Source organism: Pseudoduganella flava (assembly GCF_007830495.1).
Classification (GTDB): domain Bacteria; phylum Pseudomonadota; class Gammaproteobacteria; order Burkholderiales; family Burkholderiaceae_D; genus Rugamonas; species Rugamonas flava.
The window spans coordinates 630127-686714 of sequence record NZ_VLKW01000003.1 but is presented as its reverse complement, the minus strand read 5'-3'; the positions used below and the strand labels follow the sequence as shown (position 1 = coordinate 686714).

At 65.6% G+C, this 56588-nt stretch carries 53 protein-coding genes (1 of these 53 running past the window's edge); 36 read left to right on the top strand and 17 right to left on the bottom strand.

Annotated features, from left to right (window positions below; translation table 11 throughout):
* Position 1 precedes the first annotated feature (1 nt).
* The 5 genes from IP92_RS11255 to IP92_RS11235 all read left to right on the top strand — a co-directional run bounded on the left by IP92_RS11255 (position 2) and on the right by IP92_RS11235 (position 3552).
* A complete protein-coding gene (locus IP92_RS11255; RefSeq protein ID WP_145874624.1) occupies positions 2–223 on the top strand; it encodes a hypothetical protein in 222 nt (73 codons plus the stop codon).
* A gap of 107 nt (positions 224–330) precedes the next feature.
* The gene (locus tag IP92_RS11250) at positions 331–966 is read left to right on the top strand and encodes a TetR/AcrR family transcriptional regulator (RefSeq protein WP_145874623.1); all 636 of its coding nucleotides are present in this window, start codon (positions 331–333) and stop codon (positions 964–966) included.
* A 145-nt stretch (positions 967–1111) separates the two neighbouring features.
* A complete protein-coding gene (locus tag IP92_RS11245) occupies positions 1112–1762 on the top strand; it encodes a protein-L-isoaspartate O-methyltransferase family protein (protein WP_145874622.1) in 651 nt (216 codons plus the stop codon).
* Positions 1763–1781: 19 nt separating this feature from the next.
* Positions 1782–2105: a rhodanese-like domain-containing protein gene (locus tag IP92_RS11240; protein ID WP_145874621.1), complete on the top strand. Its 324-nt coding sequence runs from the start codon at positions 1782–1784 to the stop codon at positions 2103–2105.
* A 145-nt stretch (positions 2106–2250) separates the two neighbouring features.
* Positions 2251–3552 (top strand): TolC family outer membrane protein, encoded by a 1302-nt coding sequence (locus IP92_RS11235; protein ID WP_145874620.1) that lies wholly within the window; start codon positions 2251–2253, stop codon positions 3550–3552.
* 106 nt (positions 3553–3658) lie between these two features.
* On the opposite strand, the gene gloA is transcribed toward IP92_RS11235, so the two are convergent.
* The 3 genes from gloA to IP92_RS11220 all read right to left on the bottom strand — a co-directional run bounded on the left by gloA (position 3659) and on the right by IP92_RS11220 (position 5757).
* Positions 3659–4069, bottom strand: a complete 411-nt coding sequence (gene gloA, locus IP92_RS11230; protein WP_145874619.1) for a lactoylglutathione lyase — start codon at positions 4067–4069, stop codon at positions 3659–3661.
* Positions 4070–4148: 79 nt separating this feature from the next.
* The gene (locus tag IP92_RS11225) at positions 4149–5450 is read right to left on the bottom strand and encodes a PQQ-dependent sugar dehydrogenase (protein ID WP_145874618.1); all 1302 of its coding nucleotides are present in this window, start codon (positions 5448–5450) and stop codon (positions 4149–4151) included.
* A 40-nt stretch (positions 5451–5490) separates the two neighbouring features.
* Positions 5491–5757, bottom strand: a complete 267-nt coding sequence (locus IP92_RS11220) for a hypothetical protein (RefSeq protein ID WP_145874617.1) — start codon at positions 5755–5757, stop codon at positions 5491–5493.
* Between the two features lie 152 nt (positions 5758–5909).
* Between IP92_RS11220 and IP92_RS11215 the strand changes: the two genes are divergently transcribed.
* The 10 genes from IP92_RS11215 to IP92_RS11170 all read left to right on the top strand — a co-directional run bounded on the left by IP92_RS11215 (position 5910) and on the right by IP92_RS11170 (position 18824).
* Positions 5910–6788, top strand: a complete 879-nt coding sequence (locus IP92_RS11215; RefSeq protein ID WP_229418721.1) for a DUF3667 domain-containing protein — start codon at positions 5910–5912, stop codon at positions 6786–6788.
* A gap of 237 nt (positions 6789–7025) precedes the next feature.
* A complete protein-coding gene (locus tag IP92_RS11210; RefSeq protein ID WP_145874616.1) occupies positions 7026–7925 on the top strand; it encodes an NAD kinase in 900 nt (299 codons plus the stop codon).
* Between the two features lie 11 nt (positions 7926–7936).
* Positions 7937–9583 carry a DNA repair protein RecN gene (gene recN, locus IP92_RS11205; RefSeq protein WP_145874615.1) on the top strand — a complete coding sequence of 549 codons (1647 nt, stop codon included), beginning with the start codon at positions 7937–7939 and terminating at the stop codon, positions 9581–9583.
* A gap of 123 nt (positions 9584–9706) precedes the next feature.
* Positions 9707–10816: a ferrochelatase gene (hemH, locus tag IP92_RS11200; RefSeq protein WP_145874614.1), complete on the top strand. Its 1110-nt coding sequence runs from the start codon at positions 9707–9709 to the stop codon at positions 10814–10816.
* Between the two features lie 253 nt (positions 10817–11069).
* Positions 11070–11630, top strand: a complete 561-nt coding sequence (grpE, locus tag IP92_RS11195) for a nucleotide exchange factor GrpE (RefSeq protein WP_145874613.1) — start codon at positions 11070–11072, stop codon at positions 11628–11630.
* Between the two features lie 82 nt (positions 11631–11712).
* A complete protein-coding gene (dnaK, locus tag IP92_RS11190; RefSeq protein WP_145874612.1) occupies positions 11713–13671 on the top strand; it encodes a molecular chaperone DnaK in 1959 nt (652 codons plus the stop codon).
* 244 nt (positions 13672–13915) lie between these two features.
* On the top strand, positions 13916–15031 hold the full coding sequence (gene dnaJ / locus IP92_RS11185; RefSeq protein ID WP_145874611.1) for a molecular chaperone DnaJ: 1116 nt from the start codon (positions 13916–13918) through the stop codon (positions 15029–15031).
* Between the two features lie 229 nt (positions 15032–15260).
* Positions 15261–15923: a carbonate dehydratase gene (gene can, locus IP92_RS11180; RefSeq protein ID WP_145874610.1), complete on the top strand. Its 663-nt coding sequence runs from the start codon at positions 15261–15263 to the stop codon at positions 15921–15923.
* A 109-nt stretch (positions 15924–16032) separates the two neighbouring features.
* Positions 16033–17262: a putative DNA modification/repair radical SAM protein gene (locus IP92_RS11175; protein WP_145874609.1), complete on the top strand. Its 1230-nt coding sequence runs from the start codon at positions 16033–16035 to the stop codon at positions 17260–17262.
* Entirely contained in the window at positions 17259–18824 is a 1566-nt protein-coding gene (locus tag IP92_RS11170; RefSeq protein WP_145874608.1) for a UdgX family uracil-DNA binding protein, read from the top strand. Before IP92_RS11175 ends, IP92_RS11170 begins: the two co-directional genes overlap by 4 nt.
* Here the strand turns inward: IP92_RS11170 and IP92_RS11165 are convergent.
* Entirely contained in the window at positions 18811–19422 is a 612-nt protein-coding gene (locus tag IP92_RS11165) for a DUF2238 domain-containing protein (RefSeq protein ID WP_145874607.1), read from the bottom strand. The two genes, IP92_RS11170 and IP92_RS11165, sit on opposite strands and share 14 nt — an antisense overlap.
* Before the next feature lie 156 nt (positions 19423–19578).
* Between IP92_RS11165 and IP92_RS11160 the strand changes: the two genes are divergently transcribed.
* The 15 genes from IP92_RS11160 to IP92_RS11090 all read left to right on the top strand — a co-directional run bounded on the left by IP92_RS11160 (position 19579) and on the right by IP92_RS11090 (position 37942).
* Positions 19579–20481 (top strand): TauD/TfdA dioxygenase family protein, encoded by a 903-nt coding sequence (locus tag IP92_RS11160; RefSeq protein ID WP_145874606.1) that lies wholly within the window; start codon positions 19579–19581, stop codon positions 20479–20481.
* A 10-nt stretch (positions 20482–20491) separates the two neighbouring features.
* A complete protein-coding gene (locus IP92_RS11155) occupies positions 20492–21487 on the top strand; it encodes an ABC transporter substrate-binding protein (RefSeq protein WP_145874605.1) in 996 nt (331 codons plus the stop codon).
* A gap of 1 nt (position 21488) precedes the next feature.
* On the top strand, positions 21489–22322 hold the full coding sequence (locus IP92_RS11150; RefSeq protein WP_145874604.1) for an ABC transporter ATP-binding protein: 834 nt from the start codon (positions 21489–21491) through the stop codon (positions 22320–22322).
* Positions 22319–23191: an ABC transporter permease gene (locus IP92_RS11145; RefSeq protein WP_145874603.1), complete on the top strand. Its 873-nt coding sequence runs from the start codon at positions 22319–22321 to the stop codon at positions 23189–23191. Before IP92_RS11150 ends, IP92_RS11145 begins: the two co-directional genes overlap by 4 nt.
* A 143-nt stretch (positions 23192–23334) precedes the next feature.
* On the top strand, positions 23335–23934 hold the full coding sequence (locus tag IP92_RS11140) for an ANTAR domain-containing response regulator (protein WP_145874602.1): 600 nt from the start codon (positions 23335–23337) through the stop codon (positions 23932–23934).
* 33 nt (positions 23935–23967) lie between these two features.
* The gene (locus IP92_RS11135; protein ID WP_145874601.1) at positions 23968–25101 is read left to right on the top strand and encodes a CmpA/NrtA family ABC transporter substrate-binding protein; all 1134 of its coding nucleotides are present in this window, start codon (positions 23968–23970) and stop codon (positions 25099–25101) included.
* A 291-nt stretch (positions 25102–25392) separates the two neighbouring features.
* The gene (locus IP92_RS11130; RefSeq protein WP_145874600.1) at positions 25393–26718 is read left to right on the top strand and encodes an MFS transporter; all 1326 of its coding nucleotides are present in this window, start codon (positions 25393–25395) and stop codon (positions 26716–26718) included.
* A 32-nt stretch (positions 26719–26750) separates the two neighbouring features.
* Positions 26751–29279, top strand: a complete 2529-nt coding sequence (gene nirB / locus IP92_RS11125; protein ID WP_145874599.1) for a nitrite reductase large subunit NirB — start codon at positions 26751–26753, stop codon at positions 29277–29279.
* A gap of 12 nt (positions 29280–29291) precedes the next feature.
* Entirely contained in the window at positions 29292–29642 is a 351-nt protein-coding gene (nirD, locus tag IP92_RS11120) for a nitrite reductase small subunit NirD (RefSeq protein WP_145874598.1), read from the top strand.
* A 10-nt stretch (positions 29643–29652) separates the two neighbouring features.
* On the top strand, positions 29653–30858 hold the full coding sequence (locus IP92_RS11115; RefSeq protein ID WP_145874597.1) for an NAD(P)/FAD-dependent oxidoreductase: 1206 nt from the start codon (positions 29653–29655) through the stop codon (positions 30856–30858).
* A gap of 12 nt (positions 30859–30870) precedes the next feature.
* The gene (locus IP92_RS11110) at positions 30871–33555 is read left to right on the top strand and encodes a nitrate reductase (protein ID WP_145874596.1); all 2685 of its coding nucleotides are present in this window, start codon (positions 30871–30873) and stop codon (positions 33553–33555) included.
* 96 nt (positions 33556–33651) lie between these two features.
* Positions 33652–34050, top strand: a complete 399-nt coding sequence (locus IP92_RS11105; protein ID WP_145874595.1) for a type II TA system antitoxin MqsA family protein — start codon at positions 33652–33654, stop codon at positions 34048–34050.
* A gap of 146 nt (positions 34051–34196) precedes the next feature.
* Positions 34197–34961: a gamma-glutamyl-gamma-aminobutyrate hydrolase family protein gene (locus tag IP92_RS11100; protein ID WP_145874594.1), complete on the top strand. Its 765-nt coding sequence runs from the start codon at positions 34197–34199 to the stop codon at positions 34959–34961.
* A gap of 107 nt (positions 34962–35068) precedes the next feature.
* Complete coding sequence (locus IP92_RS11095; RefSeq protein WP_145874593.1) at positions 35069–36439, top strand: glutamine synthetase family protein; 1371 nt, start codon at positions 35069–35071, stop codon at positions 36437–36439.
* Positions 36440–36532: 93 nt separating this feature from the next.
* Positions 36533–37942 carry an aspartate aminotransferase family protein gene (locus IP92_RS11090; RefSeq protein WP_145874592.1) on the top strand — a complete coding sequence of 470 codons (1410 nt, stop codon included), beginning with the start codon at positions 36533–36535 and terminating at the stop codon, positions 37940–37942.
* Between the two features lie 31 nt (positions 37943–37973).
* Here IP92_RS11090 and IP92_RS11085 read toward each other — a convergent pair whose 3' ends face one another.
* Both IP92_RS11085 and IP92_RS11080 read right to left on the bottom strand, forming a co-directional pair.
* Entirely contained in the window at positions 37974–39437 is a 1464-nt protein-coding gene (locus IP92_RS11085) for a high affinity choline transporter 1 (protein WP_145874591.1), read from the bottom strand.
* Between the two features lie 124 nt (positions 39438–39561).
* On the bottom strand, positions 39562–39990 hold the full coding sequence (locus IP92_RS11080) for an Rrf2 family transcriptional regulator (RefSeq protein WP_145874590.1): 429 nt from the start codon (positions 39988–39990) through the stop codon (positions 39562–39564).
* A gap of 107 nt (positions 39991–40097) precedes the next feature.
* On the opposite strand from IP92_RS11080, the gene IP92_RS11075 reads away from it, so the two are divergent.
* Positions 40098–41042, top strand: a complete 945-nt coding sequence (locus IP92_RS11075; RefSeq protein ID WP_145874589.1) for an alpha/beta fold hydrolase — start codon at positions 40098–40100, stop codon at positions 41040–41042.
* Between the two features lie 91 nt (positions 41043–41133).
* On the opposite strand, the gene IP92_RS11070 is transcribed toward IP92_RS11075, so the two are convergent.
* Both IP92_RS11070 and IP92_RS11065 read right to left on the bottom strand, forming a co-directional pair.
* Positions 41134–43308, bottom strand: a complete 2175-nt coding sequence (locus tag IP92_RS11070; protein WP_145874588.1) for a hypothetical protein — start codon at positions 43306–43308, stop codon at positions 41134–41136.
* Between the two features lie 9 nt (positions 43309–43317).
* On the bottom strand, positions 43318–43959 hold the full coding sequence (locus IP92_RS11065; RefSeq protein WP_145874587.1) for a hypothetical protein: 642 nt from the start codon (positions 43957–43959) through the stop codon (positions 43318–43320).
* Positions 43960–44152: 193 nt separating this feature from the next.
* On the opposite strand from IP92_RS11065, the gene IP92_RS11060 reads away from it, so the two are divergent.
* Complete coding sequence (locus tag IP92_RS11060) at positions 44153–45646, top strand: aldehyde dehydrogenase (protein WP_145874586.1); 1494 nt, start codon at positions 44153–44155, stop codon at positions 45644–45646.
* A gap of 13 nt (positions 45647–45659) precedes the next feature.
* Here the strand turns inward: IP92_RS11060 and IP92_RS11055 are convergent, their stop codons facing one another.
* Entirely contained in the window at positions 45660–46568 is a 909-nt protein-coding gene (locus tag IP92_RS11055; RefSeq protein ID WP_145874585.1) for an EDSAP-1 family PEP-CTERM protein, read from the bottom strand.
* A gap of 119 nt (positions 46569–46687) precedes the next feature.
* Positions 46688–47116, bottom strand: a complete 429-nt coding sequence (locus IP92_RS11050) for a MarR family winged helix-turn-helix transcriptional regulator (protein ID WP_145874584.1) — start codon at positions 47114–47116, stop codon at positions 46688–46690.
* A 100-nt stretch (positions 47117–47216) separates the two neighbouring features.
* On the opposite strand from IP92_RS11050, the gene IP92_RS11045 reads away from it, so the two are divergent.
* Positions 47217–48158, top strand: coding sequence for a quinone oxidoreductase family protein (locus tag IP92_RS11045; RefSeq protein ID WP_145874583.1), 942 nt, complete (start codon positions 47217–47219; stop codon positions 48156–48158).
* Positions 48159–48164: 6 nt separating this feature from the next.
* On the opposite strand, the gene panB is transcribed toward IP92_RS11045, so the two are convergent.
* Positions 48165–49040 (bottom strand): 3-methyl-2-oxobutanoate hydroxymethyltransferase, encoded by an 876-nt coding sequence (gene panB, locus IP92_RS11040; RefSeq protein WP_145874582.1) that lies wholly within the window; start codon positions 49038–49040, stop codon positions 48165–48167.
* Between the two features lie 290 nt (positions 49041–49330).
* Here panB and IP92_RS11035 point away from each other — a divergent pair, with 290 nt between their 5' ends.
* A complete protein-coding gene (locus IP92_RS11035; RefSeq protein WP_145874581.1) occupies positions 49331–50203 on the top strand; it encodes a hypothetical protein in 873 nt (290 codons plus the stop codon).
* 65 nt (positions 50204–50268) lie between these two features.
* On the opposite strand, the gene IP92_RS11030 is transcribed toward IP92_RS11035, so the two are convergent.
* From IP92_RS11030 to IP92_RS11005, 6 genes are all read right to left on the bottom strand, one after another.
* Complete coding sequence (locus IP92_RS11030) at positions 50269–50604, bottom strand: DMT family protein (RefSeq protein WP_145874580.1); 336 nt, start codon at positions 50602–50604, stop codon at positions 50269–50271.
* Positions 50605–50683: 79 nt separating this feature from the next.
* Positions 50684–51157 carry a 2-amino-4-hydroxy-6-hydroxymethyldihydropteridine diphosphokinase gene (gene folK, locus IP92_RS11025; protein ID WP_145874579.1) on the bottom strand — a complete coding sequence of 158 codons (474 nt, stop codon included), beginning with the start codon at positions 51155–51157 and terminating at the stop codon, positions 50684–50686.
* Positions 51158–51171: 14 nt separating this feature from the next.
* Complete coding sequence (gene pcnB / locus IP92_RS11020) at positions 51172–52677, bottom strand: polynucleotide adenylyltransferase PcnB (RefSeq protein ID WP_145874578.1); 1506 nt, start codon at positions 52675–52677, stop codon at positions 51172–51174.
* On the bottom strand, positions 52670–53338 hold the full coding sequence (locus IP92_RS11015; RefSeq protein WP_145874890.1) for a histidinol-phosphatase: 669 nt from the start codon (positions 53336–53338) through the stop codon (positions 52670–52672). The genes pcnB and IP92_RS11015 overlap by 8 nt, the downstream gene beginning before the upstream one ends.
* 8 nt (positions 53339–53346) lie before the next feature.
* The gene (hda, locus tag IP92_RS11010) at positions 53347–54012 is read right to left on the bottom strand and encodes a DnaA regulatory inactivator Hda (RefSeq protein ID WP_145874577.1); all 666 of its coding nucleotides are present in this window, start codon (positions 54010–54012) and stop codon (positions 53347–53349) included.
* A gap of 65 nt (positions 54013–54077) precedes the next feature.
* Positions 54078–55160, bottom strand: a complete 1083-nt coding sequence (locus tag IP92_RS11005; protein WP_145874576.1) for an AI-2E family transporter — start codon at positions 55158–55160, stop codon at positions 54078–54080.
* Positions 55161–55308: 148 nt separating this feature from the next.
* Between IP92_RS11005 and purM the strand changes: the two genes are divergently transcribed.
* Positions 55309–56352 (top strand): phosphoribosylformylglycinamidine cyclo-ligase, encoded by a 1044-nt coding sequence (purM, locus tag IP92_RS11000; protein WP_145874575.1) that lies wholly within the window; start codon positions 55309–55311, stop codon positions 56350–56352.
* A gap of 5 nt (positions 56353–56357) precedes the next feature.
* On the top strand, positions 56358–56588 hold the 5' portion of the coding sequence (gene mntA / locus IP92_RS10995; protein ID WP_145874574.1) for a type VII toxin-antitoxin system MntA family adenylyltransferase antitoxin. 186 nt of this gene lie beyond the right edge of the window; the window shows 231 of its 417 coding nt (coding positions 1–231); the start codon lies at positions 56358–56360; its stop codon lies beyond the right edge, outside the window.

The window sequence follows — 56588 nt, the reverse complement described above, 5'->3', positions numbered from 1 at the left end:
CATGGATCGCGAACGACCGAAGGACGGCGACGTGGTGCGGCCGATCGGCTGGCACCAGAAGATGATCGTGGTGGGCACGCGGGGCGACGACATCCGCTGCCGGTGGAATGACGACGACGGCGAACACGAGCAGGTGTTTCCGGCCGCACAACTGGAAACGGTGCGCCCGGGGTTCGATTTTCCTGCCCATCCGCAGCGCAGCAGGATCACGCATCGACCGTGAGACCGTGAAAGGGGCCCCCGAGCCCCGTTTCGGCTGAGGCTTGCTTGACGTTGCCATGTAGCAGGTCTATATTTACTGACTTATAAGTAAGTTAGCCGTTTCACGTTATGCACGCAGACACGAAGCCGCGCTGGGAGCGCCGCAAAGACGCCCGGCCGCAGGAACTGCTGGCCGCCGCGCTCGATTTGTTCGTGGACCGCGGCTATGCCGCCACGCGCCTGGAAGACGTGGCGCGCCGCGCCGGGGTGTCCAAGGGTACCCTGTACCTGTATTTTGAAAACAAGCAGGAGCTGTTCAAGGCCGTCGTGCGCGAGAACGTCGTGCAGGTGATCGGCCAGGCCGAGAGCGACATGGCGGCCGCCGAAGACGCCAGCTGTACCGAATTGCTGCGCACGATGCTGCGGCGCTGGTGGACCGAGCTGGCGTCCACGCGAGCTTCCGGCCTGGCCAAGCTGATCATCATGGAGGCCGGTAATTTTCCTGAAATCGCGCAGTTCTACAATGACGAGGTCATCTCGCGGGGCCAGGCGCTGATCGCCTCGATCCTGCGGCGCGGCATGGAACGGGGCGAATTCGTCACGGTGGACGCCCAGCTGATGACGCACGTGCTGATCGCGCCCGTCATCATGCTGATGTTATGGACGCATTCCCACGACCCGTGTGGCGCCGGCGTCGATCCGGAAGGCTACATCGAGACCTTCCTCGGTCTCGCGCAGCGCGGGCTTGCCCGCGGCACGCCATGAAACGGCGTATTTTCGGTGCTTCAACCCCGCCAAACTGCAGACTGTCGCAATTTCCCGCTACCCGCCGTCGTTATCGTTAATATCCCGTCCAGACCAGTTCAACGATAAAATGACGGATTCTTATTCCTTCACTAAAGTCTAAAAGATGAATATCGAACAAGCCCGATTCAACATGATCGAACAGCAGATTCGTCCCTGGGACGTGCTGGATACCGATGTACTCGATCTGTTGATGGTCGTGAAACGCGAAAATTTTGTTCCGGAAGCCTACAGGAACCTGGCTTTCGTCGACACGATGATCCCGCTGCCGGGCGGCGCGTCGATGCTGACGCCGAAGCTCGAGGCGCGCATCGTCCAGGAAGTCCACGTGAAGAAGCATGAGAACGTGCTGCTGGTCGGCGCCGGTTCCGGCTACCTGGCTGCGCTGCTGGGGCACCGCGCCCGTCACGTGACGGCCGTGGAAATCGATCCGGCGCTGAAGGAGCTGGCTCAGAAGAACCTGGCGGCGGACGGCGTGACCAACGTGACCGTCGAACTGGGCAACGGCGCCCAGGGCTGGACGAACGGCGCACCGTTCGACGTCATCGTGTTTGCCGGCGCGCTGCCGGTACTGCCGGAAACCGTGCTGGAGCAGGTAAAGCCGGGCGGCCGCATCCTGGCCATCGTCGGCGAATCGCCGGTGATGTCTGCGAACCTGATTACCCGTACCGACAGCGGCTACGAGACGAAGAAGGCGTTCGAGACGGACGTGAAGCCGCTGCATGCTGCCGTCACGCCATCCCACTTCACGTTCTGAGCAACCGGCACGCACGACGATGCAGCACATTACCGCTCCGGAGCTGGCCGCATGGCTGGCCGATGATACCCGCCCGCGCCCCGTCCTGCTGGACGTGCGCGAGAATTGGGAATACGACACCTGCCACCTGGAAGGTGCGACCTTGATCCCGATGCAGACCATTCCGGCCCGCATCGACGATCTGGACGAGGATGCGGAAATCGTGTGCATCTGCCACCACGGCGCGCGCAGCCTGTCCGTGGCGGCGTTCCTGGAGCGGCATGGCTTCCCGAAGGTGACGAACCTGACGGGTGGCATCCACGCGTGGGCGTTGCAGGTGGACCCGTCGATGCCGAAGTACTGAGGAGGTACAGGCGAAGTACGGAGGAATTCCGTACTCAGCCGGCGGGGAATAGTTTTCAGAAATAAGAAGCCGTTTTAAGCGGCTTTTCAGCGATATTCAGCACCAGAAAACCGAAAAACTCTTAACGACTCCAACGGAGATAGCAATGCAGAGACCCCTTATCGCCGCACTGCTCGCCAGCGCATTCACGCTCAACGCACAGGCGGCCGATCTTATCCAAGTCTACCAGCAAGCGCTGGCGAACGACGCCACGTACGCCAGTGCGCGCAATTCGCTGACGGCTGGACAGGAGCGGATCACCCAGGGGCGTTCTCTGCTGCTGCCGCAGGTCGCGCTGCAAGGCACGCATTCGCGCTTCTACGGCGACCAGGAGCGCGCCGGCCTCGGCAAGGTGAGTGCGGACTCGCACCAGAATCACTACGTGCTGGCGCTGTCCCAGCCGCTGTTCAACTTCGCGTCGTGGCAGCAGTACGAGCAGAGCAAGCTGTCGCAGGCGCAGGCCGAAGTGCAGTTCGCCCAGGCGCAGCAAGACCTGATCGTGCGCGTCGCCCAGGCCTATTTCGACGTGCTGACGGCGCAGGACAACCTGGCGTCGATCCAGGCGCAGAAGTCCGCCACGACCGAGCAGCTGGCGTCGGCGAAGCGCAACTTCGAAGTGGGCACGCAGACGATCACCGACACGCACGAGGCGCAAGCCGCGTACGACCTCGTCGTCGCCCAGGAATTCGCCGCGATCAACGCGCTGGAAGTGGCCCGTACGGCGCTGCAGCAGATCATCGGCACGGCACCGTCCACGTTGGCCACGCTGCGTGCCGGCGTGACGATCGCACCGCCGCAGCCCGCCACTATCGAGCCGTGGATTTCGGCGGCCGAGTCGGACAACTTCGCCGTGGCGCTGCAGCGCCTGAACGTGGAGATCGCAAAGCGCGAGATCGCCCGCAACCGTGCCGGCCACCTGCCGACCGTCGACCTGACGGCATCGTCGACGCGCGACAGCCCGCCGACCAACGGCATCCAGCGCGGCAACTCGATCGGCATCTCGTGGAACGTACCGATCTTCAACGGCTTCGCCGTCACCAGCAAGGTACGCGAGACGATCGCGCTGGAGGAAAAGTCGCGCAACGACCTCGAAGCGAACAAGCGCACCGCGGCGCAGAACGCCCGGCAGGCATTCCTGTCCGTGAACAGCGGCCTGGCGCAGGTGAAGGCGCTGGAAGCGGCGGAGGTGTCGAGCAAGTCCGCGCTGGAGTCGAACAAGCTGGGCTACCAGGTGGGCGTGCGGATCAACATCGACGTGCTGAACGCGCAGCGCCAGCTGTATTCGACGCAGCGCGACCTGGCGAAAGCCCGCTACGACACGATCATGAACGGCCTGCGCCTGAAGGCCGCCGCCGGCACGCTGAAGGAAGACGACCTCGCGCCGGTCAACGCGCTGCTGACGAACTGACCGCTGTTGTTTTTCTAGACCGGGGACTGTCCCCGGTGTTGTTTAGCGACCAGCTCAGCAATAAAAAAACGCCGGCGGAAGCCGGCGTTTTGCATGGGGCGCGGGATCAGCGCAGGCCGCCGCCTTCGCCCTGGAACGAGCGCTCGATCAGCTCGATCTTGTAGCCGTCCGGGTCGGTGACGAAGGCGATCACCGTCGTGCCGCCCTTGACGGGGCCCGGCTCGCGCGTCACGTTGCCGCCGTTCGCCTTGACGGCGTTGCAGGCCTCGACGATGTTTTCCGTCGAGATCGCGATGTGGCCGTAGGCGTTGCCGAGGTCGTACTTGTCGACGCCGTAGTTGTACGTCAGTTCCAGTTCCGCGTGATCCGGGTTGTTGCCGTAGCCGACGAACGCCAGCGTGTACTGGTATTCGGGGTTGTCGCTGGTGCGCAGCAGTTTCATGCCGAGCACCTTGGTGTAGAAGTCGATGGAACGCTGCAGGTCACCGACCCGCAGCATCGTGTGCAGGATGCGCATGCTGTTCTTTCGTCAAAGCGTAAAGCCGCGATTGTAGGGGTTTTTCGGCGGCCGCGCTCAGGGCCAGCCCGGTACCGGTTCAGTGCCCGCTCGGTGCCACCCGCCAGATCGTATTGCCGACATCGTCCGCGACCAGCAGCGCGCCATCCTTCGCGACGGCGACGCCGACCGGACGGCCCTTGGCCTTCTCGTCCTTCGACAGGAAGCCCGTCAGGATGTCCACCGGCGGGCCGGCGGGCTTGCCGTCCGCGAACGGCACGAACACCACCTTGTAGCCGGAGAACGGCTTGCGGTTCCACGAGCCGTGCTGGCCGATGAACGCGCCGCCTTGGTAGCTGGCGGGGAACAGCTTGCCGTCGTAGAACGCCAGGCCGAGCGAGGCCGTGTGGGCGCCCACCGCGTAGTCCGGCACGATCGCCTTGGCGACGAGGTCCGGACGCTGGTCCTTGACGCGCTGGTCCACATGCTGGCCATACCAGCTGTACGGCCAGCCGTAGAAGCCGCCGTCCTTTACCGACGTCAGGTAATCGGGCACGAGGTCATTGCCCAGTTCATCGCGTTCGTTGACGACGGTCCACAGCGTTTTCGTCTTCGGTTCCCACGCCATGCCGTTCGGATTGCGCAAGCCGGTCGCGAACAGGCGCGACTTGCCGGTGGCGCGTTCCAGTTGCCAGATGGCGGCGCGGCCTTCTTCCTTGTCGATGCCGTTCTCGGCCACGTTGGAGTTCGAGCCGACCGTCATGTACAGGTACTTGCCATCCGGGCTCGCGGTGATGTTCTTCGTCCAGTGATGGTTGATCGGGCCTGCCGGCAGGCTCATCACCTTGACGCCGGCGGCCGTGATCGCCGTCTTGCCTTCCTCGTAGGGGAAGCGCACCACGGCATCGGAGTTCGCCACATAAAAGTCCTTATCGACCAGCACCATGCCGAACGGCGAGCTCAGGTTTTTCAGGAACACGGTGCGCGTCTTCGCCATGCCGTTCGCATCCACGTCACGCAGCAGCGTGATGCGGTTGGCCGACTCCGTGACGGCGCCCGCCTTCTTCTGCATGTGCTTCATGATGGCGCCCTTGACGCCCTTGCTGTCTTCGGGCTTGGGCGGGGCGTTGGTCTCGGCCACCAGCACGTCGCCGTTCGGCAGCACGTACAGCCAGCGCGGATGGTCGAGATTGCGGGCATAGGCTGTCACCGTGAAGCCGGGCGCGGCGACGGGTTTTTCGTCGCCTTTCCACACGTCGGTGGCCGCCACGTTCACGGTCGGAATCAGCGATTTCTGCGGTTCGGGCAGCTGGGGATTCGGGCCCCAGCCGGCCGGGTATTGCTGGGCAAGCACGGCGCCGCCCGAGGCGAGCAGGGCGCCGATCGCGAAGAAGGATTTCATGGCGTGTTCTTGTTCTTCCGGTGGATGGTCGGTTGCGTGATCAGTCGCGCTTGATCACGGGCAGCGGGTCGGCTTCCGGCGTCCCGTTGCCCGGTGGCGCCTTCTGGATGCCGCGCGTTTCGCGCAGGTCGGTATCGACGAGGCCTTGCTCGATGTCGCGCGCGGCCTGCTCGATGCGGGTGCGTTCCTTGTGATGCTGGGTGCCCTCGGGCGACTCGTCGCGTTCATGCGGCAGGCGCTTGCCGGCCGTGTCGTCGATGTGGACGTCGGTATTGACCTGGCGGTCCTTCGAATTCGGTTCGCTCATCGCGTATTCCTCCAATTCTTATCTGAATCGCATCATATCGGCTTCGTCCGCCGCCGGTCGCCCGCTTGGAGTGTTGCATTTGGGCCATTCGATGGTGCGTTTTTTGCATGGACTGGTTAGCATGACGCACCGACCCCGATGAAAGGCCCCGCTTGAAACCCGCAATCCGCCACACCGCCGACGCGCACGACGATGCTCCCGCCCACTGCCGCAATTGCGGTACCGCCACGGCGGGCAACTACTGCTCCCATTGCGGTCAGGAGACGCGCCTGCACATGCCGAGCTTCATGGAATTCGCCCACGAGTTCGTCGGCCATTACGTGGCGCTGGAAGGAAGGCTGTGGGGCACGTTCGCGCGGCTGCTGTTCCGCCCGGGAGCGCTGACCAACGAATACCTGGCCGGGCGGCGCCGGCGCTACGTGGAGCCGCTGCGGTTGTACCTGACGCTGTCGATCCTGTTCTTCGCGCTGATCCGCTTTTCCGGCATGAGCATCGTCGACTTCGGCAAGCCCGCGGCGGAGCGGCCTGCCGCCACGGCACCGGCGGCGGAAGGCAGCGAACACCATACCGATCTGCCGACGCTTGTCGAGAGCGGGGCACCGGGGCTGCGGCACGTGGTCGACCGCTTCGACAAGCTGTCCGCCGAGCAGAAGGGCAAAGCGATCTCCGACAGCTTCTTTCATTACGCGCCGTATGCGATGTTCTGCCTGATGCCGCTGTTCGCGCTGTACCTGAAAGGCCTGTACCTGGGCACGGGACGGCGCTACGGCGAGCACCTGCTGTTCGCGCTGCATGCCAACGCATTCGCGTTCGTGCTGTTGGCCGCGTTCGTGCTGGTGCCGGACGGCTTCTTCAAGTTCGTGCTGTTCTGCTGGCTGCTGGGCTACCTGCCGTGGGCGATGCAGCGCGTGTACCGCAAGGGCAAGTGGGGCACGGCGTGGCGCTGGTTCCTGCTGATCGTGCTGCACATGCTGTCGCTGCTGGCGGCCGTCATCGTCGCGATGTTCCTCGGCGTCGCGCTGGCGCATTGACCTTCTTGCACAACCGTCCGCGGCACTTTATACTGGTTATATATACAGTAATCGTGAGCGTTCTTCGGGGAGGACAGGCTTGGGTTGGCAATGCCGGTATGGGCACGTACTAGGACATGGCACTACGGCATCGCACTACGGCATCGCACTACAATGGCGATATTGCACGGAGTGGGGTACCCTTCGCCGTGCCGCCGCGCCGGAACCGGCGGGCCACCTGTAACCGAAGAGCTCCCTATGACCGCCACTCCTGCCATGTACAACACGATCGCGCTGGTCGTCCGGCCCAATACGGCCGGCATCGAAGATTCCGTGCGCGATGTCCTCGCGTTCCTGCGAGAGGGCGGCTTCAGCGTCGTGTTCGAGACGGACACGGCGGCGCACCTGAACATGCCCGAGATCCCCGCGATGAGCGCGCAGGGAATCGGCGAGCACGTCGACTGCGCGATCGTGATGGGCGGCGACGGCACGATGCTGGGCATCGCCCGCCAGCTGGCACCGTACGACGTGCCGCTGATCGGCATTAACCAGGGCCGCCTGGGCTTCATGACGGACATCCCGCTCGAAGGCATGCTGCCGGTGCTGGGCCGCATTCTTGCCGGCACCCACAAGGCGGAGCGGCGCACCTTGCTCGAAGGCGTTGTCGTCCGCGACGGCAAGCCGATCCACGTGGGCCTCGCCGTGAACGACGTCGTCGTCGCGCGCGGTGCCGGGTCCGGCATGGTGGAACTGCGCGTGGAGGTGGGCGACCAGTTCATGTACAACCAGCGCTCGGACGGCCTGATCGTCTCCACGCCCACTGGGTCGACGGCGTATGCGCTGTCGGCGGGCGGGCCGTTGCTGCATCCGACCCTGGGCGGCATGGTGCTCGTGCCGATCGCCCCGCACGCGCTGTCGAACCGGCCGATCGTGCTGCCCGACTCCAGCGATATCACGATCGAGGTCAAGCGCGGGCGCGACATCACGCTGAACTTCGACATGCAAACGTTTGCCAGCCTGGTGCCGCAAGACCGCATCCACATCCGCCGCTCGCCGCACGCGATCACGTTCCTGCATCCGGAAGGGTGGAGCTACTACCACACGCTGCGCGAGAAACTGCACTGGAACGAGTATCCGTCCGGCGACGGGAAAATCTAACTACGAGAACTATGCTGCGTACACTGTCCATCCGCGACTTCGTCATCGTCGATTCGATCGAACTGGAATTCTCCGCCGGCTTCACCGTCTTCACCGGCGAAACGGGCGCAGGCAAATCGATCCTGATCGATGCGCTTACCCTGGCGCTGGGCGGCCGGGGCGATGCCAGCGTGGTGCGGGAAGGGGCAGCCAAGGCGGACATCACGGCCGATTTCGCCGTCAGTGCGCAGGCGCGCGCATGGCTCGACGAACATGAATTCACGTCCGACGATGGCGGTGCCCTGCTGCGCCGCGTGATCGACAACGCGGGCCGCTCGAAGGCGTACATCAACGGCATCGCGGCGACGGCCGCGCAGCTGCGCGAGCTGGGCGACCTGCTGGTGGACATCCACGGCCAGCACGCCCACCAGTCGCTGCTGAAGACGGAGGCGCAGCGCGAGCTGCTGGACAACCAGGCCGGCGCGCATACGAAGGAAGTGGCGGCGGCGTACAAGGCCTGGCGCGCGCTGGCGAAACAGCTCGAAGAGTTCGAGAAGAACCAGGCCAACGTGCTGCTCGAACGCGAGCGGCTGGAATGGCAGGTGGGCGAGCTGGACAAGCTGGCACCGAAACCGGGCGAGTGGACCGAGATCGGCAACGAGCACAGCCGCCTGTCGCACGCGGCCAGCCTGCTGGAAGGAGCGCAGGAAGCGCTGGCCGTCATCTCCGAAGCGGACGAACAGCCGATCGTGTCGCAGCTGGCGTCGCTGAACACGAAGCTGGCCAAGCTGGTGTCCGTCGATGCGGAGCTGCAGCCGGTGGTGGACCTGATCGAGTCGGCCCGCATCCAGCTGCAGGAATCGGCGTACGCGTTGAACACGTACCTGGATCGCGTCGAGCTGGATCCGGGACGCCTGCGCGAAGTCGATGCGCGGATGGAGGCGCTGCATTCGGCGGCGCGCAAGTTCCGCGTCGATGCGGACGACCTGCCGGCCGAACACGCCCGCCTCGCGGCGCAACTGAACCAGCTGGCCGATGCGACGGACATCGAAGGCTTGCGCAAGCAGGAAGCAAAGCTGAAGGACGACTACCTGGTGGTGGCGCAGAAGTTGTCCGCGACGCGGGCCGTTGCCGCGCGGGCGCTCAGCGACGCCGTCACGAAAGCGATGCAGGACCTGAACATGACGGGCGGCCGCTTCGAAGTGGCGCTGAATCCTTGCGAGCCTTCCGCGAAGGGCCTGGAGCAGGTGGAATTCCTCGTTGCCGGCCACGCCGGCGTCGCACCGCGGCCGCTGGCCAAGGTGGCATCGGGCGGCGAACTGGCGCGCATCTCGCTGGCGATCTCCGTGATCACGTCGAACGCGACGACGGTGCCGACCCTGATCTTCGACGAGGTCGACAGCGGCATCGGCGGCGGCGTCGCCGAAGTGGTGGGCCGCCTGCTGAAGCGCCTGGGCCAGGAGCGCCAGGTGCTGTGCGTGACGCACCTGCCGCAAGTGGCCAGCCAGGGCAACAGCCACTTCCAGGTGGCGAAGAGCACGCTCGCGAACGGCAAGACGGCGTCGCGCATCGAAGTGCTGGACCCGAAAGCCCGCGTCGAAGAAGTCGCCCGCATGCTGGGCGGCCTCGAAATCACCGCCACCACGCGCAAGCACGCTCGCGAGCTGCTGGCGTCCTGAATCCCGTACGGCTGCATGCGCTAACGGCCTCGGCCGTTGGAACTGTTGTCATGCGGGCATGCGAGAGCGCCGGGGCAGTGCGCCGCATATAATCGTAGCCTCTCAGATGATCAGAACAATTCCATGGCCTTCGCGAAAGAACCTCCTCACCGGCACGGCACCGCCAGCGGCAGCGCCGTCGTGCTGGTCAACCTCGGCACGCCCGACGAGCCTACCCGTGGCGCCGTGCGCCGCTATCTGAAGCAATTCCTGTCCGACCAGCGCGTGGTTGAAATTCCGCGGGCTGTCTGGTGGTTTATCCTGCACGGCGTCATCCTGCCGTTCCGCTCCGGCCAGTCGGCAAAAAAATATGCGTCGATCTGGACGGCCGACGGCTCGCCGCTGCGCATCCACACGCAGAACCAGGCGATGCTGCTGCACGAGGCGCTGCAGGCGCGCGGCCACCAGGATGTGACGGTGGCGATGGCGATGCGCTATGGCACGCCGTCGCTGCCGGACGTGCTGGACCGCCTGAAGGCCGACGGCTGCGAACGCATCGCCATCGTGCCCGCCTATCCGCAGTATTCCGGCACGACGACCGCGTCGATCTGGGACGCGGTGTTCAATCACTTCGGCAAGGTGCGCAACATCCCCGAGCTGCGCCTGGTGCGCAACTACCACGACCACGAGGCCTACATCGAGGCGCTGCGCCAGAACGTGCTGGCGCACTGGGAGCAGCATGGCCGCGGTGAGAAGCTCGTGATGAGCTTCCACGGCGTGCCGAAGCGTACCTTGCTGCTGGGCGACCCGTACCACTGCGAGTGCCACAAGACGGCCCGCCTGCTGGCCGCCAAGCTGAAGCTGCGCGACAGCGACTACCTCGTCACGTTCCAGTCCCGCTTCGGCCGCGCCGAATGGCTGCAGCCTTACACGGCGCCCACCGTGCAGCAGCTGGGCAGGGACGGCGTGCGCCGCATCGACGTGATCTGCCCCGGCTTCACGAGCGACTGCCTCGAGACGCTGGAGGAGATCGCGATGGAAGTGCGCCACGACTTCCTGACGGCCGGCGGCAAGGACTTCCACTACATCCCCTGCCTCAATGAAAGCCCGGCCTGGATCGCCGCGCTGGCCGAAATCGCCGAGCAGCACATGATCGGCTGGCCGACGATGGCCGGCTCCGCCGAGCGCACGCTGCGCCAGCAGGACGCCGCCATCGGCCGCGAGCGCGCGCTGGCGCTGGGCGCCGCCGACTGACACTCCTGCAACAATTGTCATAAAAACAGGCTGTTAGCACTTGCCGACGGTGAGTGCCAGCCTGTTAAAATAGCCAGTCTGCCGAGCTTGCGCCGGGCCCTCACGCCTGGCGCGGCACCGATTCGTCGGCAAATTGTTAGCTGCAGCACCGACTTATTCCGAGAAATATCCTTGAAAACGTTAGGGGTATCCCCAGATTCGACGGGTGCAGCAAGAGCAATGTCAAACAAACACGATTTGTAGGAGTCACACGATGCAAGACCAGGAAAACCAGGCCAGCCCGAATCCCGAGGAAGCGCAGCAGCCGGCGCAGGCAGCGTCCCAGCAGCAGGCTCCCGCGGATGGCGCGGCGACCCCGAGCCTGGAAGAGCAGCTGTCCGCGACCGAAGCCAAGCTGGCCGAGATGCATGAAGCCTTCCTGCGTGCCAAGGCCGAAGGCGACAACATCCGCCGCCGCGCCCAGGAAGACGTGGCCAAAGCCCACAAATTCGCCGTCGAGAGCTTCGCCGAAGCCCTGCTGCCCGTGCGGGACAGCCTGGAGATGGCACTGAAGGTCGAAGCGCCCACGCTGGAATCGCTGAAGGAAGGCGTCGAGATGACGCTGAAACAGCTGACCTCCGCGTTCGAGCGCAATCGCCTCCTCGAAGTGGTTCCGAACGTCGGCGACAAGCTGGACCCGAACCGGCACCAGGCCGTCGCGATGGTGCCCGCCGAGCAGGAAGCCAATACCGTTGTCGCCGTACTGCAGAAGGGGTACACGATTGCCGACCGTCTGCTGCGGCCCGCGATCGTCACGGCTGCCCAGCCGAAGTGATCTCCAAGCACTTGAAATGTAAGAAGCTTTTCCGCATATAAGAAACATTCAGAAACTAATCAGTTCAAAGGAAGAACAAACCATGGGCAAAATGATCGGTATCGACCTGGGCACGACCAACTCTTGCGTCGCCATCATGGAGAATGGCCAGCCGAAGGTCATCGAGAACGCAGAAGGCGCCCGTACCACGCCTTCCATCATCGCGTACCAGGACGACGGCGAGATCCTCGTCGGCGCGCCGGCCAAGCGCCAGGCCGTCACCAATCCGAAAAACACCCTGTTCGCCGTCAAGCGTCTGATCGGCCGCAAGTACGAGGAGAAGGAAGTCCAGAAGGACATCTCCCTGATGCCGTACCAGATCATGAAAGCCGATAACGGCGACGCGTGGATCGGTGTGCGCGACAAGAAGCTGGCGCCGCCGCAGATCTCCGCGGAAGTGCTGCGCAAGATGAAGAAGACCGCCGAGGATTACCTGGGCGAGGAAGTCACCGAAGCCGTCATCACGGTGCCGGCGTACTTCAACGACTCGCAGCGTCAGGCGACCAAGGATGCCGGCCGTATCGCCGGCCTGGACGTGAAGCGCATCATCAACGAACCGACGGCCGCTGCGCTGGCGTTCGGCCTGGACAAGACCGACAAGGGCGACCGCAAGATCGCCGTGTATGACCTGGGTGGCGGCACGTTCGACGTGTCGATCATCGAGATCGCCGACGTGGATGGCGAGAAGCAGTTCGAAGTGCTGTCGACGAACGGTGACACGTTCCTGGGCGGCGAGGACTTCGACCAGCGCGTGATCGACTACATCATCGAAGAGTTCAAGAAGATCAACGGCCTGGACCTGAAGAAGGACCCGATCGCGCTGCAGCGTATCAAGGCTTCGGCCGAGCGCGCGAAGATCGAGCTGTCGTCGTCGCAGCAGACCGAGATCAACGAGCCGTACATCGCGATGGCGAACGGCGCGCCGGTCCACCTGAACCTGAAGATCACCCGCGCCAAGCTGGAGTCGCTGGTCGAGGAACTGATCGCCAAGACGATCGAACCGTGCCGCACCGCGATCAAGGATGCCGGCGTGAAGGTTTCCGACATCGACGACATCATCCTGGTCGGCGGCATGACCCGTATGCCGAAGGTGCAGGAAAAAGTGAAGGAGTTCTTCGGCAAGGATCCGCGCAAGGACGTGAACCCTGACGAAGCCGTGGCCGTCGGTGCCGCGATCCAGGGCGCCGTGCTGTCGGGCGACCGCAAGGACCTGCTGCTGCTGGACGTGACCCCGCTGTCGCTGGGTATCGAAACGCTGGGCGGCGTGATGACGAAGATGATTCACAAGAACACGACGATCCCGACCAAGTTCTCGCAAGTGTTCTCGACGGCCGATGACAACCAGCCCGCGGTGACCATCAAGGTCTACCAGGGCGAGCGTGAAATCGCGGCCGGCAACAAGGCACTGGGTGAGTTCAACCTGGAAGGCATCCCGCCGGCGGCACGCGGCACGCCGCAGATCGAAGTGACCTTCGACATCGACGCCAACGGCATCCTGCACGTGGGCGCGAAGGACAAGGCCACCGGCAAGGAAAACAAGATCACCATCAAGGCGAACTCCGGCTTGTCCGAAGAGGAAATCCAGAAGATGGTGAAAGACGCCGAGCTGAACGCCGAAGAAGACAAGAAGGTGAAGGAACTGGCCGAGTCGCGCAACCAGGCCGACGCGCTGGTGCACTCGACGAAGAAATCGCTGACCGAATACGGCGACAAGCTGGAAGCGGGCGAGAAGGAAAAGATCGAGTCCGCGATCAGCGCACTGGAAGGCGAGATCAAGTCCGGCGACAAGGCATCGATCGACGCCAAGATCGCCACGCTGACGGAAGCCGCGCAGAAGCTGGGCGAGAAGATGTACGCCGACATGCAGGCGCAGCAAGCCGCAGCGGGTGGCGGTGCCGAAGCGGGCGCGCAGCAGCAGCAGCAGGCTGGCGGTTCCGACAACCGTGCGCAGCAGGACGACGTGGTGGACGCCGACTTCAAGGAAGTCAAGGACAACAAATAAGTCCTGCCAGCGCGAACCCAGTCTACTTCGGCCGTGGAACCTGAGGTTCCCGCAAGTCTGACCCCGCCGAGCGGAGCGGCCGTAGCACGGTGCCCGCTCGGCGTTTTTGCATAATCGGCAGGGTTTTTGAGGTTGTTTCACAACGCCACCGTCGCACTGGTCAGTGGACGGCGGCGGCAGGTGGCGGCAACGGCGTCGTCCTGCTACAGTCTCCCTTCTATTCAGTTCAGTTAGGTGCCTGCACATGGCAAAGCGTGATTATTACGAGACTCTCGGTCTGGCGAAAAACGCCTCGGAAGACGAGATCAAGAAGGCTTATCGCAAGCTCGCGATGAAGTATCACCCGGACCGCAACCCGGACAACAAAGAGGCGGAAGAGAAGTTCAAGGAAGTCAAGGAAGCCTACGAGATGCTGACCAATCCGGAAAAGCGCGAGGCTTACGACCGTTATGGTCACGCGGGCGTGGATCCGAACATGGGCGGCGGCGGCTTCGGCGCCGGCGGCTTCGGCGATGCGTTCGGCGACATCTTCGGCGACATCTTCGGTGGCGGCCGCCGCAGCGCGGGCCCGCAGGTGTACCGCGGCGCCGACCTGCGCTACAACCTCGAGATCACGCTGGAGCAGGCCGCGCATGGCTTCGACACGACGATCCGCGTGCCGGCCTGGGACAAGTGCGATACCTGCCACGGCTCCGGCGCGAAGCCCGGCACGTCGCCGGTCACCTGCTCGACGTGCGGCGGCCACGGCCAGGTACGCATGCAGCAGGGCTTCTTCAGCATCCAGCAAACGTGCCCGAAGTGCCACGGCACCGGCAAGATCATTCCGGAACCGTGCCCCGCGTGCTCGGGCGCCGGCCGCATCAAGCGCAACAAGACGCTGGAAGTGAAGATCCCGGCGGGTATCGACAACGGCATGCGCATCCGCTCGTCCGGCAACGGCGAGCCAGGCACCAACGGCGGGCCGCCGGGCGACCTGTACGTGGAAATCCACATCAAGCCGCACCAGGTGTTCCAGCGCGAAGGCGACGACCTGCATTGCGAGATGCCGATCTCGTTCGCGAAGGCGGCATTGGGCGGCGAGATCGAAGTGCCGACCTTGTCCGGCAAGGTGTCGTTCACGGTGCCTGAAGGCACCCAGTCCGGCAAGACGTTCCGCCTGAAGGGCAAGGGCGTCAAGGGCGTGCGTTCCGGCTACCCGGGCGACCTGTTCTGCCACGTCGTCGTCGAGACGCCGGTGAAGCTGACGGAGAAGCAGAAGGAGCTGCTGCGTGAGCTGGAGCGGTCGACGACCGAGGGTGGGGCGAAGCACTCGCCGCAGTCGAAGACGTGGATGGATAAGGTCAAGGACTTCTTTGAATAACTGCATGTGGGCCGGCGGCGTTTGCTAAAACCAACGGCAAGAGCCGGGGTCAGACCCGTCGGGTCTGACCCCAGGGTTACGCTTCTGGTTTGAACAGCTCCGCCCACCCGCAAACAAAAGCACGTTCGGTCAACAGCCTCGGAATCAGTTAAACTATCGGCCAGCAATTCACGGCCGCCGCTTTGCCACCCCGGCGAACGGCGGCTTTGTTACGTCTGAAAGGAATATCATGAGCGACACCAAGCCTTCCGACCTGCGGGATCTCCTGAACAACAACCGCCGCTGGGCCGACTCGATGGTCGAGCGCGACCCGGAATTCTTCAAGCGCCTGGCTGCCCAAGCCTCGCCCGAATACCTGTGGATCGGCTGCTCCGACAGCCGCGTGCCGGCGAACGAACTGCTTGGCCTGCTGCCGGGCGACGTGTTCGTGCACCGTAACATCGCCAACGTCGTCGTCCACTCCGACCTGAACTGCCTCTCCGTGCTGCAGTTCGCGATCGACGTGCTGAAGGTGAAGCACGTGATCATCGTCGGCCACTACGGCTGCAAGGGTGTGCACGCCGCGCTGACGGGCGCCCGCGTGGGCCTCGTCGACAACTGGCTGCGCCACGTGCACGACGTCAGCGCCAAGCACGAGCGCTACCTGGGCACCGTGCTGGACGAGCGCGTGCGCAGCGAGAAGCTGGTCGAACTGAACGTGGTCGAGCAAGTCATCAACGTGTGCTCGACAACGATCGTGCAGGACGCCTGGGACCGCGGCCAGCAAGTCTCGGTGCACGGCTGGGTGTACGGCCTGAAGGACGGCCACCTGCACGACCTGGAGATGACGGTCAGCCAGCTGTCCGACCTGCCACCGAAACTGCAGGCGCGCCTGAACCACTACAGCGCCTGACAGAAAGACGTACAGAGAACCGGGCTTGACCCGGTTTTTTGTTGGCGCGTGCACGCTGTCCTGAACAATAGTTCGCTTATACTGTATGCCCATACAGCAGGGCGGCGCCATGGAGTTGATCGACAAACTGGAAATCCTCGCCGACGCGGCGAAATATGACGCGTCGTGCGCCAGCAGCGGTGCGCCGAAGCGCTCGTCCGAGGGCAAGGACGGGCTCGGCGCGACGAACGGGATGGGTATCTGCCACAGCTACACGCCGGACGGCCGCTGCGTGTCGCTGCTGAAGATCCTGCTGACGAATTTCTGCATCTACGATTGCCAGTACTGCGTGAATCGCCGCACGTCGAACGTGCCGCGCGCCCGCTTCACCGTGCAGGAAGTGGTCAAGCTCACCGTCGATTTTTATCTGCGTAATTACATCGACGGCCTGTTCCTCAGCTCCGGCATCATCCAGTCCGCCGACTACACAATGGAGCAGTTGGTTGCCGTCGCCCGCGAGCTGCGCGAGGTGCATCAGTTCCGCGGCTACATCCACCTCAAGACGATTCCCGATGCCGATCCCGCGCTGATCGAAGCAGCGGGGCGGTATGCGGATCGGCTGTCCGTCAACATCGAACTGCCGACGCAGGACAGCGTGCAAAAGCTCGCGCCCGAAAAGAGCGTCCACACGATCAAGCTGGCGATGGGCAGCATCCGGTTGAAGCTCGACGAGAAGGAAGCCGAGCCGAAGGCGCCGAAGTTCGCGCCGGCCGGGCAGAGCACGCAGATGATCGTCGGCGCCGATGCCAGCGACGATGCGCGCATCCTCACCACGGCCGAGACGCTGTATGGCAGCTACAAGCTGAAACGTGTCTACTACTCGGCGTTCAGTCCGATCCCCGAAAGCCCGTCGAGCGTGCCGGCCGCGCCGCCGCCGCTGCTGCGCGAACACCGCCTGTACCAGGCCGACTTCCTGCTGCGCGGCTATGGTTTCCAGGTGAAGGAACTGCTGCCCGCCTCCGGCAACCTGCCGCTCGACATCGACCCGAAACTGGCCTGGGCGTTGACGCACCGCGAGCACTTCCCGATGGACCTCAATCGCGCCGAGCCGCAGATGATCGCCCGCATCCCCGGCATCGGTCTGAAGAACGCGCAGCGCATCGTCGAGCTGCGCCGCATGCGGCAGGTGCGCTGGGCCGACCTGGCGCGGCTGAAGTGCAGCATGAAGAAGGTGGCACCGTTCATCGTCACGGCCGACTACCGCCCGGCGCAGGATACCGCGCCGTCCGATGCGCTGCGCCGTGCGATGGCCGACGTGCCCGAGCAGATGGCGCTGTTCCCGGAACTGCAGGCGGCATGAGCGTACCGGCGCTCGACCCTGTTGCGCTGGCGCTGTCCGGGCAGCCGGTTCCGGCCGGCAGTTTTGACGCATGGCGCGCGGCCGCACGGGCTCTGATCGTGCGCCACGTGCCGCCCGAATCCGTACAATGGTCAGGGCAGGATGGCGGCGGTGACCTGCTGAGCGGAATGCCTCCCGTAGCAGTGGAAGTCGAAGTTGAAGTGGAAGTGAACGCGGAGGTGACGGTAAACGCTCAAACCCCCGAATGTCCCTCGGACCCGCCGCCCCTCATCGCCACAACGCCGCCGGTCGTCTCCCGGCGGTTGATGGAGATGCTGCGGAGCGCCTCCTGCTATCGCGCGCCCGACCGCTGGGCGTTCCTCTACCGCGTGCTGTGGCGCTGGCACCGCGGCGAACACGAGGTGATCTCGATGGCCGATGTCGACGGCGCCCGGCTGCACCACATGGTGAAGGCCGTGCGGCACGAAGAACACGATATGCATGCCTACCTGCGCTTTCGCGAGCGGCCGCTGGATGCCGGCGAGCCCCGCTTCGTCGCGTGGTTCGAACCGGCGCACGACGTGCTGCCTCAAGTGGCCGAGCACTTCGCGAAACGGATGGGCAAGACCAGCTGGATGATCGCCACACCCGAGGCCACCGTGCTGTGGGACGGCGCCACCTTGCACACGGGGGACGCGCTGGCAAAGACGGCGGCGGACTTCGCCGATGCCGGCGAGGCGCTGTGGCTCACCTACTACCGCAGCATCTTCAACCCCGCCCGCCTGAACGCCGACATCATGCACGGTCACATCCGCCAGCGCTTCTGGAAGAACCTGCCCGAGGCGGCCGTCGTGCCGCACATGGTCACGCAGGCCGCGGCCGGCGCGCGCAAGGTGGGGCAGCTCGACACCGTCGGCAAGCGCGGCGGCACGGCGATTCCGATCAGCGCCGAGAAGGCCGCGCCGGAACGCCAGCAACCGAGCTCGCTGGACGAATGCCGCCGCTGCGACCTGTGGCAGAACGCCACGCAGGCGGTGGCCGGGCAGGGCGCCCGGCGCGCCAGGATCATGCTCGTCGGCGAGCAGCCGGGCGACCAGGAGGACCTGGCCGGCAAGCCGTTCGTCGGCCCCGCCGGCGAGCTGCTGGACAAGGCGATGGACGAAGCGGGCATGGACCGCCGCAAGGTCTACGTGACGAACGCCGTCAAGCACTTCAAGTGGGAGCCGCGCGGCAAGCGCCGGCTGCACAAGACGCCCGCGCAGAAGGAAGTGATGGCCTGCCACTACTGGCTGGAGACGGAGCTGGAGACGATCGCGCCCGATGTCCTCGTCGCGCTGGGCAGCACCGCATTGAAGTCGATCCTGCAAAGCGGCAGCGTGACGATGAAGGACTACATGGACCAGCCGTTCCAGCACGACGGCCGCTGGGTCGTCGTCACGTACCACCCGTCGTATGCGCTGCGCGTGCCGGACCGCGAGTCCCGCCACGCGGCGTTTGCCGCGATCGTCGCGGCGCTGAAGACGGCGCAGCGGCTGGCCGAAGGCGGCAGCGCCGACCCGAGCACCGACCCTAGCGCCGGCTGAGTTGCAGCGCCGCCAGCGCGCGGTCGTGCCAGCGCGACAGCAGCAGCGCGCACGCGCCGCCGATCATCGCCATGAACATGTCCGATTGCGTGTCCCACTGGTCGCCCTGCGTACCGAGGAATTCGTCCGCCCCTTGGCCGAGCGCGACGGCCGCCGCCCATTCGACCAGCTCATACCACGCGCTGATCGCCATCACGATGCACAGGCAGAAGAAGGCCAGCATCCGCCTCCCCGTCACGTGGCCGCCGCGCAGCAGGATCTCGCGCGCCACCAGCGCCGGCACGAAGCCCTGCATGAAGTGGCCGATCCGGTCGTACGGATTGCGCTGCAGGTGCAGCCAGTGCTGCAGCTCGAAGCCGAACGGCACGCGCGCATACGTGTAGGCGCCGCCTACCATCAGCACGATCGCGTGCAGCACGATCAGCACGTACAGCATGTCCGTCAGCGGAAAGCGCCGGTACGACAGCGCCAGCACGGGCACTGCGATCAGCACGGGCAGCACTTCGAGCCACCACGTGACGCGGTCATATGGCGCGAAGCCGGACCACGCCAGCACGGCAACGAGGATGAGGCACAGCGAGAGGTGCAGCGGACGCATGGAATCCCTTGGTCAAAATGCGCATATTAATATCAAAAAGGATTCGTTTTCATCATGAGTGGCCAGGCATAGACTGGATTCACTCGTCAGGCACCGCGGCACGTGGAAAACGTGGGGCCCGGCGAGCTTCCGACCCCGTCAGCTGGAGCGCAACACATGTCTGCTGTTTTGAGTGCTGTCCATGATGCCAGATCAGTCCCCCTGAACGTTTCGCTGGACATCCGCCCGTTCGAAGGTCCCCTTGGCGCTGAAGTGATTGGCCTCGACCTGGCGCGGCCCCTCTCACGCAGAGCTCTGTTGCGGTTGCATGCCGCCCACCTTGAGCACCACGTACTGGTGTTCCGGGACCAGCGCATCACGCCGCAACAGCAGGTCGCCTTCTCCCGCCTGTTTGGTCCTTTGCAGATCCATGTGCTGAGGAATTTCCAGCTGGCGGGGGTTCCGGAAGTCCTTGTCGTCTCGAATATCATCGAGGACGGCAAACCGATCGGCCTGGGCGACGCAGGCCATTTCTGGCATTCCGACCTGTCGTACAAGGAAAAGCCCAGCCTCGGCTCGCTGTTGCACGCGCAGGAGCTGCCGGCAGAAGGCGGCGATACGCTGTTCGCCAACGTGCACCTGGCCTACGACACGCTGCCCGAAGCGCTGAAGAACGCGATCCGCCATGCGCGCGCGGAGCACAGCTACCTGAAGCAGTACGCCGAGCTGCAACGCCGCAGCCCATGGCGGCCGCACCTGACGCAGGCGCAGATCGACGAGGTCAAACCCGTCGTGCATCCCGTCGTGCGCACGCACCCGGAAACGGGGCGGCAGGCGCTGTTCGTCAGCGAGCATTTCACCACACGCATCATCGGCCTGCCGCGGGACGAAAGCGATGCGCTCCTGAAGGAACTGTTCGCTCACAGCGTGAAGCCGCAGCACATCTACCGCCACCGCTGGCAACCGCACGACATGGTGTTCTGGGATAACCGCTCGCTGATGCACCTGGCGGCAGGCTGCCCGCCGGACCAGCGCCGCAAGCTGTATCGCACCACCATCGAAGGCGACGTCCCATACTGACACGAAGAACATGAAACCACTGAAGCTCTCGACCGCCATCGCCGCCCTGGTGCTGGCCACCGCCGCCCATGCGGAAGGCCGCATCCGCATCGCCGAACAGTTCGGCGTCACGTACCTGCTGCTCAATATCGCGCAGGAACAGAAGCTCATTGAAAAATACGGTAAGCGCAACGGCGTGGACATCGCCGTCGAGTGGACCAAGCTGTCCGGCGGCGCGGCCATCAACGATGCGCTGCTGTCCGGCAGTATCGACATCGCCGGTGCGGGCGTCGGCCCGCTGATCACGCTGTGGGACCGCACGAAGGACCGGCACAACGTGAAGGGCGTCGCGGCGCTGGGCAGCTTCCCGTACTACCTCGTGTCGAACAACCCGAAGGTGAAGTCGATCGCCGACTTCACGGACAAGGACCGGATCGCGCTGCCGGCCGTTACGGTGTCGGTGCAATCGCGCATCCTGCAGATGGCCGCCGCGAAGCAGTGGGGCGACAAGGAGTTCGCCCGCCTCGACAAGCTGACGCAATCGCTGCCCCATCCCGATGCCGCGAGCGCGATCATCGCCGGCGGCACGGAGATCAGCGGCCACTTCGGCACGCCGCCGTTCCAGGAACAGGAACTGGCGCAGAACCGCAACGCGCGCATCGTGCTCAATTCGTACGATGTGCTGGGCGGGCCGTCGTCGTCGACGCTGCTGTACGCCACCGAGAAGTACCGCAAGGAGAACCCGAAGACGTACCGCTCGTTCGTGCAGGCGCTCGCCGAAGCGGCCGACTATGCGGCGAGGAACCCGGAAGGCGCGGCGGACATCTACCTGAAGGTCAACCAGAGCAAGGTCGATCGCAACCTGCTGTTGAAGGTCTTCAGGAGCCCGGAGGTGCAGTTCCGCATCGCGCCGCAAAACACGCTGCCGATCGCGCAATTCATGCACCGCGTGGGCGCCGTGAAGAACAAGCCGGCCAGCTGGCGCGATTACTTCTTCGACGACCCGCTGGTCGACCAGGGGAGCTGACATGGCGCCATTGCAGGTCGTGCGTCCCCACGCGCAAGCGGAGCCGCTGCTGCGCGCCCGCGGCGTTACCTTGGAATACCGCAGCGGCGACCACGCCGTGCGCGCCACGCAGGACGTGGACTTCGACGTGTTCGGCGGCGACCGCTTCGTACTGCTGGGGCCTTCGGGCTGCGGCAAGTCGTCGCTGCTGAAGGCCGTCGGCGGTTTCCTGCAGCCGGCGGCCGGCACGGTCAGTTTGAATGGCCACGTCGTCACGCGGCCGGGCCCGGACCGCATCGCCGTGTTCCAGGAATTCGACCAGCTGCCGCCGTGGAAGACGGTGCTGCAGAACGTGATGTTCCCGCTACTGGCGTCGAAGAGTGCCGGCCGCGCCGAGGCCCGTGAGCGCGCCCGGCACTGGATTGCCCGCGTGGGCCTGGAGCGCTTCGAGCATGCGTATCCGCACACGCTGTCCGGCGGCATGAAGCAGCGCGTGGCGATCGCGCGGGCGCTGGCGATGCAGCCCGCCGTGCTGCTGATGGACGAGCCGTTCGCCGCGCTCGATGCGCTGACGCGCCGCACGATGCAGGAAGAGCTGATCCGGCTGTGGGCGGAGGCGCCGTTCACGCTGCTGTTCGTCACGCACTCGATCGAGGAAGCGCTCGTCGTCGGCAACCGCATCCTGCTGCTGTCGCCCCATCCGGGCCGCGTGCGTGCGGAGCTCAATAGCCACCAGTTTGGGCTGCACAGCGCCGGGGGCGCCGAGTTCCAGCAAGCCGTGGAGCGCACCCACGATCTGCTGTTCGGCGTGCCACCGGAGTCGCATGTAGAGACGGCGGAAAGGATCGCATTATGAGCGCCCTCGAACCGCCGATCCGGCAGGAGTTCCTGTACGAGCTGGCGCCGGCCGAACCGGCGTCGCTGCAACGGCGCCTGCCAGTTGCACAGCGGCTGTGGCGGCAGGGCTGGCTGCGCAAGAGCGTGCTGCTGACCGTACTGGCGCTGGTGTGGGAGCTGGCGGCCCGCTGGCAGGACAACGACCTGCTGCTGCCCACGTTCCTGCAGACGGCGCGGGCGTTCGCCGCGGGGATCGCCAGCGGCGAGCTGCTGCGGAAGGTGGAAGTGTCGCTGGCCGTGCTCGTGCAGGGCTATGCGGCCGGCATCGCGCTGGCGTTCGTGCTGACGGCGCTGGCCGCGTCGACCCGGCTGGGCCGCGACCTGCTGGAGATGCTGGTCGCGATGTTCAACCCGCTGCCGGCAATCGCGCTGCTGCCGCTGGCGATGCTGTGGCTGGGCCTCGGCAATGCGAGCCTCGTGTTCGTCATCGTCCACGCCGTGCTGTGGCCGCTGGCGCTGGGCACCTATGCCGGCTTCCAGTCCGTCCCAACCACGTTGCGGATGGCGGGCCGCAACTACGGCCTGGCGGGCCTGCCGTTCGTCGTCCAGATCCTCGTGCCGGCCGCGCTGCCGGCGATCGTGTCCGGCCTGAAGATCGGCTGGGCATTCGCGTGGCGCACGCTGATCGCGGCGGAACTGGTGTTCTGCGCATCGTCCGGAAAGGGCGGCCTGGGCTGGTACATCTTCCAGAACCGCAACGAGCTGTACACCGACAAGGTCTTCGCCGGCCTGGCCGCCGTGATCCTGATCGGCCTGGCCATCGAACACCTGCTGTTCGCCACGCTGGAGCGCGCCACCGTGCAGCGCTGGGGTATGCGCGGCGCATAACGGCCGAGTTCGTGTCCCCTGGTGCCAGGCAGCCGGACCACAGGTCCGGCGGGACATAACGGCCGAGTTCGTGTCACCGGTGCCTGGCACCAGTGACACGAGCTCGGCAATAAGCTGGCGCGATTCTTGCTCTGCAATGAGGCATGAGCCGCAATCTCCGCATCGTCCTCGTTCACCCACCCCAGGAAAGGGAAGCGTCGCAGCGTGCCGCCGCGCTGCATGCCGGCCTGACCGAGGCGGGCTATGAGCTCGTCGCGTCGCTGCCTGCCGATTTCCACCTGCCGGAGCGGGTCGCCCGGCTGCAGCCCGATATGATCATCGTCGACGCCGAATCCGATGCGCGCGACGTGCTGGAGCACATCGTCGTGGCGACGCGCGACGAGCGCCGTCCCATCGTCATGTTTACCGAGGACGACAACCAGTCCTCGATGGAAGCCGCGCTGGAGGCGGGCGTCTCGGCGTACATCGTTGCCGGCCTGCAGCCGGAGCGCATCAAGCCCGTGCTGAACGTGGCGCTGGCGCGCTTTCGCAAGGAGCAGAAGCTGCTGGACGAGCTGGAAGACACCAAGCTGAAGCTCGCCGAGCGCAAGGTCGTCGACCGCGCCAAGGGCCTCCTGATGACTCGTCACGGCATGACGGAGGACCAGGCCTACCAGCGCCTGCGGACGATGGCGATGAACAAGAACCTGAAGCTGGCGGAAATCGCCCAGCGCATCCTGGACGTGGAGGACTTGCTGGGCTGATGCACAAAGCTGGTGCGCCCCGGCGGGACAGACATGCAGATCGAAAAAACCACCGTTAACATCGGATTCAACCCGCTGACCGACTGCGCGTCGGTCGTGATGGCGTCCGTGCTGGGCTTCGACGAGAAGCACGGCATCCGCATCGCGCTGTCCCGCGAAATCTCGTGGGCCGGCGTGCGCGACAAGTTGATGACCGGCGAACTCGATGCCGCCCAGGCCCTGTACGGCCTCGTGTACGGCACCCAGTTGGGCATCGGGGCGCAGCGGCGCGACATGGCCGTGCTGATGAACCTGAACCGCAACGGGCAAGCCATCACGCTGTCGCGCCGCCTGGCCGAGGAGGGCGCCACCGACGGCGCCAGCCTGGCCGCGCTGATGCGCCAGGACGGGCGCCAGTACGTCTTTGCCCAGACCTTCCCGACCGGCACCCACGCGATGTGGCTGTATTACTGGTTGGCCGCCTTCGACATCCACCCGATGAAGGAAGCGCGCGCCATCACGCTGCCGCCGTCGCAGATGGTCTACAACCTCTCCGAAGGTCATATGGACGGCTTTTGCGCGGGCGAGCCGTGGGGCCACCGCGCCGTGATGGACGGCGTCGGCATCACGGCGGCGACGAGCCAGCAGATCTGGCCCGACCATCCCGAGAAGGTGCTGGGGGCGTCGCTGGACTTCGTGCGCGCCCACCCGAACACGTGCCGCGCGCTGATCGCCGCCGTGCTGGAAGCGAGCCGCTGGATTGATGCCAGCGACGCGAACCGCCGCGCCACCGCCGAAATCATCGCCGGCGTCACCTACGTCAACACGGACAAGGCCGTGATCCTGCCGCGCATCCTCGGTCATTACGAGAATGGCATGGGCCGCGCGTGGCAGGACGAGCACCCGCTGCGCTTCCACCAGGACGGGCAGGCGAACTACCCATGGCTGTCCGACGGCATGTGGTTCATGACGCAGTTCCGCCGCTGGGGCCTGCTGCGCGCCGACCCGGATTACCTGGAAGTCGCGCAGGCCGTCACCCAGTTGCGGCTGTACCGCGAGGCGGCCGAACTGGCCGGCGTGGCCGTGCCGCACGAGACGCTGCGCAGCTCGACATTGATCGATGGCCGCGTGTGGAACGGCCGGGATCCGGCCCGTTACGCGGCCTCGTTTCCCCTCCACCAGCGCTGAACGCTGCATTGCACCAAAGCCGGGCGGCGCTGCACCGCAAACTTGCACGCCGCTCCCTTTCTCCCCCTGTTATTGAAAAGCTCTCCCTCTGAATGCGGCCCCGCCGGGGCTGGCACGGCTCTTGCAAAGTAGAGGGCAAGAGGTCAATGGCGATCTCCTGACATTGCACAGCCGGCCCAACGACGGGGCGGCATCAGGACAACGGCGTCCGAGCGGTACCTGCGCACCAACACGTGTGGCGCGGGACCGCCCGGACGCCTTTTTTTTTGTTTCTCAAGACAGGGATAAAAAATGACGACCAACGCTGTGAGCACGTCAGCCCGCAAGGCCGACAGCATCAAGCTGTTCTCGCTCGCCACGCCACAGATGCGCGCCTTCCACCTCGCCTGGCTGGCGTTCTTCGCCTGCTTCTTCGCCTGGTTCGCGTGCGCCCCGCTGATGCCAGTCATCAAAGGCGAATTCGGCCTGACCCCGGCGCAGATCGCCAACATCAACATCGCCGCCGTCGCCATCACGATCCTCGTGCGGATGGTGATCGGCCCGATGTGCGACCGCTTCGGCCCCCGCAAGGCACACACCGCGCTGCTGATCTTCGGTGCGATTCCCGTGTTCGGCGTCGCCGCCGCGCAGTCGTACGAAGGCTTCCTGTTCTTCCGCACGCTGATCGGTGCGATCGGCGCCAGCTTCGTCGTCACGCAGTACCACACGTCCGTGATGTTCGGCCCGCGCGTCGTCGGCACCGCCAACGCGGCAACGGCCGGCTGGGGAAATGCGGGCGGCGGCGTCACGCAAGCCACGATGCCGTTGATCCTGGCCGCGATCCTGATGCTGGGCGTGTCCGAAACGATGGGCTGGCGCCTCGCGCTGATCGTGCCGGGCGTGCTGATGATCGTCGTCGGCGTCCTGTACTGGAACTTCACGCAGGACTGCCCGCAGGGTAACTACGCCGAGCTGCGCGCCGCGGGCATCGAGATCGAAGGCGGCAAGAAAGGTGGCTGGGACAGCTTCAAGCTGGCCGCCGCGAACTACCGCGTCTGGCTGCTGTTCGTCACCTACGCCGCGTGCTTCGGCGTCGAGCTGTTCATCCACAACGTGGCCGCCACCTACTACGTCGACAAGTTCGGCCTGTCGCTGAAACAGGCCGGCCTGGCTGCCGGCAGCTTTGGCCTGCTGGCGCTGTTCGCCCGCGCACTGGGTGGCTTCGTGTCCGACAAGATGGCCCTGCGCAGCAGCCTGAATGGCCGAGTCACCTTGCTGTTCGTGCTGATGCTGGGCGAAGGCGCTGGCCTGATCTGGTTCGCCCACTCGGAAAGCGTGGCGATGGCGATCGTTGCGATGCTGTCGTTCGGCCTGTGCGTGCACATGGCGTGCGGCGCCACCTACGCGCTGACGCCATTCGTCGACAAGCGCGCGCTGGGCGGCGTCACGGGAATCATCGGCGCGGGCGGCAACGTCGGCGCCGTCGCTGCCGGCTTCCTGATGAAGGGCGTCGGCGATACGCAGCACACGCTGTCGATCCTCGGCTTCTTCGTCGTGCTGTCGGCCGTGTGCGCGATCGCCGCGCGGTTCTCCGCCGCGACGAATGCGGAACACGCGCTGGCACCGGCCACCGCTTGATTACTGATTGCTACTGATTGCTGGAGTTGGATATGAAAATCGTCGTCATCGGCCATGGCATGGTCGGCCACAAGTTCCTCGAAAGCCTGGCGGACAACCCCGTCGCCGGCATGCAGGTCACGGTGCTGTGCGAGGAGCCGCGTCCCGCTTACGACCGCGTGCACCTGTCCGAATTCTTCAGCGGCAAAAGCGCTGACGACCTGTCGCTCGTGAAGCCCGGCTTCTTCGAGCGCGACGACATGGTGCTGCGCCTGAACGCGCGCGCCGAGGCGATCGACTTGAAAGCCAAAACCGTCACGGCCAGCACGGGCGATGTGCTCCCGTACGACAAGCTGGTGTTCGCCACCGGTTCCTACCCCTTCGTGCCGCCGGTCGAAGGCCGCGACCGCAAGGACTGCTTTGTCTACCGCACGATCGAAGACCTGGAAGCGATGACGGAAGCAGGCAAGCGCCTGAACACCGGCGTCGTGATCGGCGGCGGCCTGCTGGGCCTCGAATGCGCCAAGGCACTGCGCGACATGGGCCTGATCACCCACGTCGTCGAATTCGCGCCGCGCCTGATGGCGGTGCAGGTCGACGACGGCGGCGGCCGCATCCTGCGCAACAAGATCGCCGAACTGGGCGTGACGGTCCACACGGGCAAGAACACGACGGCCATCGTCGACGGCGAGGAAGGCCAGCACCGCATGCAGTTCGCCGACGGTTCGCACCTGGACGTGGACATGATCGTATTCTCCGCCGGCATCCGCCCGCGCGACCAGCTGGCGAAGGAAGCCGGCCTGGCGATCGGCCCGCGCGGCGGCATCGTCATCGACAACTCCTGCATGACGTCCGACCCGGACGTGTACGCGATCGGCGAATGCGCGCTGCACAACGGCATGGTGTACGGCCTGGTGGCGCCGGGCTACGACATGGCGCGCGTCGTCGCGAAGCAGCTGGCCGGCCAGGCCGCCGAATTCACGGGCGCGGACATGAGCACGAAGCTCAAGCTGATGGGCGTGGACGTGGCATCGATCGGCGACCCGCACGGCAAGGAAGAGGGCAGCCGCAGCTACCAGTTCACCGACGAGCGCCGGCAGATCTACAAGAAGATCGTCGTCTCCAACTGCGGCAAGTACCTGCTGGGCGGCGTGATGGTCGGCGACGCGGGCGAATACGGCACGCTGCTGCAGATGATGCTGAACCGGATCGAGCTGCCGGAATCGCCTGAATTCCTGATCCTGCCGCAGTCGGATGGCAAGGCCAAGCCGGGCCTCGGCGTCGATGCGCTGCCGGACTCCGCGCAGATCTGCTCCTGCAACAACGTCACGAAGGGTGCGATCTGCGGCGCGGTGGCCGACGGCGCCACGTCGATTGGCGCGCTGAAGAGCTGCACGAACGCCGGCACGTCGTGCGGCGGCTGCGTGCCGCTCGTCACGCAGGTGATGAAGGCAGAGATGAAGAAGCAGGGCATGGACGTCAACAACCATGTCTGCGAACACTTCCCGCACTCGCGCCAGGAACTGTTCCACCTGATCCGCGTGGGCGGCATCAAGACGTTCGACGACCTGCTGCACAAGCACGGCAAGGGCCTCGGTTGCGACGTGTGCAAACCGCTGGCGGCGTCGATCTTCGCCACCTGCTGGAACGACTTCGTGCTGAAGAAGGAGCATGCCGGCCTGCAGGATACGAACGACTACTACCTCGGCAACATCCAGAAGGACGGCACGTATTCCGTCGTGCCGCGCATGCCGGGCGGCGAAGTGACGCCGGACGGCCTGATCGCCGTTGGCCAGGTCGCCAAGAAGTACGGGCTGTACACGAAGATCACGGGCGGCCAGCGCGTCGACCTGTTCGGCGCCCGCGTCGACCAGCTGCCGTCGATCTGGGAAGAGCTGATCGCGGCCGGCTTCGAGACCGGTCACGCGTACGGCAAGTCGCTGCGCACCGTGAAGTCGTGCGTGGGCTCGACGTGGTGCCGCTACGGCGTGGACGACAGCGTGGGCCTGGCGATCGAGCTGGAGAACCGCTACAAGGGCTTGCGCACGCCGCACAAGATCAAGTTCGGCGTGTCCGGCTGCACCCGCGAGTGCGCCGAAGCGCAGGGCAAGGACGTGGGCATCATCGCCACCGAGAAGGGCTGGAACCTGTACGTGTGCGGCAACGGCGGCATGAAGCCCCGTCACGCCGAGCTGTTCGCGTCCGACCTCGACAAGGCAACCCTGATCAAGTACGTCGACCGCTTCCTGATGTTCTACAGCCGCACGGCGGACCGCCTGCAGCGCACCAGCACGTGGCGCGAAAACCTCGAGGGCGGCCTGGACTACCTGAAGGAAGTGATCATCGACGACAAGCTGGGCGTCAGTGCCGAGCTGGAAGCCGACATGCAGCGCGTGGTCGACACCTACGCTTGCGAGTGGAAGGAAGCCGTCACCAACCCGGAAACGCGCCAGCGCTTCCGTCATTTCGTCAACAGCGACGCGAAGGACGACAACGTCGTCTTCATCGAGGAGCGCGGCCAGATCCGGCCCGCCACCGCGGAAGAAAAGAAGCAGCGCGTCATCCCCATCAAGGCAGCATAAGGAGATATCACCATGAAACGTGAGAACCAAGCCGCGAACTGGACCGCCGTGTGCGGCGTCGACGACATCGTGCCGAACACCGGCGTGTGCGCGCTCTTGAACGGCGAACAGGTGGCCGTGTTCCGCCTGAACGACGGCCTTGATACCCGCGTGTTCGCGATCGGGAACTACGATCCGAACGCGCATGCTTCCGTGCTGTCGCGCGGGCTGGTGGGCAACCTGGGGGAACGCATCGTCGTCGCCTCGCCGCTGTACAAGCACCACTTCGACCTGCAGACGGGCGAGTGCCTGGAGGCGCCGGAACACTCGGTGCCGACGTGGCCCGCGCGGATCGATGCAGGAAAGGTGTGGGTCGGGGCATGAGGTTCGGCTTATGAAGCCCGCCCTGGTCGTCGTCGGCAACGGCATGGCCGGCATGCGCACGGTCGAGGAATTGCTAGCGCTGGCGCCTGGCCTGTACGACATCACAGTGTTCGGCGCCGAGCCGCACGGTAACTACAACCGCATCCTGCTGTCGCCCGTGCTGGCCGGCGAGAAGTCGGTCGACGACATCATGCTCAACACGCGCGACTGGTACGACGCCAACGGCATCACGCTGCACGCGGGCGATCCGGTCGTCGCGATCGATCGCCGCCGTCGCATCGTGCGCGCCGCGTCCGGCCTGGAAGTGCGCTACGACCGCCTGCTGATCGCCACCGGCTCGAAACCGTTCATCATTCCCGTGCCGGGCCATCAACTGCCGGGCGTGCTGGCGTTTCGCGACATCGCCGACGTCGAGAGCATGCTCGACGCCGCGCGCAACCACAAGCACGCCGTCGTCATCGGCGGTGGCCTGCTGGGCCTGGAGGCCGCGAACGGCTTGCTGAAGCAAGGCATGATTGTGACGGTGGTGCACGTCACGGACGCGCTGATGAACCAGCAGCTCGACAAGCCGGCCGCCCAGCTGCTGCAGCGGGCGCTGGAAGCGCGCGGCCTGAAGTTCATGCTCGAAGCGAACACCGCGGAAATCGTCGGCCCGGACCGCGTCACCGCCGTGCGCTTCAAGGACGGCACCGAGGTCGCCGCGGACCTCGTCGTGATGACGGCCGGCGTGCGCCCGAATATCGACCTGGCGAAAACGGCCGGGCTGCACTGCGAGCGTGCCATCGTGGTCGACGACACGTTGCAGACGTACGACCCGCGCGTGTATGCCGTCGGCGAATGCGTGCAGCACCGCCGCGCCACGTTCGGCCTCGTTGCGCCGATCTGGGAGCAGGCCAAGGTGTGCGCGTCGCACCTGGCCGGCTCGGGCCACCGCCGCTACATCCAGCAGGCGTCGCCGACGCGCCTGAAGGTTACGGGCATCGAGCTGTATTCCGTCGGCGACTTCATCGGCGGCGAAGGCAGCGAGGACCTCGTGCTGCGCGACGCGCGGCGCGGCGTCTACAAGCGCCTGGTGCTGGACGGCCCGCGCCTGACGGGCGCCGTGCTGTATGGCGACGTGCAGGATGGGCCGTGGTACTTCGACCTGATCCAGCGCGGTGCCGACATTTCGGCGCTGCGTCACACGCTGCTGTTCGGGCCAGCGCTGGCCGCATAACAAGGAATCATCGTGAATCTGTCCCAGGAACACCTGTCCGTCGCCACCACCTGTCCTTACTGCGGCGTCGGCTGCGGCGTGAAGGCCGTGCCGCAAGGCCCGCAAAACGCCACGATCAGCGGCGACGCGGCGCACCCGTCCAACTTCGGCCGGCTGTGCGTGAAGGGCTCGGCCCTCGGCGAGACGCTGGGCCTGGACGGCCGCCTGCTGCACCCGCAGGTGCGCGAGGGCGGCCAGTTGCGGCAAGTGTCGTGGGACGACGCGCTGGACCGCGCGGCCAGCCAATGGCGCCGCATCGTCGACGAACACGGGCCGGACGCGGTGGCGCTGTACGTATCGGGCCAGTTGCTGACGGAGGATTACTACGTCGCCAACAAGCTGATGAAGGGCTATGTCGGCAGCGCGAACATCGACACGAATTCGCGGCTGTGCATGTCGTCCGCCGTGGCCGGGCACAAGCGCGCGTTCGGCGAAGACCTGGTGCCGGTCGATTACGCCGACCTGGACATCGCCGACATGGTCGTGCTGGTCGGCTCGAACACTGCGTGGTGCCACCCTATCCTGTACCAGCGCATCGTGCGCGCGAAGGAAGCGCGGCCGGACGTGAAGCTCGTCGTCATCGACCCGCGCCGCACGGCCACGTGCGAGCTGGCCGACCTGCACCTGCCCGTCAAGCCGGGCACGGACGTGTGGCTGTTCAACGGCCTCTTGGCATACCTGGCGCGGATCGGCGCTGTCGACCCCGCGTTCATCGCGAACCACACGCAAGGCTTGCCCGACGCGCTGGAAGCGGCCGACATCACGCCCGAGGAAGTGGCCCAGGCGTGCCGGTTGAAACTGGAAGACGTGCTGGCGTTCTATGAGGCGTTTGCCGCCACGACGAAGGTCATCACGGGCTTTTCGATGGGCGTGAACCAGTCGTCGGCCGGCACGGACAAGGTCAACGCGATCATCAACTGCCACCTGCTCGGCGGCCGGATCGGCAAGCCGGGCATGGGCCCGTTCTCGATCACGGGCCAGCCGAACGCGATGGGCGGGCGTGAAGTAGGGGGCCTGGCCAATATGCTGGCCGCCCACCTGGACCTGGACAAGCCGGACCATCGCGCCGCCGTGCAGGAATTCTGGAACTCGCCGCGCATCGCGGACAAGCCGGGCCTGAAGGCCGTCGACCTGTTCCACGCGATCGAGTCGGGCAAGGTGAAGGCCGTGTGGGTGATCGCCACGAACCCGATCGTCAGCCTGCCGGATGCGGACCAGGTCAAGCGCGCGCTGGCGAAGGCGGAGCTGGTGATCGCCAGCGACGTCGTCACCGATACCGACACGAACGCGTTTGCGCACGTGCTGCTGCCGGCGCTGGCGTGGGCCGAGAAGGATGGCACGGTGACGAACTCCGAGCGGCGCATCTCGCGCCAGCGCGCGTTCCTGCCGGCGCCGGGCGAAGCGCGGGCGGACTGGAAGATCCTGGCCGACTTCGCGCAGCGGCTCGGCTACACGGGCTTCGACTACGCGCACCAGAGCGAGATCTTCGCCGAGCACGCGGCGCTGTCGGCCTGGAAGAACACCCTGGATGCACTGCCGCGCGCATTCCACATCGGCGCCCTGGCGAGCCTGGATCGCAGCGGTTACGATGCGCTGCAGCCGGTGCAATGGCCGCTGGGCCGCCGCGTGTTTGCCGACGGGCGCTTCTCGTTCCCGGATGGCCGTGCGCGCTTCGTGCCGACGGTGCCGCGCCTGCCCGTCAACACGGCCGGCGGCGAATATCCGCTGGTGCTGAACACGGGCCGGATGCGCGACCACTGGCACACGATGACGAGAACCGGCCGTGCACCAAAGCTGGCCGAACATACGCCGGAATCGTTCGTCGACCTGCACCCGCAGGATGCGCTGCTGTGCGGCGTGCGCGAAGGCGAGCTGGCACGCGTGTCGTCCGCCTGGGGCAGCATGGTCGCGCGCGTAAAACATGGCGGCGGCATCGCGCGCGGCAGCGTGTTCGTGCCGATCCACTGGAACGGCCAGACGGCATCCGATGCGCGCGTCGGCGCGGTCGTGAACCCGGTGGTCGATCCCATCTCCGGCGAACCGGAATTCAAGCACACGCCGGTAATCGTCGACCGCTTCCCCGTGCAGTGGCATGGCTTCGTGCTGTCGCGCACACCGCTCGATCTCGACATGGTTGCATACTGGACGCGTGCGCAGGGTACTGGCTTCCAGCGCTACGAACTGGCGGGCCGCAACCGCATCGCCGACTTCGGCACGTGGGCACGCCAGCTGCTGGGCGTCGATGACGACGATGCGGACTGGCTCGAATACGCCGACCGCAGCGCCGGCGTATACCGCGCCGTGCACGTCGTCGACGACCGTATCGCGCAATGCATTTTCGTGTCGCCGCGGCCGGACCTGCCGGAGCGGGCGTGGCTGGCCGGCCTGTTTGCAAGCGAAGCGTTGACGGACGTGGAACGGGCCGGCGTGCTGGCCGGGCGGCCGTTGAAGCAGGGGCTCGACGCGGGGCCGACCGTGTGCTCGTGCTTCGGCGTGGGCCGCAACACGATCTGCAACGCGATCCGCGACAAGGACTTGAAGACGGCCGCCGAAGTGACCGCCTGCGTGAAGGCGGGCGGCAACTGCGGCTCGTGCGTGCCGGAGATCCGGCAGTTGATCACCGTGGTGCGCGAAGAGCGCGTCGCCGCGGCGGGCTGATCGGCGTCTGGCGCAGCGTCGGCTGCGGAGCGCGCGCCCCGCTCGCGCATACGCCGCTAGAATCGAAGGCGACCGCACTGCTTCGAAGGATACGCAATGATCGACCTCTGCCCCGAATGCGGCGCCGCCGACCTCGTGTACGACCGCCACGGCGTGTCGTACACGTACAAGGACCGGCATACGACGATCCCGTCCGTCGCCGCCTACCACTGCGCCCAATGCGGCGGCGTCACGCTCGACCCCGCCGCCGTGCACCGCTACGACGAACTGGTGGCGCAATTCCACCGCCGCATCGATGCCGAAGCGGCCGACCCCGCCTACATCCGCACCGTGCGCAGCAAGCTGCGGCTCGATCCGGTCGAAGCCGATCACGTGTTCGGCACCGATGGTTTCGTCCACCTGGAAACGGGCAGGGTGCAGCCGCATCCGTCCACGCTCAAACTGCTCAAGCTGCTGGAGCGGCACCCCGAGCTGGTGGACGAATTGCGCGAGTAAGCGACGCAATAGTTGCACGACCGCGGCAGCTAGCCAACCGCGCCGGAAACGGCTGAGTTGCCGCGTTGTGATCGCTAGCGTACAGAGCGTATTTTCCGCTTTGTGTTAGATTAAAGTCATCAGCATCAACGTTTGCGGAGCTGTGTATGCGCCGTCCTATCGTCCTCGTGCCTGCGTGCACACGGCAGATCGGGCATTTCCCGAATCATGCCGCCCAGAACAAATATGTGAACGCCGTCGTCCTTGGCGCGCGTTGCATGCCGCTGATTTTGCCTGCACTGGCGGAGCTGACGGACATGGAGGCGGTGCTGCACGTCGCGGACGGGATCATGCTGACGGGCTCGGCGTCGAACGTGCAGGCGGACCTGTACGGCCAGCCGATCCGCAATCCGGCGCTGCCGCTGGACATCGCTCGCGATGCGACCACGTTGCCGCTGATCCGCGCCGCGGTGAAGCGGGGAATTCCGCTGCTGGGCATCTGCCGAGGCTTCCAGGAAATCAACGTGGCGCTGGGCGGCACCTTGCACCAGGCGGTGCAGGAACTGCCGGGGATGATGGACCACCGCGACCGCGAAGACGATTCGCTGGACGTGCAGTACGGCCCGGCCCACCCGATCCGCATCGCCGCGGGTGGCAAGTTTGCGGAAATGCTGGGCCATCCGGAGGAAATCATGGTCAATTCGCTGCATGGGCAGGGAATCGACCAGCTGGCCCCCGGCCTCACCGTGGAAGCGGTGGCGCACGACGGGCTGGTGGAAGCTTATACCGTGAGTTCGGCGCATGGTTTCACGCTGGCGGTGCAATGGCACCCCGAGTGGCGCATCACGGAAAACCCCGACTCCATGAAGATGTTCCTGGCATTCGGCAACGCATGCCGCGAATATCAGGCCAAGCGCCAGGAGCGGGCATGATCACTTACGAAGCCTGGGCCGGCGGAATCCCGTAGCTGTTGTTACCAACTGAGTGCGAGGGACGCGGCCCGAGAGGCGCCGCGCGCATTAACTTTTGGGAGCAAACAATGGCAATTCGCGAAAACTTCACCTATACCGACATGGACGAGTGGCTCAATGCGAAACGGGTCACCGAAATCGAATGCCTCGTGCCGGACCTGACCGGCGTCGCCCGTGGAAAGATCCTGCCGCGCGTGAAATTCACCGAGGAGCGCGGCATGCGCATCCCCGAAGCCGTACTGGGCATGACCGTCACGGGCAATTCGCCGGTCGACGATCCCGCCTATGACCGGGCGATCTCGAAGACGGACCGGGACATGATCCTGAAGGCCGATCCCACGACGATCACGATGGTGCCGTGGGCCACCGACCCGACCGCGCAGGTCATCCACGACTGCTATTTCGCTGACGGCCGCCTCGTCGATTTCGCGCCCCGCTCGGTGCTGCGCAAGGTGCTGAAGCTGTACGAGGACAAGGGCTGGAAGCCGGTCGTCGCGCCGGAGCTGGAGTTTTATTTGACCGACAAGATTTCCGATCCGGACCTGCCGCTGAAGGCGCCCGTCGGGCGCAGCGGCCGCGCCGAGACGTCGCGCCAGGTGTACAGCATCGACGCCGTCAACGAATTCGACCCGCTGTTCGAGGACATCTACGATTACTGCGACGAGATGGGCCTGGACGTGGACACGCTGATCCACGAAATCGGCGCCGGCCAGATGGAGATCAACTTCCTGCACGGCGAGCCGCTGGGCCTTGCCGACAAGGTGTTCTTCTTCAAGCGCACCTTGCGCGAGGCGGCCCTGAAGCACGAGATGTATGCCACGTTCATGGCCAAGCCGATGGCCGGCGAGCCCGGCTCGGCGATGCACATCCACCAGAGCGTCGTCGACGCGAAGACGGGCTGGAACATCTTCTCGAACGAGGATGGTTCGCCGTCCGCGCTGTTCAAGCACTACATCGGCGGCCTGCAGCGCTTCATGCCGTCGGCATTGGCCATCGTCGCGCCGTACGTGAATTCGTACCGTCGGCTGGTGCGCCACACGGCCGCGCCGATCAACATCCAGTGGGGTGTGGACAACCGCACCGTGGGCTTCCGGGTGCCGGAATCGGGCATCCAGGACCGCCGCGTGGAAAACCGCATCATCGGCTCGGATGCCAATCCCTACCTCGCGCTGGCGGTCACGCTGGCGTGCGGCTACCTGGGCATGACGGAGCAGCTCGAGCCCACACCGATCACCCAGGGCAGTGCGTATGAGATGGAATACGAGCTGCCGCAGGGGTTGCCGGAAGCGCTGGCACTGTTGCGTAAGGAAGAAAAGCTGCGCGGGGTGCTGGGCGAGCGCTTCATCGACGTGTATGCTGCCATCAAGGACCTGGAACACCAGGAATTCATGACCGTCATCAGCCCGTGGGAGCGGGAGCACCTGCTGCTGCACGTGTAACCGGCGCATCGCGCCACACTCTCACGGACCGACGCTCGGCCGCCGCGCGGCGGTGGTTCACGACACCCGCTGCGCCTCACCCGGGAGGCAATCATGACCACCACGCCCACCGTGCCGGAACTGCCCGACACCAAAGGCCTGCAGCGGCTCGACGCCGCGCATTACCTGCATCCGTTCACCGACCACGCGGCGCTCGCCGAGAAGGGCGCGCGCGTGATGGTGCGCGGCGACGGCATCTGGCTGTGGGATTCGGACGGGCACAAGGTGCTCGATGCGATGTCCGGCCTGTGGTGCGTCAACGTGGGGTATGGCCGGCGCAGCATCACGGAAGCGGTGGCGCGGCAGATGGACACGCTGCCTTTCTATAACAGCTTCTTCAACACGACGACGATTCCCGCCGTCCAGCTGGCGGCCAAGCTGGCGAAGATCGCCCCCGCGGGCTTCAACCACGTGTTCTTCACGGGCTCCGGCTCCGAGGCGAACGACACCAATGTACGCATGGTGCGCCGCTTCTGGGACCTGGCCGGCCAGCCGGAGCGCACGGTGATCATCAGCCGCCACAACGCGTACCACGGCAGCACGATGGCCGGCGCGTCGCTGGGCGGCATGACCGGCATGCACGTGCAGGGCGGGCTGCCGATTCCCGGCATCGTCCACATCGGCCAGCCATCCTACGCCGACCATGGCACCGGCATGACGTTCGAGGAGTTCGGCGTGTATGCCGCGTCGTGGCTGGAAGAGCGCATCAAGGAGCTGGGGCCGGACAAGGTGGCCGCCTTCATCGGCGAACCGATCCAGGGCGCCGGCGGCGTGATCATCCCGCCGCCCACGTACTGGCCGGAGATCCGCCGCATCTGCGACAAATACGACGTGCTGCTGATCGCGGACGAAGTGATCACTGGCTTCGGCCGCCTCGGCAAATGGTTCGCGGCCGACGTGTACGGCATGCGGCCGGACCTGATCACGTTCGCGAAAGGCGTCACGTCGGGCTACGTGCCGCTGGGCGGCGTGCTGGTGGGCGACCGCGTCGCGGACGCGCTCGTGCGCGGCGGCGACTTCAATCACGGCTTCACGTATTCGGGCCACCCGGTGGCCTGCGCGGCAGCGCTGGAGAACATCCGCATCCTCGAGGAGGAACGTCTGCTCGATCAGGTGGCGCACGACACGGGGCCTTACCTGAAGCAGCGCTTCGCCAGCCTGGCGGCGCACCCGCTGGTGGGCAGCGCGGAGAGCTTCGGCTTCGTGGCCGGGCTGTCGCTGGTGCGGCGCAAGGCCGCCCACGTGCACCATCAGCTGCGCTTCGACCCGGGGCTCGGCGTGGGGATGCTGTGCCGCGCCCACATGTTCGAGCAGGGCGTGATCATGCGCGCCGTGGGGGACAGGATGATCATCGCGCCGCCGCTGATCATGACGCGCGAGCAGATCGACGAGATGATCCAGAAGATCCGCTACTGCCTGGACCTGACGCTGACGGACCTGACGGCGCGGCGCTGGCTCGACTGAGCCGGGCCGCACCGCGGGGAGGGCGGGAAGGTCAGGCCTTCATGCCGGCCATGTGGGCCGGCTCTTCCTGGCGGTTCTTCAGGAGCTGCGGCGCCAGCGAACCGGCGAACATGCCTGCGAACGCGGCCAGCAGGCCAGCCAGCTGGCCCGGGAAGTGCGCGCCCAGCTCGGACACCTGCGGGAAATACAGCACCCATACGCCGATGCCGGCGGCGATCGACAGGATCGCGCCCTGCGTCGTGGCGCGCTTCCAGTACAGGCCCGCCAGCAAGGGCACGAACGCACCGACCAGGGTGACCTGGTAGGCGGACGACACCAGTTCATAGATCGACGTGCCCTGCATCGCGATCGCGTAGGCCAGCACCAGCGCGGCGAAGATGACGATCGTGGCACGCATCGCGAACAGCTGCTGGCGGTCCGTCATGTCCGGGCGCAGGTTCTTCAGGATGTTCTCGACGAAGCTCGTCGACGGCGCCAGCAACGTGGCGGACGACGTGCTCTTGATCGCGGAGAGCAGCGCGCCGAAGAACAGGATCTGCATAATCAGCGGCATCTTCGTCATCACGAACGTGGGCAGCAGGCGCTGGTAGTCGTTCTTCGCGATGTCCATCGCATGGTCGCCCATCACGACGACGGCCGCCGCCACGATGAACATCGGCACGAAGCCGAACAGGATGTAGCTGGCACCGCCGATCACGGCGCCATTGCGCGCGGTCGGCGCATTCTTGGCCGACATCACGCGCTGGAACACGTCCTGCTGCGGAATCGAGCCGAACATCATCGTGATGGCCGCACCGATGAAGAAGATCACGTCGTTGAACGACGGTTCCGGCAGCAGGCGCCACAGGTCCGCATGCTGGGCCATCGCCAGCACCTTGTCGGCGCCGCCGGCCAGGTCGGCCGCGAAGAACGCGATGATCGTCATGCCGACGACCAGCACGATCATCTGGATGAAGTCGGTAATCGCGACGGCGAGGAAGCCGCCGACGACGACGTAGATCAGCACCGCCAGCGTGCCGATCACCATGCCGGTGGACGGCGCCATCGCGCCATTGGTCAGCACGGCGAACACGAGGCCCAGCGCCGTGATCTGCGCGGCGACCCAGCCCAGGTAGGACAGGATGATCGCGACGGAGCAGAACACCTCGATGCCCTTGCCGTAACGCTGGCGGTAGTAGTCGCCGATCGTCAGCAGGTTCAAACGATACAGTTTCGACGCGAAGAACAGGCCGACGAGAATCAGGCAGGTGCCGGCGCCGAACGGGTCTTCGATGACGGCGTTCAGGCCGCCCTGCACGAATTTCGCCGGCACGCCCATCACGGTTTCGGCGCCGAACCACGTGGCGAACGTGGTCGTGATCACCATGACCAGCGGCAGGCTGCGGCCGGCGACGGCGAAGTCCGCCGTGTTCTTGATCCGCCGCCCCGCCCACATGCCGAGAGCCAGCGTACCCAGGAGGTAGAGCACGACGAAAATGATCAGGGTGGTGTTCATGCGAATGGCGGCTTTCGGCGAAGGAAATTAGCGGGCGGAAAATCCGCGATTATAAAGGCAGAACCTGACGGTTGGATCAACTTTGTCATCGCCTGTTGCGTGCCGGACAAGCCCCACCGGGCCTTCAGGCATGCGCCTTGCCGGCCCGCGCGGCGGCGATGAAATCGGCCAGCGTGACGCGGTCGAACTCCGCCATCAGCGCGGCCTGCGCGACGCCCAGCGCGCGGTCCAGCGTGCCCGTGACGGCCCGCTCGACGGGGCAGTGCGGGTGATCGCTGGTGCTGCCCAGCGCGAAGACGGCCGGCTCGCCCAGGGCGCGGTAGACGTCGCCCACGGTCAGATCCTGCGGATCGGCCAGCAATGCCCAGCCTCCGCCGCGGCCTTGCGAAGAGCCCACGTAGCCGGCGTCGCGCAGGCCCGCCATCATGCGGCGCACCTGCACGGGGTTGGTATCCAGCATCGCGCCGATCTGCTCCGAGCTGGCGGTGCCTTCTTTGCCGTAGATGTGAACCAGCACGTGCAGCATGCGCGACAGCCGGAAGTCGTTTCTCATCGTTCCTCCAAAACCCGCAGTTTACCGTAACTCGGCGAGTTGCAGTAACGCCGGTGACGTGATACCGTAACGTCTAGAGTTTCAGTTTTCGTGCAAGAGGAGGAGACATGCTTCAGTACAGGAACATCGACGCCAACGGCCTGCGCTTCGCCGTGGCCGAGCAGGGAACGGGGCCGCTGGTGCTGCTGTGCCACGGCTTTCCCGAAACGTCGTATGCGTGGCGCCACCAGATCGGCGCGCTGGCCGCCGCCGGCTATCGTGCCGTGGCGCCGGACCTGCGCGGCTACGGCGGAACGGACCGCCCGGCCGATCCGCAGCAGTACACGGTGTGGCACCTGGTCGGCGACCTGGTAGGCATCCTCGATGCGCTGGGCGAAACGCAAGCGGTGGTGGTGGGGAACGACTGGGGTGCCACCGTCGCGTGGCATGCGGCACTGCTGCGGCCGGACCGTTTTCGGGCCGTCGTCGGCATCGGCGTGCCGATGATGGGCCGCGCGCCGCGTGCCCCCAGCCTGCTGTTCCCCCGCACGGAGGAGGCGCTGTTCTACACGCTGTACTTCCAGCAGAGCGGCGTGGCGGAGCGCGAGCTGGAAGCGGACGTGCCGGCCACGCTGCGCAAGATCCTGTTCGCGGGGACGGGGGAGGGCGGCCTCAATCCGTTCGGCATGGTCGATCGCGCCGCGGGCATGCTGGCGCCGCTGCCGGACGCATTGCCGGCCTGGCTCACGCAGCACGACCTCGACACCTTTGCGCAGTCCTTCGCGGCCAGCGGCTTTCGCGGCCCGTTGAACTACTACCGGAACCTGGACCGGAACTGGGAACTGCAGGGGGCGTTGGAGGGACTGCGGGTCACGGTGCCGGCGCTGTACCTGGCCGGCGAGCGCGACCCGGGGCTGGCGATGCCCGGCATGCGTGCCATCGTCGACGCGATGCCGGCGCTGGTGCCGGACCTGCGCGGCAGCGTGATGCTGCCTTGCGGGCACTGGGTGCCGCAGGAAGCGCCGGCGCTCGTCAACGAGGCGCTGCTCGGCTTCCTGCGGGAGCTGGACTGATTTATTCGCTGAGCGCGGCGGCCAGTCCGGCCACCTTCGTGCCATCGGCGCCGACGGCCTTCACGAGGCGCTTGCCGCTAAACGATAGGTTTTACTGTTGGATGCTCTGGCCGATGACCTTGATGGCCGTTTCCATCTCCTCGATCGAGCGCATCCGCCGGCCCGCTGCCGTGCGGACGTACTCGCCGACGACGATGTCGACGTCGCCCCGTGCAGCCTCGCGCCGTCGCGTGGCGGCGCTCAGCGCGTCCGTGGCAGCGATGGCGTTCTTGCGGGCCAGCGCGGCGGCGGCCGTATCCGTCTCGACGCGGGCGCGGGCTTGCTGGTAATTCGCTTTCGCGCCAGGCAGCAGGGCGGTATTGCCTTGCTCGGCCGCCGTCTCGGCCACGCGCAGCGTGCCTTCGGCCACGGTCAGCTGTTTCAGGCTGGCGTCGAGCACCTGCTCCGCGTTCGACCGGTCGCGTTCCGCTTGCGTGGCGGCGGCCGTTTCCGTGGCGACCAGCACGTCCGCGGCGAGCAGCTGCGTGTCGATGGCGTCGCGGTAGCGGCCCAGCGCTTCCAGGGCATTGACCAGCGCATCGCCGCCGGCCTGCCCGGTGGCCGGCACCACCGCGTTCTGCACGGCGGCGAAGGCGCTCGTCACCTGCGTGTGTGTCAGCGTGCCGTCCACTGCATTGCGTTGGGCATCGCTGGGGGCGTCCTTCATCGTGGCGGCCCAGCGCGCGCGCAGCTGCTGCGCGAACGCGTTCGACTGGACGTGCCCCGCCACCTCCTTCAACTGGCTGTCGCCCTGCTGGCGGTAGTGCTCGTCGAACAGCGTCCACGTCTGGCCATGCGCGGCGACGGCGGGACCGGTCTGCCCCCGTGTCAGCGAGGTCAGTTCGGCCGAGGCGCGGTTGCGCTCCGTGTCGGACAGATTGGTATCGTCCTTGCGGTTGCGCAGCTCGGCGACGCGCAGCAGGTTCGTGTCGAACTTGCCGCCCATGTTGTACAGCGCGAGGTTCTTCGCCGCGTTGACCATCGCCGCCGGATCGGAACCCATCGACTTCACATACCAGTTGCCGACATCGTCCTTGGCGACGACGAAGTTGGAACTGCCGGCCGCGCTCACGCGCACCGTGTTGATGTTCTGCCAGAAGGCTTTGTCGAGGCCGGCGCGGAGCTGCCGGACGTCTTTCGGGTCTTGGCCGATGTGGAACATGTCGAGGATCTGGTCGTTGAGCATGTTCTGCCAGCCCAGGCCCGGGTCCTGTTGCGTGTACGTGGCAGCGAACACGGAGCGCAGATAGGCGCTGCTGGGGCGCAGGTAGATCATCAGCGAGCGCTGGTTCCGCGCTTCCGTCAAGGCCTGCGCGATGCGCTTGCTTTCGGGGCCATCCTTGCCGTACAACCTGATCGCCTTGATGTGCTCGTACCGGAGCTGGGTAATCTCGGCGTCGATGACATCGATGGCGGGCTGGACCTTTTGGGTCTGGTTGGCCAGCGACCTGGATTTGTTGCGTTCCGATTCTTCGGTGGTGCCGGCAACCTGCACATCCTTGTCGAACTTGCGGCGGTTCTGCAGGTCGTCGATGTGCAGCAGGATGGAATTGGCCACCGCTTCGAACAGGGCGCGGTAGCGGGGCGAGTCTTCGTCGTCGTCCTCGATCAGCCATTGGTTCGTCGACAGGAACAACATTCGCGCGGCCAGGTCGGTTAGTGCGCTTTCCAGCGTCACCCGTGCGTCGGACGGGGCGGGCGAAGGGCCGCTGGAGCGGCTTTTCTGGGCAACCGCCTCGGTGCTCACCGCGTTCGCGAGTTCATCGATACCTTTTTCAAAGCGCCCGGCCGTGAAGCCGGCATTGTTGTCCAGTTTGACTTCTTCGCACGTGAGCGGTGCCACCGCCAACGTGGCGTCGCGATTCAGGTAAAAGCTCAGCAGGTCGTTGACCTGCATTGCCAGCCGCTTGCGCTTTTCCAGGGCGGTGTCCTGCAGCGTGATGCCGGCCAGGTAGCTGCGCTTGATCTGCTTGCCGAAGCAGGTGCGCAGCTCGGTCAGGTGGGCATCATCCTTGAACGCTTTCTCCAGCAAGCTGTTCCGGGCCGACATCATCAGCGGTTTCGCCGACAGCGCCATCGAGATCACCTGCTGGCTCTGGATGTCTTCGTTGTTGACGAGCGGGCCCTTGTAAACGTCGACGTCGATCTGCAGCGACGCGCAACCGCTCAGCACACACAGGAACGACACGGCGGCAACCAGCCGCAAGGTGGTGGACAGGTAGGACATGGCAGCTCCTCAAGGTTGCCTGGTCAATACGCGCAGCCGTTCCTTGTCGCTGTGCAGTACCGTCAGCCTGGCGAACATCGTGCGATCGAGTTCGGCGCCCGTGTCGCCGTACCGCACCTGTGCGACGGTGCCCAGCGCGCTGGAGAATGCCTGCTCCACCGTCTCCGGGCTCGAACCCATGATGATCACGAGCCGGTGGCCGCGCGGCGCCTCGCGAAAGCCTTCCGGACCGAAGACCACGAGGCCGCGGCCGGCATCCTTCAGGTCGGACGCATCGCCACCGCTGCCATAGCCGACATCGCTGGTCTTGCCGGTGAAGCTGATATTGCGATTGAGCGAATCGACCACCTCGGCCGGCACCCAGCTCGACGCGAACTTGGTGGCATTGAGCACGCTGGACTGGCCGCGCACGCGGATGCGGTACACGGCGGGCGGCAACTGCTCCTGCGGATCGAAGCTGCCGAGATAGTAGGTCTGCTCTACCTCGGCGCTGGGCGAGACGGCCAGCGCGGCCGTGCCGATGCCGACGCCAGCCCGCTGCGCCACCGACAGGTCGGCACAGCCGCCGAGCAGCGCGGGGATCGGACCGAGAATCGTGAAGACGAGTGCTGCCGCACGGCCGTAACGGCCGCGTAACCGAAAGAGTGCCATGTCCATCCCCGTTGTGGTTTATTGTAAATATCTTTTTGCTAATTGACTGTAATACTGATCAGCACCCCGCATTGTCACCAATTGTCACGCGTAGCGACTTTGCAACAGTTGGGAACGGGGGAGAAGTGACGGCCGGTAGCTGCGCGCTTGCGGCGTGGCGAACTACAATCGGCATCATCACAAGGAGACAGCCATGACCGACACCACCTGGCACGACCGTGCCCGCAACCTGAACATCGACGGGCGCGCCTTCATCGACGGCCAGCGCACCTGGTCGCGCAGCGGGCAGCAGTTCGACAACCTGTCGCCGATCGACGGCCGCAACCTTGGCCCCGTCGCGCGCTGCGGCGCTGACGACGTGGAGCTCGCTGTCGCCAATGCCCGTGCCGCATTCGAGGACGGCCGCTGGGCCAACCTGGCGCCGGCCAAGCGCAAGCGCGTGCTCGTCAAGTTCGCCGACCTGATGCAGCGCCACCGCGACGAGCTGGCGCTGCTGGAGACGCTCGACATGGGCAAGCCGATCAAGTACAGCCTGTCCGTCGATCTCGGTGGCGCGGCCAACTGCATCCGCTGGTATGGCGAAGCGATCGACAAGGTGTATGGCGAGATCGCGCCCGCGCCCAGCGACAGCCTGGCGTTGATCACGCGCGAGCCGGTAGGTGTCGTGGCCGCGATCGTGCCGTGGAATTACCCGATGCTGATGGCGTCGTGGAAGATCGCGCCGGCGCTCGCGGCCGGCAACAGCGTCGTGCTGAAGCCTTCCGAGAAGTCGCCGTTGACGGCGCTGCGCCTCGCCGAGCTGGCGCTGGAGGCAGGCATACCGCCCGGCGTGTTCAATGTGCTGCCGGGCTTCGGCAACGAGGCGGGCAGCGCGCTGGCGCTGCACATGGACGTCGACTGCATCGCGTTCACTGGTTCCACCCGCGTGGGCAAGCAGATCCTGCAGATGGCGGGGCAGTCGAACCTGAAGCGGGCGTGGACGGAACTGGGCGGCAAGTCCGCCAACATCGTCTGCGCCGACTGCCCGGACCTCGATGCGGCGGTGGCCGCGTCGATCGGCTCGATCTTCTTCAACCAGGGCGAGAGCTGCAATGCGCCGTCACGACTGTTCGTCGAGGAGTCGATCCGTGAGCGCTTCATCGAGAAGGCGCTGGCGCTGGTGCCCGACTTCACGCCGGGCGATCCGCTCGACGAGAACACGGTGATGGGCGCGATCGTCGACGACATCCAGCTCGGCACGATCATGAAGTACATCGGCGAAGGCAAGGCTGCCGGCGCCCGCTTGCTGGCAGGCGGCGAACGGATGCGGCTCGAATCGGGCGGCTACTACGTCGCCCCGACGATCTTCGACAATGTCCACGCGGACATGTCGATCGCCCGCGAAGAGATTTTCGGCCCCGTGCTGTCCGTGCTCGGCTTCACGTCGCTGGACGACGCTGTGAAGCAGGCCAACGCCACGCAGTACGGCCTGCACGCAGCGGTATGGACGTCCGACCTGTCGAAAGCGATCCGCACGTCGCGCGCGCTGCGCGCCGGCACCGTACACGTGAACCAGTACGACAACGACGACATCACGGTGCCGTTCGGCGGCTACAAACAATCCGGCAACGGCCGCGACAAATCGCTGCACGCGTTCGACAAGTACACGGAGTTGAAGACGACGTGGATACAGGTGGCACGCGCCTGACGAAGCGGCGGTGTCACCTTCGCCGACGGCGCGTCCACGTCAGCAGCCCCAGCCCGGCGCCAAGCATCGCCCATTGCGACGGCTCGGGCACTGGCGGCGCGCCGGCGCCGTTGTAGCTGCCAGCGTACTGGCTGATGACGAGCTGGTACTGATCGGCATCGTTCAGAAGCGCCGATGTAATGTCGTACGACGCCGCGGCAGGGTCCAGCACGACGAAATCGTTGTACACCCGGTTGCGGAAGTTGATGTCCCCGGGCGCGAACGAGAACACCGTTTCCCCGGTCGTCGCGTTCGTTAACGTTGCCGTGAACCGCACTTCGGACGTGAGGTCAGTGTGCGCGCCGTTGTGCCACACCTTCGTGTAGGGATCCGCGTCGAACGACAGTCGCAGGCGATCCGGATGGGCAAGCCGGAAGGTGAGTGTCATGTCGGCCGTGCTTTCGCTGCCATATTTTCCGCCTGGAGCCTCATGCTCGATACCCACGTCTCCTCGCGTGTCGATGGCGAGCGAGGAGGGTGTATCAGCCAGCAGCTGTCCGCGCAACTGCTGGTCCGAATTGTCGTAGTCGGCGTAATGGAACGTGTAGGCAGCGTCCGAAAACGGCGCGAAATAGTTCTGCAGCACAGGGTTGCAGGACTGCCCGCCATGCCCGAAGCCGCAGATCGCGGGCAGGTCGGCATTGCCGAGGCTGCTCGAGTATTGCCACATGCCGCCGTGCTCGGGTGGCCCGATATACCCCGAGTTCCCGAACACACTCGACACTTGCAGCGAAGCGAAGCTGCCCAGTGTAAACGGCGTTCCCTGCCCATTGTCGAGCGCGAGCCTGTCGACCCGGAGAATCGCTTCCCCTTGTCCCAAGGCATACGCATTTGTCGCTGCAACCAGCATGGCCATCAGCGTCACGCGTTGTCTGTTCCCCATCTGCGTCTCCCCCGTGCAAGCCTGTGCAATTCAGCATAGGCGGCGACTCACCAAAGCGCCAGGAAAGTCGTCGCGAAAATCGTCACGGCACTACATGTTCACACTGCCGGACATCCTCCTCACAGCATGCGCTCCAGCAGCTCCTGCAGCTGCTGGCGGTCCGCCGCGTCCAGGCGCTCCGTCAACGGTGCGAGGGCTTGGCGCAATTGCTGCAGCAGGCGCTCGACGAGCGCCACGCCTTCTTCCGTCAAGAACACGTCGGTGGCGCGGCCGTCCGCCAGGTTCTGGGCGCGCGCGACCAGCCCACGCTTTTCCGCGCGCGCGATCAGGCCGGACATCGTCTGCTTCTCCAGCCCCAGGTGTTCGGCCAGTTCGGCCATCCGCGGGCGGCGGTCGCGCAGGATGCCCAGCACGCGCAGCAACGTCAGCGACAGGTCGTTCTCGGCGCCGATCTTGTTCAGCACGGCCATCGTCGCAAAGGCGACAGGAACCAGCGCATCAGCCAGGGCCGCGCCATCGACGGCAGTGGATTTCGTTTTGTTTTTCATCGTGACGCCATCTTGACATAGTTCGTAATGCGCATCAATAATAGATCGTAATACGAACCTTTATTTGTCTCGCTCTTCCCACTCTGCCCAGGAGGCTCCCATGAAAGCTGCCGTCGTCACCTCGTTCGACCACCCGCCCCGCTACAGCGACATCGCCGACCCCGTGCCCGATGGGCCCGATGAAATCCTCGTCGACGTGCTTGCCGCGGGCCTGCATCACGTCACGCGCGGCCGCGCCTCGGGCGCCCACTACTCGAGCGGCACTGCGCTGCCGCTCATCCCCGGCATCGACGGCGTCGGCCGCGGTCCGGACGGCACCTTGCGCTACTTCGTGCAGGGCCCCGGCATGGCCGGCTCGATGGCGCAGAAGACGGTGATCGACCGCGCCCGCAGCATCGCACTGCCGGGCGACTGCGACCCGGTGGCGCTCGCCGCCGCGATGAACCCCGGCATGGCGGCGTGGCTCGCATTGCGCTGCCGCGTGCCGTTCCAGGCCGGCCAAAAGGTGCTGATCCTGGGCGCGACGGGCAGCTCAGGCAGCATGGCCGTGCAGATCGCCCGGCACCTAGGCGCGGCACAGGTGATCGCGGCGGGCCGCGACGAACACAAGCTGGCGGCACTGCCGGCGCTGGGCGCGACCGATACCGTACCGCTGGGCGATCCGCGGCTTGGCACGCTGGCGCGCGACGTGGACGTGGTGCTGGACTTCGTGTGGGGCGACGTGGCGATGCGCTGCATGGAAGCGGTGCTGAAGCAGCGCACGGACCGCGGCCTGCCGCTGGCGTGGATCCACGTCGGTTCAATGGCGGGGGAGACGGCGGCGCTGCCGGGTATGTTCCTGCGCGCGGCAAACGTGCAGATTGTCGGCAGCGGCCTGGGTTCCGTGTCGGACCGGGCGATCCTGGCGGAGCTGCCCGCGCTGGCGCTGGAGATCGCGCGCGGCACGTTCCAGCTGGACGTGCAGGCAGTGCCGCTTGCGGAAGTGGAGAAGGCGTGGTCCGATCCGGCCCGCGGTGGCGGGCGGATCGTGTTCACGCCGTGAGGCAGCTCAGAAGCAGTGTTCGAGCGCGGGGAAGCTGCCGTCCTTCACGGCGGCCACATACGCGGCGAACGCGTCGCCGATGCTCGGCTGGCCTTCCATGAAGTTGCGCACGAAGCGCGCCTTGCGCCCCGGGAAGACGCCCAGCAGGTCGTGCATCACGAGCACCTGGCCGGAGCAGTCCGGACCCGCACCGATGCCGATCGTCGGGATCGACAATGCATCGGTCACTTCCTTGCCGACGGCGGCCGGCACTGCCTCGAGCAGCACGATCGAGGCGCCGGCTTCCTGCAGCTTCAGTGCATCGGCTTTCAGCGCCTCGGCGCCTTCCACCGTCTTGCCCTGCACCTTGTAGCCGCCCAGCTGGTGGACGAATTGCGGCGTCAGGCCGATGTGGGCGCACACGGGCACGCCGCGCTGGACGAGGAAACGCACCGTGTCGGCCAGCCAGCCGGCACCTTCGATCTTGACGATGTGCGCGCCCGCCTGCATCAGCTGCACGCAGCTGGCCAGCGCCTGTTCCGGCGTGCCGTAACTGCCGAACGGCAGGTCGGCCATGATCATCGCGGACTTCGCGCCGCGTGCCACGGCGGCCGTGTGGTACGCCACTTCCTGCACGGTGACGGGCAACGTCGACGTGTGGCCGTTGCACACCATGCCCAGCGAGTCGCCGATCAACAGCACCTCGACACCGCTCTTGTCCATCAAGGTCGCGAAGCTGGCGTCGTAGCACGTCAGCATCGTGATCTTCTCGCCGGCGGCGCGCAGCGCGGCCAGCGAGGGGAGCGTGACGGCCTTTTGCGCTACGGCCTTGGCCGGCGCCGGAACGCCGTTCGCAGCGGCGGCGGGAGCCGACAGATCTTTACCCTGCAGATAACCAGACATGGAAGTCCTCTAATAAAATCGTTACGGCGCGTATTCTAAACCCGCCCGTACGACCGTGCTGAATCTTCAACTGCAAGGAAGCGTTTTCGCTCCGGCAGATAGGTCGTTCGCACCGGTCAGTTCTGTAGTACATGTCCCCACCTCAAACGGCTGGCGTTCGTACAGCGGTCAGGCATAGCAACGTGGGCCTGTCGCTGCTTGGCATCCCAGCATCCGAAGCTAATCGGCGACGCTGAGCGCTAGTAGGCGAGTTAGAATCCGCTCAGTCAAACTGTCGTCTCGGAACATCAATGAACGCTCCTGCTCGTCGCTATGAACCCGGCCTGCCTGCCGTCATCGACGCATCTCATAACTACATGATCATCATTGATCTTCTGGGCGAGGGGGACCTGAAGACCTCTTGGACGACAGCCAGATGTGCGGCAGATCAGGCGGCGGGGATCGGAGCAACTACTTACTCAAGATACGTCAAAATCTTCAACAGACCGATGCTTGACGCGTTGTTAGCCGACATCGCAGAACGGGCTAGCGAAAGCAATGTTCCGCTGATCGCCTTCGATGCGCATGGGTCTCCTGATCGCGGTCTGTTGATTGCTCCAACAGACACCTATGCGCCATGGACGGAAGTTAAGGCGGCACTGCAACGTATTAATGAGCGTACTCGTAATGGAACCGGCGTAATTATGTCCAGCTGTTACGGAATGGCCGTGTGTTCTGGCATTGACATAACACAACCTGCCCCCTTTCAATTCTGCATCGCCCCGAAAAATGAGATAACGGCCGAGTGCGTCGAGACGAAAATGCGCCTGTTCGTCTCGACAATGTTCGAGACGCAGTCGATGGACCGAGCGGTGCAGCATTTGCAGCCCGACTACGACTATTGGCATTCTAACGAATACTTCTACAGCCAATTCATCGGGTTCTTGCAAAAGAATACGCGAGGACGAGGAAAGCAGAGATTTGTAGAGGAGCTGACATCGAAGCTACTCCTCGCGCAAGCCGGAGATAGGAACGCCGTGAAAATGGCGCGCCAGATGGCGAAGAACGGGACTAAAGACTTTGAAAAGCACTTCGTTCGCCTTTCCAACGTCTTTCTACACGGTAGAAACCACCTATCGTTCAAGCAGATCGACGAATACGCGGAGAAATGGCCTGTGTACTGATCGACCTTTCCGTTCTCGGAATTGCCGCAATTGTCGCTCGCACATTGGGCAGCTTTCGCCGGTGCTTACCGGCCCACAAACAAGAACCCCACCGCGGCCATGATGCACGCAAACGCGGCGAAATGCCGCCAGTGGAGGGGCTCGCCGAGCACGGTGACCATGAAGACGCCGAACACCACCAGCGCGATGGCTTCCTGCACCACCTTCAACTGGCCCGCGCTCCATCCCTGCGCGAAGCCGATCCGGTTTGCCGGCACGGCAAGGCAGTACTCGACGAAGGCGATGCCCCAGCTGATCAGGATGACGGAGAACAGGGGCTTGTTCATCCCTCCCTTGAGATGCCAGTACCACGCGATCGTCATGAAGATATTGGAGGCGGCGAGGAGCAGGAAAGTTTGCATGGGGTGCGCTGGAACGTGGATGAGATGACGCAAGTATACCGGCGCAGGCGCATCGCCAGCGCTGCCCTACGGATGCCCGTCACGCCACCTTGTCGATCCGCTGGTCGGCCACGCGCGCGCAGAAAGTCGCCGCCTTGCCCAAGCCCGGCACGACGACCTCCGGATCGATCTCCAGCAGCGGCACCAGCACGAAGGCCCGCTCGGTCATGCGCGGGTGCGGGACGGTCAATGTGGGGGTGGCGATGATGTCGTCGCCATACAGCAGCAGGTCCAGGTCCAGCGTGCGGGGGGCATTGCGGTAGGGGCGCTCGCGGCCATGCGCCTGTTCGATGTCGAACAGCGCGTCGAGCAGCGCCTGCGGTGCCAGCGTCGTGGCGACGCGGGCCACCGCGTTGATGTAGTCGTCGCCCGAGGAATCGATCGGCGCCGTACGGTACAGGCTCGAGACGGCCGTCACCGTTATGCCGGGGGCGCAGCGCAGGCGCGCGATCGCATCCTCTGCGTTGGCGCGGGCGTCGCCCAGGTTGGCGCCGATGCCGATCCAGGCTTGCATCGATTCAGCGCGGATCAGTCGACGGTCGGCACGTCGGCCGGGGCTGCCGCACCACCTTCGCCGTTGCGCTTGCGGCGCGGGCCGCGGCGGCGCTTGCGCGGTGCCGGGCTGCTTTCCGCGTCGGCGTGCACTTCCTCGCCTTCGTAGTCGGCGCCTTCGTCGCCCTGCTCGGTGGAGGCTTCCGCTTCCTCGCCATGGCGGGTGCCGCGGCGCGGTGGGCGCTTGCGCTTGCTGCCGGTGCCGGTGCCGGTGCCGGAAACGGCGGACACCATTTCGGCGCGCACCGTTTCGTCGGCTTCATAGAACGCGCTCCACCAGTTGCCCAGCTCCGGGTCGATCTCGCCGGAGGCGCAGCGCAGCAGCAGGAAGTCGAAGCCGGCGCGGAAGCGCAGGTGTTCCAGCAGCTTGTACGGGTTCTTGCCGTTGCGGCGCTCGAAGCGGGGCTGCATCGCCCAGATGTCGCGCATGTCCGAACCGATCTTGCGTTGCAGCGCCAGCTTCTCCGTCTGCGATTCGAGGACTTCGTCCGCGGCCAGGTGCAGCGCGGGGATCGGGAATTCGCCGGCGGCCTGGTAGGCGTTCCACTTCTCCAGCACCTGGTGCCACAGCAGCGACGCGAACAGGAAGCCCGGCGACACGGTCTTGCCGGCGGCGATGCGCTTGTCGGTGGCCTCCAGCGCCAGCGTGACGAACTTGAAGCCCAGCGGCTGTTCCAGCACGACGTCCAGCAGCGGCAGCAGGCCGTGGTGCAGGCCGGCCTTGCGCAGCTGCTGCAGGCAGGCCAGCGCACTGCCGCTCATCAGCAGTTTCAGCATCTCGTCGAACACACGCGCGGCAGGCACGTTGTTGATCAACGGCGCCATCACGGAGATCGGCGCGGCCGTCGTCGGTTCGATGTCGAATTTCAGCTTCGCGGCGAAGCGCACCACGCGCAGCATGCGCACCGGGTCTTCGCGGTAGCGGGCCTCGGGCTGGCCGATGATGCGCAGCGTTTTCGCGCGGATGTCGCGCATGCCGCCGTGGTAGTCCAGCACCTGCTGCGTGGCCGGGTTGTAGTACATCGCGTTGATCGTGAAGTCGCGGCGTTCCGCGTCTTCGGCCTGCGAGCCGAACGTGTTGTCGCGCAGGACGCGGCCGTGTTCATCCTTCGGCGCGTTGTCGGTGGTGGTGCCGCGGAACGTCGTCACTTCCAGCAGGTCCTGGCCGAACATCACGTGCACGATCTGGAAGCGGCGGCCGATGATGAAGGCGCGGCGGAACAGGCGTTTCACCTGTTCCGGCGTGGCGTTGGTGGCGATGTCGAAATCCTTCGGCTTCACGCCGAGCAGCAGGTCGCGCACGGCGCCGCCGACGACGAAGGCCTCGAACCCCGCCTCCTGCAACGTGGAGGTGACGCGGACGGCGTTGGACGACACCATCTTCGGGTCGATGCCATGTTGTTCCGGCCCCAGTACCTCGGGTTCGTCGGTGTTGCGGGGGGCTTTCACGCCCAGGATCTTGCGGATGAATTTCTTAATCATTGAATAGATGGAGTAAAGGCCAGCCCTGCTCGTTGGCGTGGCGCGTCAGGACGGCATTCGGGTTGGTCGCAACGGGATGCGTGACGATCGACAGCAGCGGCAGGTCGTTGTGCGAGTCGCTGTAGAAGTACACGTGCTCGAAATGCTCGAGCGTCTTGCCCATTTGTTCCAGCCATGCCTTGGTGTGCACGATCTTGCCCTCGCCCTGCGTCGGCGTGCCGTGCAGGCGGCCGGTGATGCGGCCGTCGACGACTTCCGGCAGCGCGGCGATCAGGTGCTCCACGCCGAACGCCTGCGCGATCGGGGCGGTGACGAAGTGGTTCGTCGCCGTCACGATCGCCACCAGGTCGCCCGCGTCCAGGTGGCGCTGCAGCAGCGCGCGCGCGGCGGGGCGGATGTTCGGTTCGACGACTTCGGTCATGAACTGCTGCTGCAGCGCCGCCAGCCGCTGCGGGTCGATCGTGGCCAGCGTGCCGAGCGCGAATTCGAGGTATTCGACGGCGTCCAGCGTGCCGGCTTCGTACTGGCCGTAGAAGTCCTTGTTGCGGCGCTCGAAGGCGGCGGCATCGACGGCGCCGACGCGGCACAGGAATTGCCCCCACTCGAAATCGGAGTCGATGGGCAGCAGCGTGTGGTCGAGGTCGAACAGGGCCAGGTTCATGGGAGCTTTCATTCCTTCTCGGCCTGCAGCCACTCGCGCAGCAGCGGCAGGGTGATCGGGCGTTGGGTTTCTAGGGAATATTGGTCGAGCGAGTCCAGCATCGAGGACAGCGAGCGCATGTCGCGCCTGAAATGGGACAGCAAATAGGGTAACACGCCGGGCGACAGCGTCAAGCCGCGGCTGGCCGCCGCCTGCGACAGCGCGGCCACCTTCTCGTCGTCCGTCAGCCCGTGCAGCTGGTAGATCAGGCCCCAGCCCATGCGCGTGCGCAGGTCCTCGCGCACCGGCAGAACGGCCGGCGGCACGGCGCCGCTGCACACCATGTAGGCACCGTTGGCGCGGATTTCGTTGAACATCGCGAACGCGTCGATCTGGGCGACGGGCGACAGCTTTTCGCAATCGTCGAGCAGGTACAGGTCGACCTCGGGCGAGTAGACGAATTCCGACTCGATCGAGAACGGCGAGATGTAGCGCGCCCGCTCGGTCGACGCGAGGGCTTTCAACAGGTGCGTCTTGCCCGCGCCCACCTCGCCCCACAGGTAGGCGAAATGTTCACGCGAGCCGCGGCCGGCGAACTGGCGCATCAGCGCCGCCACCTCGGCATTGCGGCCCACCTCGAACGACTCGAGCGTGTGGACCGGCTCCGCGCCCAGGTCCAGCACCAGCTGTTTCATGGCACTGGCCTCGGCTTCCTGGTCATTTGCATAACTCGCATTTCTTCACTATCGGCTTGGGCACATCATGCATTATAAAAGGCGGACGCCAGGTAGTGGCGGCGCAAGTGGCGCAGGGCGACGGCCAGCACGGCCGACGCGGGCAGCGCCAGCAGCACGCCGACGAAGCCGAACAGCTGGCCGAACGCCAGCAGCGCGAAGATCACGGTCAGCGGGCCCAGGCCGATCCGCTCGCCGACGAGGCGCGGCGTCAGCACGAAGCCTTCGATCACCTGGCCCAGGCCATAGATGACGGCGACGGCCACCACGCCGCTCCAGTCGGCAAACTGCAGCACGGCGGCCATCAGCGCCAGCACGAGGCCGATGCCGAAGCCGAGATACGGAATGAATACGAGCAGGCCGGTCAGGATGCCGACCGGCAGCGCCACGTCGAAGCCGGCGATCGCCAGCGCCGCCGAGTAGTACGCGGCCAGCACCAGCATCACGGTCAATTGGCCGCGCAGGTACTGGGCCAGCAGCGCATCGGCCTCCATCGCCATGTGCGCGGCCGGGTTGACCCAGCGGCGCGGCACTGCCTTGGCGATGCGCGACAGCAGCGCGGGCCAGTCCAGCAGCAGGTAGAACAGCACGACGGGAACGAGCGTCAGCGTGGCCAGCCACCCCAACACGGCGGTGCCGCCGATGCGGGCCGAGTTCAGCAGGGCGGACCAGATCTGGTCGCCGCTGGCGGCCAACTGCTCCGTCACGATCTGCTTGACGCCGGCCGGGTCGAAGCGCACCTGCACGCCCAGTTCCTGCAGCCGTGGCGCGAGCGCCGCGTTCAGTTTCGCCATGAAGGCGGGAATGGCGGCCTGCAGCAGCGGGATTTCCTTGCGCAGCACGGGAACGACGATCAGCACCAGCGCGCACAGCGCGGCGGCGAACAGCGTGATCACGACGGTGACGGCGGCCGTGCGCGGCAACGGCCAGCGGCCCAGCCGCACGCGGCACAGCCGGTCCACGGCCGGGTTCAGCGCATAGGCGATGATCGCCGCGGCCAGGAACGGCGTCAGCACGGGGCCCAGCAGCACGAGCAGGCAAACGAAGGCGGTCCACACGCCAACCCAGAATACCGTTTGTTTTTGTTCTGCGGTCAGGGAAAGGGGCATGGACGGGGGATCGGCGAAAAGAGAAGAATCGGTGGAGACGTTTTGTTAAAATAGCGGACTTGCCGGATTTGGCACCGTTTTTGATAAAAAAATGGCCAAAATCACCGCATCCGCCTTCTATTTTACCGCCTTCGCTGCGAAAAACACCATGAGCCAACCTTCCAACGTATCCCTGTCCTACCGTGACGCTGGCGTCGACATCGACGCGGGCGATGCCTTAGTCGAAGCGATCAAGCCATTTGCCAAGCGCACCCTGCGCGAAGGCGTGATGGGCGGCATCGGCGGTTTCGGCGCACTGTTCGAGATCAGCAAGAAGTACAAGGAGCCGGTGCTGGTGTCCGGCACGGACGGCGTGGGCACGAAGCTGAAGCTGGCCTTTGAACTGAACCGCCACGACACGGTGGGCATCGACCTGGTGGCGATGAGCGTCAACGACATCCTCGTGCAGGGTGCCGAGCCGCTGTTCTTCCTCGACTACTTCGCCTGCGGCAAACTGGACGTGCCGATCGCGACCGACGTCATCAAGGGCATCGCGAAAGGCTGCGAGCAGGCCGGCTGCGCGCTGATCGGCGGCGAAACGGCCGAGATGCCGAGCATGTACCCGGCCGGCGAATACGACCTGGCCGGCTTCGCCGTCGGCGCGGTGGAAAAATCGAAGCTGATCGACGGCTCGAAGATCGCCCCGGGCGACGTCGTGCTGGGCCTCGCATCGTCGGGCGCGCACTCGAACGGTTACTCGCTGGTGCGCAAGATCATCGAAGTGGCCAAGCCCGACCTGGAAGCGGACTTCCACGGCCGCAAGCTGGCCGACGTGCTGATGGAACCGACCCGCATCTACGTCAAGCCGCTGCTGGCGCTGATGGAATCGATGGAAGTGAAGGGCCTCGTGCACATCACGGGCGGCGGCCTGGTGGAAAACATCCCGCGCGTGCTGGCCGACAACCTGACCGCTGAACTCGACGGCAAGTCGTGGACGATGCCGCCGCTGTTCCAGTGGCTGCAGCAGCACGGCGGCGTCGCCGACGCCGAGATGCACCGCGTGTTCAACTGCGGCATCGGCATGACGGTGATCGTGTCGGCCGCGAACGCCGACGCGGCGATCGCCCAGCTGACGGCGGCCGGCGAGACCGTGTCGCGTATCGGTACGATCCGCGCCCGCAAAGAGGGCGAGCACCAGACGATCGTGGTGTAACCACAATGGACAACCGCCTGCCCGATGCGCGCATCGTCGCCTTCCTGCAGGCGGCGCTGCCGGATCTGTTGGGCGTGTGGCTGTTCGGCAGCGAGGCCACGGGGCATGCCACCGCCGACAGCGACGTCGACTTGGCCGTCCTCGTTGCCGGCAAGGTCGACGCTGTGCAGCTGTGGGACCTCGGCCAGCAACTGGCGATCCTGCTCGACCGCGATATCGACCTGCTGGACCTGCGC

Bases quoted from the DNA above. Each gene is read 5' to 3' on its own strand.
- IP92_RS11140 (WP_145874602.1), top strand. From the start codon at position 23,335: ATGAGCCGCAATCTCCGCATCGTCCTCGTTCACCCACCCCAGGAAAGG.
- IP92_RS11130 (WP_145874600.1), top strand. From the start codon at position 25,393: ATGACGACCAACGCTGTGAGCACGTCAGCCCGCAAGGCCGACAGCATC.
- IP92_RS11105 (WP_145874595.1), top strand. From the start codon at position 33,652: ATGATCGACCTCTGCCCCGAATGCGGCGCCGCCGACCTCGTGTACGAC.
- IP92_RS11080 (WP_145874590.1), bottom strand. From the start codon at position 39,990: ATGAGAAACGACTTCCGGCTGTCGCGCATGCTGCACGTGCTGGTTCAC.
- IP92_RS11075 (WP_145874589.1), top strand. From the start codon at position 40,098: ATGCTTCAGTACAGGAACATCGACGCCAACGGCCTGCGCTTCGCCGTG.
- IP92_RS11100 (WP_145874594.1), top strand. From the start codon at position 34,197: ATGCGCCGTCCTATCGTCCTCGTGCCTGCGTGCACACGGCAGATCGGG.
- IP92_RS11070 (WP_145874588.1), bottom strand. From the start codon at position 43,308: ATGTCCTACCTGTCCACCACCTTGCGGCTGGTTGCCGCCGTGTCGTTC.
- IP92_RS11085 (WP_145874591.1), bottom strand. From the start codon at position 39,437: ATGAACACCACCCTGATCATTTTCGTCGTGCTCTACCTCCTGGGTACG.
- IP92_RS11035 (WP_145874581.1), top strand. From the start codon at position 49,331: ATGAACGCTCCTGCTCGTCGCTATGAACCCGGCCTGCCTGCCGTCATC.
- recN (WP_145874615.1), top strand. From the start codon at position 7,937: ATGCTGCGTACACTGTCCATCCGCGACTTCGTCATCGTCGATTCGATC.
- IP92_RS11095 (WP_145874593.1), top strand. From the start codon at position 35,069: ATGGCAATTCGCGAAAACTTCACCTATACCGACATGGACGAGTGGCTC.
- IP92_RS11015 (WP_145874890.1), bottom strand. From the start codon at position 53,338: ATGAACCTGGCCCTGTTCGACCTCGACCACACGCTGCTGCCCATCGAC.
- IP92_RS11255 (WP_145874624.1), top strand. From the start codon at position 2: ATGGATCGCGAACGACCGAAGGACGGCGACGTGGTGCGGCCGATCGGC.
- panB (WP_145874582.1), bottom strand. From the start codon at position 49,040: ATGTCTGGTTATCTGCAGGGTAAAGATCTGTCGGCTCCCGCCGCCGCT.
- IP92_RS11210 (WP_145874616.1), top strand. From the start codon at position 7,026: ATGACCGCCACTCCTGCCATGTACAACACGATCGCGCTGGTCGTCCGG.
- can (WP_145874610.1), top strand. From the start codon at position 15,261: ATGAGCGACACCAAGCCTTCCGACCTGCGGGATCTCCTGAACAACAAC.
- hda (WP_145874577.1), bottom strand. From the start codon at position 54,012: ATGAAACAGCTGGTGCTGGACCTGGGCGCGGAGCCGGTCCACACGCTC.
- IP92_RS11135 (WP_145874601.1), top strand. From the start codon at position 23,968: ATGCAGATCGAAAAAACCACCGTTAACATCGGATTCAACCCGCTGACC.
- IP92_RS11060 (WP_145874586.1), top strand. From the start codon at position 44,153: ATGACCGACACCACCTGGCACGACCGTGCCCGCAACCTGAACATCGAC.
- gloA (WP_145874619.1), bottom strand. From the start codon at position 4,069: ATGCGCATCCTGCACACGATGCTGCGGGTCGGTGACCTGCAGCGTTCC.
- pcnB (WP_145874578.1), bottom strand. From the start codon at position 52,677: ATGATTAAGAAATTCATCCGCAAGATCCTGGGCGTGAAAGCCCCCCGC.
- IP92_RS11055 (WP_145874585.1), bottom strand. From the start codon at position 46,568: ATGGGGAACAGACAACGCGTGACGCTGATGGCCATGCTGGTTGCAGCG.
- IP92_RS11150 (WP_145874604.1), top strand. From the start codon at position 21,489: ATGGCGCCATTGCAGGTCGTGCGTCCCCACGCGCAAGCGGAGCCGCTG.
- dnaK (WP_145874612.1), top strand. From the start codon at position 11,713: ATGGGCAAAATGATCGGTATCGACCTGGGCACGACCAACTCTTGCGTC.
- IP92_RS11220 (WP_145874617.1), bottom strand. From the start codon at position 5,757: ATGAGCGAACCGAATTCGAAGGACCGCCAGGTCAATACCGACGTCCAC.
- IP92_RS11225 (WP_145874618.1), bottom strand. From the start codon at position 5,450: ATGAAATCCTTCTTCGCGATCGGCGCCCTGCTCGCCTCGGGCGGCGCC.
- nirD (WP_145874598.1), top strand. From the start codon at position 29,292: ATGAAACGTGAGAACCAAGCCGCGAACTGGACCGCCGTGTGCGGCGTC.
- IP92_RS11090 (WP_145874592.1), top strand. From the start codon at position 36,533: ATGACCACCACGCCCACCGTGCCGGAACTGCCCGACACCAAAGGCCTG.
- IP92_RS11115 (WP_145874597.1), top strand. From the start codon at position 29,653: ATGAAGCCCGCCCTGGTCGTCGTCGGCAACGGCATGGCCGGCATGCGC.
- nirB (WP_145874599.1), top strand. From the start codon at position 26,751: ATGAAAATCGTCGTCATCGGCCATGGCATGGTCGGCCACAAGTTCCTC.
- IP92_RS11030 (WP_145874580.1), bottom strand. From the start codon at position 50,604: ATGCAAACTTTCCTGCTCCTCGCCGCCTCCAATATCTTCATGACGATC.
- IP92_RS11240 (WP_145874621.1), top strand. From the start codon at position 1,782: ATGCAGCACATTACCGCTCCGGAGCTGGCCGCATGGCTGGCCGATGAT.
- purM (WP_145874575.1), top strand. From the start codon at position 55,309: ATGAGCCAACCTTCCAACGTATCCCTGTCCTACCGTGACGCTGGCGTC.
- IP92_RS11165 (WP_145874607.1), bottom strand. From the start codon at position 19,422: ATGCGTCCGCTGCACCTCTCGCTGTGCCTCATCCTCGTTGCCGTGCTG.
- IP92_RS11245 (WP_145874622.1), top strand. From the start codon at position 1,112: ATGAATATCGAACAAGCCCGATTCAACATGATCGAACAGCAGATTCGT.
- IP92_RS11050 (WP_145874584.1), bottom strand. From the start codon at position 47,116: ATGAAAAACAAAACGAAATCCACTGCCGTCGATGGCGCGGCCCTGGCT.
- IP92_RS11175 (WP_145874609.1), top strand. From the start codon at position 16,033: ATGGAGTTGATCGACAAACTGGAAATCCTCGCCGACGCGGCGAAATAT.
- hemH (WP_145874614.1), top strand. From the start codon at position 9,707: ATGGCCTTCGCGAAAGAACCTCCTCACCGGCACGGCACCGCCAGCGGC.
- IP92_RS11145 (WP_145874603.1), top strand. From the start codon at position 22,319: ATGAGCGCCCTCGAACCGCCGATCCGGCAGGAGTTCCTGTACGAGCTG.
- grpE (WP_145874613.1), top strand. From the start codon at position 11,070: ATGCAAGACCAGGAAAACCAGGCCAGCCCGAATCCCGAGGAAGCGCAG.
- folK (WP_145874579.1), bottom strand. From the start codon at position 51,157: ATGCAAGCCTGGATCGGCATCGGCGCCAACCTGGGCGACGCCCGCGCC.
- IP92_RS11065 (WP_145874587.1), bottom strand. From the start codon at position 43,959: ATGGCACTCTTTCGGTTACGCGGCCGTTACGGCCGTGCGGCAGCACTC.
- IP92_RS11235 (WP_145874620.1), top strand. From the start codon at position 2,251: ATGCAGAGACCCCTTATCGCCGCACTGCTCGCCAGCGCATTCACGCTC.
- IP92_RS11250 (WP_145874623.1), top strand. From the start codon at position 331: ATGCACGCAGACACGAAGCCGCGCTGGGAGCGCCGCAAAGACGCCCGG.
- IP92_RS11005 (WP_145874576.1), bottom strand. From the start codon at position 55,160: ATGCCCCTTTCCCTGACCGCAGAACAAAAACAAACGGTATTCTGGGTT.
- IP92_RS11155 (WP_145874605.1), top strand. From the start codon at position 20,492: ATGAAACCACTGAAGCTCTCGACCGCCATCGCCGCCCTGGTGCTGGCC.
- dnaJ (WP_145874611.1), top strand. From the start codon at position 13,916: ATGGCAAAGCGTGATTATTACGAGACTCTCGGTCTGGCGAAAAACGCC.
- IP92_RS11045 (WP_145874583.1), top strand. From the start codon at position 47,217: ATGAAAGCTGCCGTCGTCACCTCGTTCGACCACCCGCCCCGCTACAGC.
- IP92_RS11160 (WP_145874606.1), top strand. From the start codon at position 19,579: ATGTCTGCTGTTTTGAGTGCTGTCCATGATGCCAGATCAGTCCCCCTG.
- IP92_RS11170 (WP_145874608.1), top strand. From the start codon at position 17,259: ATGAGCGTACCGGCGCTCGACCCTGTTGCGCTGGCGCTGTCCGGGCAG.